The sequence below is a fragment of the Petrotoga sp. 9PW.55.5.1 genome (assembly GCF_003265365.1).
In the GTDB taxonomy this organism is placed as follows: domain Bacteria; phylum Thermotogota; class Thermotogae; order Petrotogales; family Petrotogaceae; genus Petrotoga.
Genome location: NZ_AUPM01000003.1, coordinates 1 through 57671 on the forward strand (window position 1 = coordinate 1; position 57671 = coordinate 57671).

Genomic DNA, 57671 nt, shown 5'->3' on the forward strand with positions numbered 1-57671 from the left:
GAGAGTAGCGAGGAGGTCAAGCGAAAGCGATAACAGAAATAAGTGAAGAGATAGAAGGATCAAGGGAAGTAATAGACAACCAACTAAAACAAGCGATAGGTATAAACGAAGAAGCAAAAGAGTTGAGTGAAATATCAACAGAGTTAAAAGGTTTGGTTGAGAGTTTTAAGATGTAAAGGCAAAAAATTTGTGGCTCAAAAAAGCAGATTGAAAAATCTGCTTTTTTTGTTTGCATGTGATATAATTAATATATAGAAAAGATATTTAAATATTCTTAAATCATGGATTTAATAACTTAATTAAATTCTTATAGGAGGTGTAAGGATTATGAAAAAATATCTTATATTTTTAGTTCTTATAACCTTTCTAGTAACGAATGTAGTTGCTGTTAAAATAAGTATAGCTGTTGAATCTATAGAAGATAGAACAGAATTATTGAATAGGCAGATAGAAGAATTTGAAAATCAGAACCCTAATATAAGTGTAGAAACTTTTTTAATTCCAAGTTATCCTGGTTCTACATATAAGTTTTATGGTACATTTGTTGTAACTAATAAAAAAGAACCAACAATATTTACTTTGGATTTTAGTTGGATTGAAGAGTTTTCGCCTTTTTTATTGACTATTGAGGATGGATATGATTATTTTGAAATGAATAAATTTTTACCTCCAGTTATTGAAGCAGTGAAAGTAAATGAAGAAATAAAAGCCATACCTTATTATTTAGAACCTGGATTGCTTTATTATCGTAAGGATTTGCTAGATAAGTATGGTTATAAACCTCCAAAGAGTTGGAATGAATTATATGAAATAGCGCAATATATTTCTACAATGGAAGGTATTTATGGATTTGTATGGGAAGGGGCTAGATATGAAGGTTTAACTACCTTTTTCTTAGAAGTTTTATACTCTTTTGGAGGGAAAATATTTGAGGAAGATAAATTTGTTTTAAACAGTCAAGAGAATAAGAATAAAGCTATTGAGGCATTAGAACTTATGAAAAGTTTTATAGATGATGAATTATCTCCGAAAGGTGTAACAACTTATCGAGAGGAAGAGTGTAGAAATATTTTTCAAAATGGAGAAGCTGTTTTCATGAGGAACTTAAGTTATGCCTGGCATTTGGTAAATTCACCTGATTCTAATATTAAAGGAAAAGTTGGATTTGTGCCTTTACCAAAAACAAATTATGTTGAAAATAATGTGTCTGTTTTGGAAGGTAAAGCTTTAGCAATCAATCCTAATGCTACTAAAGAAGAAATAGAAGCTGCAAAAAGCTTCATAAAATTTTTGTTAAATTCAAATAATCAAGCTCAACTTTTTGCATTTCTGAATTTTATGCCTGTAAAAAGAGAGATTTTTGATAACTCTTTAATATCTCAAACTGATTCAAATTTATTAAAATTTGAACCTATTTTAGAGAATCTAGAACTAAAGCCTAAGTCTTCAATTTATACAGAGATTTCATTTGTTATTCAGAACAATGTATATGATGCATTAACTGGAAGAGTTTCTGTTGAAAAGGCCGTAACAGATATGATTAACCAAATAGAATTTTTGATACAATAAGATATTTATAATTATAATTTTTTAAAATTTAAAAAGTGGAGGTGCAAACTTCGTGTACAGTGTAGATAGACAACAAGTTGTAAGGAATTTAGTAACCAAAACAGAGTCTAAAATTGTTTTACTGGTAATGGATGGAATAGGAGATTTACCGAAGGATGGGAAGACACCGTTACAAGCAGCTTATAAACCTAATATGGATGCTCTTGCAAGAGAAAGTGATTTAGGTCAAAGTGTTCCTGTTCTACCTGGCATAACTCCTGGTAGTGGCCCAGGTCATTTATCCCTTTTTGGTTATGATTCATTAAAATACAACATTGGAAGAGGTATCTTGGAAGCTTTAGGAGTTGGGGTAAAGGTTGAAAAAAGAGATGTTGTAGCAAGAGGGAATTTTGCTACCATAAAAGATGGAATACTTGTTGATAGAAGGGCAGGCAGACCTGCTAGCGAAGAATCTAAAAAAATAGTAGACCTTTTGTCTGAAAAAATTAAAAGGATTGATGATGTTGATATAACTTTCTACCCAGGCAAAGAGCATAGATTTGTTGTTAAATTTACAGGGGACAATCTTTTTGACGAGGTAGCAGATGCGGATCCTCAAAAAGAAGGGCTGCCTATGGAATGGGCCAAAGCCTTGAACCCTGATTCAGAGAAAATGGCAGATATAGTAAACAAATTAATAAAACAAATAGAAGAAGTACTAAAAGATCAACCTAAGATGAATTTTGCTTTATTGAGAGGTTTTTCAAAGCATCCTCAGTTACCTTCTTTTGAAGAAAATTATAAATTGAAAGCCGCAGCCATCGCAACTTATCCTATGTATAAGGGTTTGGCGAAATTGGTAGGAATGGATGTTTTAGAAGCTGGACAAACAACGGAAGAAGAGGTGGAAACTCTAAAAAAGGTATGGAATGAATATGACTTTTTCTATTTCCATGTGAAAAAAACTGATTCTTATGGAGAGGATGGAAACTTTGAGGCGAAAGTAAAAGTTATAGAAGAGACGGATAAAGCAGTCAAAGAAATATTAAGTTTAAATCCTGATGTTTTAATTATAACGGGAGATCATTCTACGCCTGCTTTGCTTAAGTCTCATAGCTGGCATCCAGTACCTATATTGCTTTACTCAAAATATGTTAGGAAAGGTCTGTCTATTTCTTACGATGAGTATGAATGTGCAAGAGGAACTTTAGGAACTATATCCGCCCTAGATATTATCCCACTTGCTTTAGCAAATGCTGGAAAGCTTGATAAATATGGAGCATGATAAGATAAAATAGAAAAAGGCAGGCTTAAATGCCTGCCTTTTTTAGAATATTTTTGCATTAGAAAAATCAAAGATGTAAGGAATACCTTTTTTTAAATTACATTCTTTAGAAAAAATACTTACTTTTAAATCTTTATCAGACATTAATTCTATTTTTTCATGAGTGATTTTAACTTTTAATTTTGCTTTTTTCCAAAAAATGTTAAAGGACACACCATCCCATTTTTTGGGTAACCAAGGATTAAAACTCAAGGTCCCATCTTTAGCTATATTCATACCTCCAAAACCGTAAACGAGACTTTGCCATGAACCCCCAGTAGAAGCAGCGTGTAATCCGAGGCTTGTATTACCTTGATTATCTTCTAAATCGGTCATAACTGTCTTAATGAAGTATTCGTAGGCGTTATGTGTATCACCAACTTTTAATCCCATAATAGAGTACATTGATGGGCTTAATGATGATTTGTGCATAGTTCTTTTTTCATAGTATTCATAATTAATTTTCTTAGTATTATAATCAAATTCATCTTCTAAAAGCAATAAAAGCATTACAACGTCTGCCTGTTTAACAAGTCTTGTTTTGTCGAGCTTGTTGAGTTCAACTCCTTTTGGCCATATAGGCATTTTATTTTTATCCCATTCTTTGATTAGAAAATCTTGCAAATCGAAATATCCTTCAAACTGTTCAATCAGTTCTGTTTTATCAAATTTAGGAATATAAATTTTATTTGAGATGTTTAACCAATTTAAAAAGTCATTTTCAGATAAACCTAGATATTCACATAAATTATTGTATTTAATTGGATCTTTTTCTTTTAACCATTTGGATAGTTCAAAAGCTTTAGCTAAATTCCATTTCGCCATATAATTAGTGTAAGCATTGTTATTAACGTGTTCGTGAAATTCATCTGGTCCTATGACATTTCTTATTTCATATCTATCTTTTTCTTTGTTGTATTCTATTCTTGATTCCCAGAATTTAGCAGTTTCAAAAAATAACTCTACTCCAAATTTTTTCATAAAGTCTTCATCATTAGTAGCTCTAAAGTACTCCCAAAAAGCAAAAGGAATATCTGCAGAAATATGTATTTCTTCGTCTCCAGTCCATATTCTTACAGGATTTCCCAAATAATCCCTCCCCCATTTAGGAGTTGTTTCTAACCCATTATAAGTAGATTCCCAAGGAAATTGAGCTCCTTTGTAACCGTTTAATTTGGCATTTTTCCTTGCCCCAGATAAAGTATTGTATCGGTACAGAAGAAGTGATTTAGCTACTTTGGGTTGTGTATATATAAAAAATGGTAACATAAAAATTTCTGTATCCCAAAAAATATGCCCTTTGTATCCTTCACCGTGCAATCCTTTTGCTGCAATACTTACTGTATTATCTTTATCGTTTGCACAAGAAGTTAACTGAAAAACATTAAACCTTATTCCCAATTGAGCTTTTTCATCGCCCATTATTTCTATATCTATATTATCCCAAATTTTATCCCATTCTTGAAGGTGGTTTTTAAGTTCTTTTTCATATCCTACATAAGCGAAAAAATTAAGTCTTTCTTCTGCTGCTTTTTCTAGATTATCTATTTTATCTCTAGATGTAAAAGTTACACCGTATTTGTAAATTGTATAGACATTTCCTTTTTGAAGAAACACTTCATAGAGCTCTTTTACTATGTTATCAATACTTTTATAGACCCTATTTCTTAGTAAATTGTTGTTTTCTTTAACGCATTTTATACGAGATGCTTCAATAAGAGTTAACTTTTTTTCTTTTGTACAAGATTTTAGTAAAATTCCTGGTTTTAGATCATTTAATTTTAAAACATCATAGTGTTTTGCTTCACTATAAGGTTCGAAAACAGAATTAACTGTTGACCCGTCTATCTGGTTTTCAATAATTAATTTACCATTGAAATTCTTAGGAATTATTTGATACTTTGCACCCCATATATGATGATCACTTTTGCTTACAAATCTTTCCGAAATAACTTCTAATACTTTCCCCGAGTTCAATTCAATTTCAATGTATGTTTTTAATAAGGCTTGTTTCATGTCTAAATATCTGTTAAAGCTTAAGATTTTCTGCTCATCCAAATTAATCTGTTCACCATCAATATAAAAATTAATTGAAAGAGGATCAGGGCAGTTGACCAGTTCTTCGACTTCAGAACTTGCACCATCGTATATACCTGCAATGAAATTCCCCCTCCATCCATCTTTTGAAAATTCATTGAAACCTCTTAGACCTCTATATCCATTAGCTAGTGTGAACAATGTTTCATATTTTTTGTTTTCTTTTTTGTTATATTCATTTTGTTCTATTTTCCATTGATCCAAAATCTACTCCCTCCTTACGATGATAATTAGAATATAATATATGAATTATGATTGCGAGAATTTGGTTTAATAAGAATTTTAAAAGTTATTAAAAAGAGCAATGTTTATATTTTGAAAATCTGGTATAACTATATCAGCATCTTTAAGTATTTCCTTGTTCCCAACTCCAACAACTTTCATACCAGCTTTTTTTGCAGCTGCTATTCCTGCAACTGCGTCTTCAAAAACTACAGCTTCTTCTGGAGCGATATCTAAAATCATAGCAGCTTTTATAAAAATTTCTGGATCAGGTTTAGCTTTACTTACCATATTTCCATCAACAACAGTATCAAAAAAATCATTTAATTTTAATCTTTCCAATATAATCCTAGTATTTTTACTTGCTGATGCGACAGCAAGTTTTATCCCCTTCTTTCTCAGAGTATCTAAAAAGTTTTCTACCCCTGGAAGTATTTCTTCTTTTTTCATTTTATTTATATATTCGACATACCAACAATTTTTTTTTATCTGCTAATTTCTCTTTTTCTTCTTCATCTAGATTTAAATGTCCTATTTCCAATATAATTTCTAAACTTTTCATTCTGCTTACACCTTTAAGTCTTTCATTATCACTTTCATTAAAAGGAATTTTTAATTCATCAGCTAATCTTTTCCAAGCAAGAAAATGATATTTAGCAGTATCGACTATAACACCATCTAAATCAAAAATACAGGCTTTTATCACAAAAGAACCCCCTCTTAACTTTTTAAATTTATCCTTTCACAGCAGCAGCTCTTCCGGTTTCAACAAATTGTTTTTGGAAAGATAAAAATATTATTATCATTGGTATAGTCATTATAATGGTAGCTGCCATCATATATTGCCAAAATGTATAATAAGATGTTTTAAAGAAATTTAATCCTAAAGTTAAGGTGTACATTTCTTGGCGAGAAGTAATGATTAATGGCCATTGAAAATCATTCCATGCTCCAAGGAAAGTATATATAGCTAAAGCTCCGATGGCGGGTTTAGCATTTGGTAAAACAATTTTAAAAAAGGTACCTCCTATACCCGCTCCATCAATCCTTGCAGCTTCTTCCATCTCCTTTGGAAAGTTCATAAAAAATTGCCTCATCAAAAAAAGTCCAAAAATGTTGGCTAGTTTAGGGAAAAACATTCCGGGGTAGGTGTTCACTAAATTCCAATTAACCATTAACGTATATTGAGGAATCATAGTAACTTGAGCAGGAACCATCATAGTTCCTAAAAAAAGAGCAAACCAAACTTCTTTTAAAGGGAACCGTAATCTTGCAAAAGCATAACCCCCTAGGGTACCGATTAATATGTTTCCGATAGTTATAAATCCAGCATATATAACAGTATTTAAAAACCATCTTGAGTACAAAGGGACAAGTTCGAATACTTTACCATAATTTTCTAAGGTTAAAGGTGCACCAAAAGCCTTAGGAGGCCATTCAAAAAGCCGTATGTTAGGAGGCCAGCTCATGACATCTGTTCCTTTAGCTACACCATTTTCATCGACATATGTCATAGGAACAAAGGAAACAATAGCTGCCCATAAAAATGGGAATAATGATATTAAAGTATAAACAATTAAGATAATATATGAAACGATTCTAGCAATTTTCCAATTCTTATTTGACATTTCATCACCTCAATATTCTTCTGGAATATATCTACGCTGTAAAAATGTAATAAACATAATTATTGCAAAAAGCACAAGAGCTAAAGAAGAAGCGTATCCCATATTTCCATATTCAAATGCGTTTTTATAAATATAGAAAGAAATAGTTATATTCCTCATATTTTCAATTAGAAAATAAATTTGATCAAACACTTGCATACAACCGATTGTTCCCATTACTATGACAAATAAGATCTGAGGCCTTAATAGAGGAAGAGTAATTTTCCAGAATTTTTGAGAACTAGTGGCTCCATCTATTTCAGCAGCTTCGTATAACGAAGATGGAATATCTTGCAATCCTGCTAGGAAAGTGATCATAAAATATCCCGCAGTTGCCCAAATATTCATTATCATTATTGAAAATAATGCGGTATTAGGATTATTTAACCAATCGATTGGTTGATACCCTAATCCACCAAAAAGAGCAACTAAAATTCTATTTAAAATACCTGGTTTGGAATAGATTAACCAAAAAATCATCGATATAGCTGCTGAAGAGGTTATGGCAGGTAAGAAAAAAACAACTTTATAAAATTTAACCCCTTTTACTTTTAAATTTGCCGCAACAGCTAAAAGTACTGCTAAAAAAGTTTGTATTGGAACAACAATAACTGTATATATTAATGTATTCAAAAGCGATATTCTTACGTAATCATCGTTGAACATTCTTTTGAAGTTTTCAATCCCCACAATTTGGGGTGTATATTTTCTAAACAAATTTTTCTGATCTATCATGTAAGTTGTCATGAATTCCGAATTAGTCATTGTTTCATTCAAATTACCTTCCAGAAAATCTTTAAATAGTTTTTCAGTATCAAAATATTTTAAAATAGCTTCCTTTTGTTCTTCATTTAAATTCAAACCTACATCATACTGAATAAAGGGTAATACATCAAAAAAATCTGATATCTCATTTATTGATTTTACATCAGTTTGAAACATTCCGATATGTAGTTCAATAGCTTCTTGAGGATTTATAGGTACTTTAAATTTTTGTGTTTCTAAAGGATTAAAATTAGTAAAACTATAATAGAAAATCATTATAATAGGATAAATAATAAACAGTAGCACTGTGATTATAACGGGGGAAGCAAATAAATAACCTGAAATTGCTTCTCGAATTTTGGGTTTCACCGTATCACCTCTTTCTAAAAATTGATGAGGGAGATCCCTCATCAATACAAAATTTATAAAAAAATTATTTTTAAAAGATGTCGATAAAATTATTGCCTTACCCAAGAATCGTAATTTTTTTCTATGTTTCTAACAGCTTCTTCTATGGTTATTCTTCCTGCGAAAAGATCGTTTAACATGGAATTCAAATAGTCGTTTGCTTTTGCGAAAATACCCGTTGGGGTGGGAACTCTCCATGGATATCCAAATTCAACCGAATTATAGAAAACTTGTTTCATAGGATCGGTGTCTTTTGCCGCTACACTTTCTCTTGAGCCTAAAACACCGGCTTTTTCTACAAATATCTCTTGTCCTTCGGTGACTAAGAATTTTAAAACTTCCCAAGCTTCGTTTTTGTTAGGAGATTGTCTGTTCATTCCCCAAGCAACAGTATAGATCATTGTCGAATCTACTACTAAATTTGGTAGTTCAACTATTCCAGTTTTTGCTTCTATATTTGGAAAACTCTCTCTAATATAACCTAATGCCCATGGTCCTGACATTACCATAGCTGTCATTTCTTTAGCGAATGCGTCTCCAAGCCATCCTGCTCCTAAAGTGGAGGGTTCATAAGCAAGTTCATAATTTTTAACAAGATCTATATAAAACTTAAGTGCTGCAACTGCTTCAGGTTCTGTCAAAGCCGTTGATAGATCATCTTTAACTAACCTTCCACCAAAAGAATGAATCATTGGGATTAATCTATTAAAATCTGCAGCAAGAGATAATGGAGCATCATATCCTCTTTCTTTAAGAAGAGTAGCTTTGTATAATAAATCAAACCAAGTGTCGTTATTTGTTGGATATGGGACGTTGTATTTATCGAATATTTCTTTGTTATAAAATAATGCCAATGTTGAAAAGTCTTTCGCAATTCCATAGGTTCTGTCATTAAATGTAAAAGCATCAACTAAATTTGCATAAAAATCATCAATATCAAAGTTATCACGGCTGATATATAGATCTAAAGGTTGTAAAACGTTTGCTCTTGCTAATTCTTCAAAAACATAAACATCTACATAAAATAGATCTGGACCTTGGCCTCCTGATAATCTAGTCATGAGTGTTTGCTTATAATCTCCAGCGATTGGGTCCCATCTTACTTGAATATCTTCGTGAGTGGAGTTGAACTTCTCAACAATTTCTTTCATGGCCGCTTCTTCTGCTGGATTACCAGGCCATCCTGTAATAGTTATAGTTACTAATGAAAATGATGAAACTACTAACAAACACAATAAAGCTACTGATAATACTTTTTTCATACTACTTTACCTCCCTTTATTTAGTGGTTTTAGAAATTTTAAAAATTAAAATTAAGCGTACTTTTTCTTTTTATTAATTTTGAAGGTACTACTAAAGAAACTGCATCCTCATTGTTTGCTAAACTATGAACCGCTTGAGCAGCACTGTAACCTATTTTTGCAATATTCTGATCAACAGTTGTTAAACCAACAAATTCGGAAAGGGGAATATTATCATACCCAACTATCGGAATCTTTATGTCTAAACCTTGAAGAAATTTCATGGCCGAATAAGCCATTAAATCAGAAGCACAGAAAATACCATCATAGTCAAAACCCTTTTTTAATATCGATTTTAATATTTCTACTGTTTTTTGCTCATCAAAATCTGCATATTGAACATCCACTTGTACTTTCAAATCTGATTCAGCATTTTTTACTCCAACAAGTCTTTGATCAGAAACAGGAATCCCTTTGTTACCACTGATGTATAAAATTTTTTTACATTTAATTTGACTAAGATGTTTTATAGCCATATAAGCACCAGATACATTGTCACTATCTACAAATACAAAATTATTTTCGTTATTTCTTCCTATTACAACATATGGGAAATTTTCTTTATTTAATAACTCAACCCTTTCATCATTTTTTCGTATATCTAACAAAATAAAACCATCCACAATTTTACTTTTAATAATATCTTTATAATATTCTAAAATATTGCCGTGTTCATGGATATCTACAATCAATTTAAGCCCTTTTTTTGAAAAAAAGTTGAGAACCCCCTTCAAGAATTTTGTAGAATAAGTATCTTCGAGAACTCGCCCACCTTTAACAGAAAAAATCACTGCATACATACCAGTTCTTTTTCTTCTTAAAGAGGTAGCAATTTTATCTGGCTTATAATCATATTTATTAATAACTTTTAAAACCTTTTCTTTTGTTTCATTACTAACATTATTGGCACCGTTTAAAACCCTAGAAACTGTAGCTACAGAAACATCTGCTATTTTAGCGATATCCTTAATTTTCATAACTATAAATAGCTCCTTCACCAGAATATATATGTAAACGATTACATTTTATATTAGGAATTATATCTTTTATTAATAGGGAAATACGCATATTTTTATCAAAAGAAAAAATATAATTTTTTTAGATTATGTAATCGATTACATAAATTATAAAATATATAAAAATAATAGTCAAATTCGATTATACCCTTTTAATAACGATTATAAAGAAATATCGTCAATTATTATGAAAAATCTTTGTTTTTCTTAGTTTTTTAATTTATAATAAATATTATATCTAGATCTGATTTTGAAATAATGATTTTAAAAGAAGAAGGAGAAATAGAGAAATTGTGAAAGTAAAAGAGATATCTTTAATAGCAATATTTGTATCTTTAATGGCAATTGGTTCGCAGATAATTATTCCCCTAGGCCCAATACCTTTTACCATGCAGTTAGTTGTTGTTTTTCTTTCAGGGTTTTTACTAAAGCCAAAAAATTCCTTAATTGTCCAAATTATTTACCTTTTATTAGGTGTTTTTGGAGTGCCAGTTTTTTCAGGCTTTTCAGGAGGAATGATTCATATTATTGGACCTTCAGGTGGTTTTTTAATTTCTTTTCCTTTTTCAGCATTTGTTATAAGTTTATGTAAGTTTAGCAAAAAACTTTCAGATTTGTTTTCTGGATTTTTTGGGCTCATTATCGTTTATTTTATTGGGTGGTGTTGGCTTAGAATTTATACGACTAATTTTATTCAAGCTTTTATAGTTGGAATTTTACCATTTATTTTTTTTGATGTAATTAAATTATTTATTTCCATTTATATCAAAAATCTTTTGTTATCAAATTTAAAAGTTTTTTCCAATTCTTAAAACATTATTTTTTTGATAAAGTTGGTTTGTTTCTGATCCATTTTAAGACAATTTTTTCAAAAGATCTTACAAAACGAGTCCACAATCCTTCTTTTTTTGATAAAGGTTGTACTTTTATAGTATAGAATCCTAATGAGTTGCCTAAGGCAATATCTGTAAATAGTTGATCGCCAATTACAACACCTTCTCCAGGTTTATAACCTAGAATTTTTAGCTTTTTTCTAATTTTAAATCTTAAAGGTTTCATTGAGTAGCTAAGTAAATCTATTCCTAAATTATTTAGCTCTGTAGATAAATTATTAAATCTTTTCTTTTTGCTATTACTTGCTATCAAAATGTAGAATCCCATTTCTTTAAGCTTTAAAAAAAGATCAATAACTTCAGGTTTTAAATTATTGCTATGCCATTCATTTAATGTGTTATCAAAATCAAATATTATGATTTTGAAACCTTCGCTTTTTAGTTGTTCATAATCAGTGTCAAATATATTTCCCTTAAATTCATTTGGACTAACTAGATCGATAACTCTAAAAAACCATCCTATTGTGTAAAAAAAGACGTTGTATGCAAATTTAGTAAAGCCAGCCATAAAATGTTTGAATTTGTTTTCCAAACCATAAGTATAAGGATTTATTAATATTGTGTATAAACCAAGTTTATTACCTGCACTAATATCTGTTATGAAAAGATCGCCAATCATTACAGTTTCAGATTCTAACGATCCTAATTCTTTCAGTACTTGTTTTAATTTTTTGGTGTTTGGTTTTTTCATGCTAGTGTGTACTTTAATCTTTCCATCAGTTATTTTCTCTATTAATTTCATTTTTTCTCTTTTAGCGTTGGTAACAATGGCTACTTTGAAACCATCATTTATTAATTTATCAAACAAGTCTAACGTTTTTTTTGGGATATTGTCGTCTCTCCATATGGTTATAGTAAAATCATAATCCATCAAAATTGTATTAAAACCAAGTTTTTTGAGTTTTTCATAATCTACAGAATATATATCGGGACTATATTCTCTAGGGATTGGTATGTATTTAAATAATCCCGTTATGTGGTTCAATACTTACAACCTCCACTTTCATATCAGATTTTTTCAAGGAGTTTAGTAGCTGGATAGATTCTTTTAAATAGCCTTTTGGCACTATTATTTTAAAGTACCCATTTTCTTGTTTTTTTCTTACGTTCATTATGTGTGCTTCAGCTTCTATTAAGTAAATCAAAAGATGAATATCCTCTTTGGCAATATCGATATAGATATCGTATTCAGGATAAATTTTATTTTCTAACATAAAAAGTGTTCCTCCTGTTTTAAGAGATTACTTTTATAATATTTCAGAAGCAACCGTTGCTAATTCTGATCTTTCTCCTTTTTTCATTGTTATATTTGCTGATAGCGAATTTTCCTTAAATTTTGAAGCGCAGTACACTAGACCATTTGAAGAGGCATCTAAATAAGGATTATCAATTTGATAAGGATCACCAGTTAAAACTATTTTAGTTCCTTCACCTATTCTTGTTAAAATAGTTTTTACTTCAGCTGGAGTAAGATTTTGTGCCTCATCCACGATCATGAATTGATTAGGTATGGTTCTTCCTCTAATATACGAAAGAACTTCTATTTCTAATATATCCCTTTTTGCCAGGTATTCTTCTGGTTTTTTACCACTACCCTTAAAAAGCAAATCTAAATTATCGTATATAGGTTGCAACCATGGTCTCATTTTTTCTTCAATACTTCCAGGAATATATCCAATATCTTTTCCCATGGGGATCACGGGTTTTGATATTAACAATTTATTGTACATTTTTTCTTCTAAGACACAAAAAAGACCTGCTGCTAATGCCATTAGTGTTTTTCCCGTTCCAGCTTTACCAACCAAAGTTACAAAAGGAATATCTGGATCTATGAGAGCATCTAAAGAAAAAAGTTGTTCAACGTTTCTTGGTTTTATTCCATATATCTCAGTATCAAAGTCCAATAAAATTGGTTGGAATTTCCTTTTTTTTTGAATTATATCTTAATAACAAATCGTTATATTTTAGATAAGTGTTTGGTGAAGGTTCTTCTCTTAATTCGAATTCATTGTAGTCATACTGATCTTTATGCTCTATTATTTTATCAGGTTTTTCAAATATATAATAACCATCTGGTAAAAGTTTTATATCTATTTTGTCGGTTAAGTAATCTTGACTTTCTAGGCCTAAAGCATCTGCTTTGATTCTGAGATTCAAATCTTTACTAACTATTATAGTTGGAATTTTCTCAGTTTCTTTTAAGTACACAGCATAGTATAAAATAAAATCGTCTTTTGATTCTCCTAAATAAGAAGGAATTTTATGCTTTTCTGAATTTTTTTCCAAAGCTAATATTTTTAAAGTACCCTCGTTTGGTAATTTTATGCCTTCATGAAGAGGAGTTCCATTTCTAAAACTATCTAAAAGTCTATTTACCTCTCTTGCAGATTTTGCTACTTTGTCGCTTCTTGTTTTCAGTTTGTCTATTTCTTCAATAACAGGAAAAGGTATTATTACGTTATTATCTTGAAAATTTAAAATGCTATTTGGATCATGAATTAGAACATTTGTATCAATCACAAAATTCTTTACCACAATTAATCACCCCATTTTCTGATAAAACTAGTTAAAGATTCAAATGAAAAAATATGGATAAATTTTTGAAAAAGTTTTGCGGTAGCCAATGCATCATCCCATGCTCTATGGAAGTTATCAATTCCCAAATGAAATTTTCTAGAAAGATATTCGAGATTATAAGGCCCTCTTTCTAGGTAGTACTTGGAAACTTCCAAAGTATCAATATAATAATTGTCAATGGAAAACATTCCGCTTTCTTTAGCTGCTATATCCAGAAATCTTAAATCCATTTTTACATTGTGAGAAACAATTATTGAATCATCTATGTATTCTTTAAATTTTGGATAAACTTCTATTAAAGGTGGGGCTTTAGAAATATCCTCGTTATTTATTTTATGAAATCTCGATACTTCTCCAGGAATAAAAATCATAGGGTTAACTAATGTATGAAATGCATATTTGAAGTAAATTTTTTTATCGTACATAGGGATAGCAGCTATTTCGATTATTCTGTCACCATATTCTGGTTTTAATCCAGTTGTTTCAAAATCTAAGGCTAAGAAAACTTTATTATTAACTTTAATCATTGTTCTTCCCTCCATCTTTTTTATTATACCACGATTAAAAAAATTAACCTTGATTTTTGAGGGCATTTTAAGATATAATAAGTAAAAGAGAAGATGAGCGTCTGTAGCTCAATTGGATAGAGCGTCGGACTTCGGATCCGAAGGTTGTGGGTTCAAATCCCACCAGATGCGCCAGCTGTTCTATTATTGTTATCTATACAATTTAAACAATAAGTAATACATCACAGGGAGGTAATACTCATGGCAGAATTTGAAGTCCTCAAAGTAGCTGCTAACTCAAACCCGGTTGCTGTAGCAGGAGCTTTAGCTGCTATTATTAGAGAAAGTGGAATCGCTGAATTACAAGCAATAGGAGCCGGCGCAGTAAATCAATCAGTTAAAGCCATAGCAATAGCAAGGGGATACGTTGCCCCAAGTGGGATAGACTTAGTATGTGTACCAGCTTTTTCCGATGTCGAAATCGAAGGAGAAGAAAGAACAGCAATAAAATTTTTGGTTAAGGCAAAAGATTAAAAAGAGGCTCTGCCTCTTTTTATTTTTTAGTTTATTTTAATTAAATTATGCTATAATATATCGGTTCGAATAAAAAAATAATTCTAAAAAAGGGGGTATCTAGGAATGGATGTTTTAAGAGAATTGGAAAGTATGTTAGAGAATCTTGTGGATAAATATACCGAACTAAAAAAGGAGAAAACAGATCTCCAAACACAGTATGACGAATTATTTAACGAGTATGAAAAAGTTAATAGTGAAAAAGAAGAATTAAGCAATTTAGTAGAAGAGTTGAAAAGGAAGAACGATGAGGTTGAAAACCACTTAAATCAAATTAAATCTACCCTAATATCAAGGTTGGGAGATGAATTTCGGGAAGAGAATTTTAACGATCAATTGTCTGCGGAGGATTCTAGTCCAGAAAATCCTAATCAAAATCAGTATTAACTCTTAGATTAATTTAAGGATGAATTTATATGAAAAATTATCGTTCTGTAGAAGTAAAAATTTTAGGGAAAGATTACAAATACAAGGTTGATGAACCTGAAGAGATTATAAATGAAGTTTTACAAGATATAAAAACGGAAGTTGAATCGTATGCAAAAAAAATAGGAGGAGAAGAAGTAGATTATATTTTACTCCTAATACTTTTAAATGAAAAATTAAATAACATTAAAACAAAGAATGAAATATCGAATATAATAGAGAAATTTGGCGATACATTGAATAGCATTCTTAAATCATCAGACGCAGAAAAAAAAGAGGGAAAAAACAACAACATAAAATGGGGGTAACTAACTTCTCATTATGAAAATAGGCCTTTTTGATTCTGGAATAGGTGGACTAACTGTCTTGAAAAAAGTAATAAGGCAATACGGTAATCAAGAATACTTTTATTTAGCAGACAATTTGAATGTTCCTTATGGTTCAAAACCTATATCCTTTTTAAAAGAAAATTTAGTAAAAATTCTTAATTTTTTTAGTTCATTGAAAGTTGATATAGTTATATCAGCATGTAATACTACCGATTCCATAATAAAAATAACAAATTTTGACGTTAAATCTAATTATAATTTTATTTATATTAGTATAATAGAAAATGCTGTTAAAAAAATAGAAAAAACTGATTCGATTCTTTTATTAGCCACTGAGAACACTATCAATTTAGGAGCATACAAAAAGTTTCTCTTAGAAAAAGGTCTAAGTGACATAGAAGAAAAAGCTTGTCCTTTATTTGTTCCGCTTATTGAAGAAGGATATTGGAATGGTCAAATGGCTGATTCTGTGATGAGATTTTACTTACAAGATTCTAAAACAAAATACGACAAAATTATATTGGGATGTACTCATTATCCAATATTAGAAAAACAGTTAAAAAAATATACAAATAATAACATTGTTGATCCAGCAGATGGAATAACGGATTTTCTAAAAGAAAATACCCAAATAACGAAAGAAACCGGCAAAATAAAAGTGAATTATTATATAACAGGAAATGTAAAAAAGTTTCAAGACCTTTCTAAGAAATTTATGAAAGATGTTAAATATGATGCTTTTTTTGAGAAAATAAATTTATAGATACATAAGGAAGCTTGATATCTTGAAAGTAAAACCTATAGTTTTTTTAATAAGTGGATTATCTGGAGCGGGAAAAACTTTATTATTAAAATCTTTAGAGGACGAGGGATATTATACGGTTGATAATATCCCTCCTCATTTAATAGAACATTTTTTAAACATTTTATGTACTAGCGATGTAAAAAAGTTAGCAATAGTAAGTGATATAAGATGGAAAGCACCTCAAAAGTTGATTGAAGTTTTTAAAAAGGTTGAAATTTTAGCTAAATGTAGTATGGAAATTCATAAAGTATTTTTGAAAGCTGATAAGGCAGAATTGATTAATAGGTACAAAAAAACCAGAAGAAGTCACCCTTTAGGGTTGAAGTTAGAAGATGCTATAGATGAAGAAATAAAACTCATATCAGAAATAGAAAAGTATTGTGATATAACGTTAGATACTTCCTCTACAGAACCAACAGAATTTAAGAAAAGATTTTTTGAATTGATAAATCAAGATATTAAAAAACTTAACCTCAATATTATTAGTTTTGGATTTAAAAATGGTATTCCTCAAATATCAGATTATATATTTGATGTACGATATTTGCCTAATCCTTTTTATTTCCCTGAAATGTATGAACTGACAGGTTTAGATGAAAAGGTAGAAGAATATTTAGAAAAGTTTGAAGACACAAATGAAACTGTTCAAAAAATAACTGAGTTGGCAAAATTTGTTCAGGATAAATATTCTGAAAGTGGCCGTATGGAAGCATATTTTGGTATAGGATGTACTGGAGGACAGCATAGATCAGTTTATGTTGCTCAAAAAGTTTATGAAAATCTCAAAAATGAAGGAAGATTAGTAAGTATAAGCCATAGAGATATAGAAAAATAGCAAAATGTGGGTGAAAAGGAATTATGAAAAATATAGTAACAATTGGTGGTGGAACGGGATTAAGTCAAATATTAAGAGGATTAAAATGGTATAAAGATATAGACATTGTTTCTGTAGTTACAGTAACGGATGATGGAGGTAGTTCTGGAATAATAAGAGAAGATTTTAATATATTACCTCCAGGTGATTTAAGAAATAATATATTAGCTCTAGCAGAGAAAGAAACTCTTATGACAAAATTGCTTCAATATAGATTTAATGAAGGATTCTTGAAAAATCATAATCTTGGTAACATAATTCTGCTAGGATTAATTCGGATTAATGGTAACAATTTGCCATTAGCAATAAAAACATTATCAGACGCTTTAAAAATAAAGGGGAGAGTTTATCCTTCTTCTTTAGATTCTATAAAACTAGTCGCACAATTTGATGATGGAGAAATTGTATTTGGAGAAACTGCTATTGTTTCTAAGAATAAAAAAATAAAGAAAGTTTGGTTAGATGGGAATTCTGAAGCTTTTGAGGAAAGTATTCTTGCGATTCAAAATGCAGATATTATAGTATTTGGTCCTGGGAGTTTGTACACAAGTATAATCCCAAACATTTTAGTTGATGGAATTAGAAACGCCGTTAATCAAAGTAAGGCAAAAAAAATATACATCTCAAATATTATGACTCAACCAGGTGAGACAACTAAATACACTTTAAAAGATCATGTGTCTGAACTCGAAAATTATTTGGGAGAAAAAATGGATTATATTATAGCTAATAAATCAAAATTTACACCTGACATTATTGAAAGGTATTATAAAATGGGATCTGAGCCAGTATTATTAGATATGGAAGATGATGAAAGAGTATTACAAGAAGATCTAGTTTACCTCATTGACGATGAAGAACCAAAGGTTAGACACGATCCTAAAAAGACATCAGAGATGATTATGAAATGCGAGTGTTAAATAGTTTTTCTGAAAATTTGAAACTGTCTTTAGTTAATACAGAATATAATTCTCCCGAGGCGGAATTGTACGGTTTTTTTGTTGGTAGAGGGGAAATAGCTCATACAGAAAAAAACTCTATAAAAATTACCATTACTTCTTTAAACAGTTTTAAACGAGTATATAAATTATGCAAAAGTTTGTTTGGTAATAATTTAGAGGTTAAAATTGCTAACGAAAGAAGATTGAACTTGGGTGGAACGGGCACGATATATATTGATTATCAAATTATGAAAGAACGTTTAAATCCTTATGGTTTTGAATTAAATAAGAATAAATTCCCCGCTATATTAAAAAAGGATCCATTGATTTTTGGATCCTTTATTAAAGGTTTATTTTTATCATGTGGGTCTATTTCAGTTAAAGAATCATATCATTTAGAATTTAATTTGTCAATTTCCAACCATTTTAGAGAGGAATTTATTAAAACTTTTAATGAATTGTTAGGTGTACCTGCTAGATTTGTTAATAGAAACAAAGGATCTAAAGTTTATATAAAATCCAGAGAAGATATACTAAACATTCTAGAGATATTAAATGCTAAAGACAAAGTAAAAGAATTAAGCAATTTAATTGAAATTAGAGATTTGCGAAGTAATGTTACTAGAACGATAAATTTAATTTCTGCAAACTCAGAAAAAACGGCAAGAAGTTCTATAAAGCAAATTAACGATATACAAACCATAAAAGATAAGATTGGACTTGAAAGCCTTCCACATGATTTGAGAAGAATAGCTGAATTTAGGTTGGAAAACGAAGATGCAAGTATAAATTCCATGGCAGAATCGCTTTATATGAAAAAATCAACCTTATATAATAAATTAAAAAAGTTATCGAAGATTGCAGGATCTCTAGAAGGTAATTAACTCAAGAAAATTTTAGAAGTTAAGTTTTTAAAAGAGGGTGGTGGGTGCGTATGAAATGCCCTTATTGTGGGTACGAAGAAACCAAAGTTCTTGATTCAAGACCTGTTGGGAACAATACTTCCATTAGACGAAGAAGAGAATGTTTAAAATGTCAAGGTCGTTTTACTACATATGAAAGATATGAACAAAATAATATAAGAATAATAAAAAAAGATGGCAGAAGAGAACTTTATGATAGAAAAAAGATATTAAACGGTGTAATGAAGGCGTGTGAAAAAAGACCTGTTACTAATGAACAGATAGAAGAAATTATAGATAATATAGAAGAAAAAATAAGAAAAAGTGGTAAAAGTGAGATTGCTTCTTCTGAAATCGGAGACAAAGTCATGGAACAATTAAAATTAGTAGACCAAGTTGCATATGTTAGATTTGCTTCTGTTTACAAAGAGTTTAGAGATTTAGAAAGTTTTCTATCAGCAATTAAAGAACTAAAAAAAAATTGATTAATACGTCCCATTAATGGGAGGAGAGAATTAAAAGTGGCTGAGCAAGTTTATAAATTAACAAAAGAAGGTTATGAGAAGTTAAAAAGGGAAAGAGAAGAATTAAAGAAAAAGTTGATGGGTGAAATTGCGGAAAGGATAAAGGAAGCAAGAGAGTTAGGAGATCTTTCTGAAAATAGCGAATATGAAGAAGCAAAAAACGAACAAGGAATGATAGATTCTAGAATAAAAGAAATTGATTATATATTGGATAATGCAGAAGTTATAGAAGATGATGGGAATCACGATAATACTACAGTAAGTCTGGGGAAAAAAGTAAAAATAAAAGATTATAGATTAAATAGAGAACAAGAGTTTATGTTGGTAACTCCGCAAGAGGCAAATGTAGAAGAAAAAAAGATTAGTATAGATTCTCCTATAGGCAAAGCACTTTTGGGAAGAAGGATAGGTGAAGCTATTAATATAAAAACAGCAAGAGGAAGTACCAAAAAAATTGAAATTAAAGAAATCAGTTGAAGAAAAATAAAAAAATTTTCAAAGTAGGAGGAGCAGTATGGATCTACGAAATATTAGACTAAATCAAATTAAGCAAATGAAAGAAAAAGGATATGAAGCTTATAAGTATAAATTCCAAAAAGATTATTCTTCCCAAAAAATTAAAGAAATTTATGACAATAAAGTAGAAGCGGGGCAGCAACTACCAGAAGAAGTATTTAATTTTGCGGGAAGAATAATGAATGTACGGAAACATGGAAAATCCACTTTTATAGATTTAAAAGACGATTTTGGGCGAATACAAGCTTACGTTAGATTAGATCAGGTCGGGCAAGAAAGTTATGAATTTTTTAAAGAATATGTGGATTTAGGAGATTGGCTTGGAGTAAAAGCCTATCCCTTTAAAACTAGAACAGGTGAATTAACGCTCTTAGTTTTAGACTTAGAGCTCCTTTCAAAGGCGGTTAGACCCCTTCCAGAAAAATGGCATGGTTTAAAAGATAAGGAAGTTAGATACAGGCAAAGGTATGTAGACATGATTGCCAATGACAACGTTATTAATACCTTAAGAACACGTTTTTTAATAATCAAATATATAAGAGATTATTTAAACAGCAAAGGTTTCTTGGAAGTTGAGACACCCGTACTTCAAAACGTCATGGGGGGTGCTAATGCAAGACCCTTTATTACCCATTTGAATGTTTATGACATTGACATGTATTTAAGAATAGCTACAGAGCTTCATTTAAAAAGATTAGTTGTTGGTGGAATGGAAAAGGTATATGAAATAGGAAAAATATTTAGAAATGAAGGGGTTTCTAACAAACACAACCCTGAATTTACAAGCATAGAATTATACCAAGCATTTGCTGATTACAACGATATGATGGAATTGACAGAAAATCTTTTATACGAAATAACAAAAAAAGTCCACGGTAAGGCACAAGTTGTATATCAAGGTGAAGAGATTGATTTTACGCCTCCCTTTAAAAGAATAAAAATGAGAGAATTTATACAAGAAAACTTAGGAATCGATATTGTTGAAGCATCAGATGAAGATTTGAAACAATTTCTAAAAGAGAGAAATGAAGAAGTTGAAATAGAAGATAGATACCATTATTTGGATAAAATATGGGATTTGGTTGAAGATAAAATTGTTCAACCTACTTTTGTAATCGATTATCCTATTGAGTTATCTCCGCTTGCTAAAAGAAAGAAAAGCGATCCCAGATTGACAGAAAGGTTTGAGCTAATTGTAAAAGGAAGCGAGTTAGCTAATGCATTTTCTGAATTAAACGATCCCCAAGATCAATTTGAAAGATTTAAAAAACAGATGGAATTAAAGGAATTAGGTGATGAAGAAGCTCAGATGATGGATCTTGATTTCATAAGATCCTTAGAATATGGACTTCCGCCAACTGGTGGCTTAGGAATAGGAATCGACAGAGTATGTATGATTTTAACTAATACACAAACTATTAGAGATATTATCCCCTTTCCAATAGTAAAGCCGATATCTTTTGAAGATGAAGAAGCTATGTTAAAAGAAGAAGATGAAGAGTAAAAGAGGTAAAATATGTTTATCAAAGCTTTTGGAAAGGTTAATCTTTATTTGGATGTTTTAGCAAAAAGAGAAGATAATTACCATGAAATATTAACCCTCTTTCAATCTATCCCTGATTATGATGAAATTTATTTAGAATTTTCTGAAAAAGAAATATTTGAATCAGAACCCGAGTTACAAATCTCATGGAATAAGAATATTATAAAAAAAACGATAGATACTTTTAAAAAAGAGACTGGAATCATAGATTTTAATCTTAAAATTAAATTAATAAAAAATCTACCAATAGGTGGAGGAATAGGGGGAGGAAGTGCAGATGCTGCTGCGGTATTAAACTTCCTCTCTCAACATTTTAATGTATCTGAAGTTGATTTATTTGAAATTGCTGAAAAAATAGGGAGCGATGTACCTTTCCTTTTAAAAGGTGGAACAGCAATAGGAAGAGGTAAAGGGGAAATATTAGAATTTTTGCCTCCTTTAAAATTGAATATAGAACTATTTACTATGGGAATAAGTATAGATACTAAGAAAATGTATCAAAAAATAGATAAAAATTGGGAATACTTAGTACACCAAGGAGATCCTTATAAACTATACACTGCCTTGAAAAATAAGGACATTTTTATGATAAAAAAGAATGCATTTAATATATTTGAACAAGTTGTTTTTGATGAATATCCCCAAATTAAACAAAAAAAAGAAACACTTGAAAAAGATGGAAAAACTATTATTGCCATGATGTCTGGATCAGGTAGCACTATTTTTAGGGTGTGTTAATCAGTAATCTTTTTGTCAAGTTTATAAACAAAAGCAATAATTTCGGCAGCTATTTCATACAGCTCAGGTGGTATATTTTCATCTAAGTCTAATCCATAGAACTCTTCAACGGCCTCTTCGTTTTTTATTACTGGAATATGTTCTTTTTCAGCTATCTCCAAAATCTGTTTAGCAACTAAGTTTATTCCTTTAGCAACTACTTTTGGAGCTTCATCAACACCTTTTTTATACCTTAAAGCTACTGCCTTTTTTGAATCTGACATTTTTTTATCACTTCTTTAATTTTTTCTCTAAATATTCTTTCATGGTCTCTACTATATAATCCACATCTTTTCTACTTACCCAATAATTGGTAACAAATCTAAATTCCCCGTTTTCAGAAGGATTTATTTTGATACCTTTTTTCAAAAAGAATTGCTCAATATCTTGGGTGTCAATTTTTTCGTTGATTTTAAAAAATACCATATTTATATGAATATCTTCTAAATTAACAAATATTTCAGGTATTTGTGATAACTTTTCTCCCAAATATCTTGCATTTTCATGATCTTCCTTTAAGCGAAAACTCATCTTTTCTAAAGCAACTAATCCAGCTGCTGCCAAAAATCCTGCTTGTCTAAGTCCACCACCCATCAATTTTCTTTTTTTCTTTGCTTTTTCTATAAACTCTTTGCTTCCTGCAACCATAGAACCTACAGGGGCACAAAGGCCTTTGGAAAGGCAAAACATAACTGAATCACAGTATTGAGTTATTTCTTTTGGATCTACTTTTAAATATGTAGCGGCATTGAAGACTCTTGCTCCGTCTAAATGCACAGGAATACTTTTTTCATGAGCAATATAATATATTTCTTTCATATTCTCAAGAGGGATCACTTTACCGTTTGAATGAGCATTTTCAAGACATATTAAACCAGTGGATGGATAGTGCAGATCATCTTCACCACTTCTGATTTTTTGTTTAATTTCCATTGGCGACATAACTCCTTGGTTGCTGTTTACAGTTCTAAGTTGTACCCCTGCAATTACTGCTGCTGCTCCAACTTCATGAACTACTATGTGACAGTTATCATCTAGTATAACTTCGCTGCCTCTTTCACAATGCGTGAAAATAGATAACTGATTGCCAAAAGTTCCGCTTGGAACAAAAAGAGCATCTTCTTTTCCAACGACTTTAGCTGCATAATCTTCTAATTTTTTTATAGTTGGATCTTCATCATAAACGTCATCTCCAACCTCTGCTTTATAAATTGCTTCTCTCATTTCTTGAGTAGGTTGTGTAACTGTATCGCTTCTTACATCTATGAATCTCAATAAGAACACCTTCCCTTTCTCTAAGGAATATTTGTTTTTAATACTTTATTTTTTATGTATCTATTAATGACGTAGGAGAATGAAGTTAATATTATTACCGTTATCATAATTATAGCTCCTAATATTTGTAAAGTGGAAAAACTCTCACCCAAAAAAACAAAAGAAAATAAAGAGGCGAACACTGGCTCACCAATAAATATTAATACAGTTGAATTTGAACCAACTATCTTTTGATATTTTAATTGTAAAAAAGTTACTAAAATGGTTGCAAATATTGAGGTATATAAAGCTGTAATCCATATAGGATAACCTAAATTCCAGTTTGCATTAAAGGATAATGGTAAATAAATGATTGAAGCAATCAAAAACTGAAAAGCAAGTAGGGAACTTTCTTCATTTTTTCTGGAAAATTTAGTAATCAAAACTATATGAAGAGCAAAAAGAACTGCTCCTATAAAAGTTAAAAAATCTCCAAAGTTAAATCCAGAAAGGCCTCCAAAAAGCATATATGATCCTAAAAGAGACAAAGGAAAGCACAACCATTGTACAAGATTTGGTTTTTCTTTCTCTATTAAAAAAGAAATTAGAGGAGTAAAAGGTATATATAAAGAGGTAATAAACCCGCTTTTAGATGCATCGGTAAAGTTTATTCCATAAGTTTGTAACAAATGAGCAAACCCTAAAACAACACCCAGAATTGCTCCATATTTGACTGAATGTTTTCTCCAAATAACAAAAGATAAAATTGTTGCGATAGAAAATCTAATAAATAAATAAGGTAAAGTTTGGATATCAGTCAAAACAGCTTTGTGTAAAGGAAAAGTAGATCCCCATACAATTGTTATTAATAAAAGAGAAGAGAAAGCCTTAAACACCCAAATTCCTCCACTATCGATTTATAATAATCTATTATACCAAATCAAATTTGACAAAATTTAATAAAATCTAAACCAACCATAATTTTTTGTAGTATAATTGATTTAAGAAAAAGTTTGATCATTTATTCATGAGGAGGTTGATAGTCTTCAAATTAAAAAGTCCCACTTTTGGAGTCGTTGAATCAAATGATTTAAAAGAATTAATAAACGTGTTTGCTGAAAATAAAAAGTATAAAATATTAGTGGGGACAGACAGTCACGCAAAAAACAGTCATGTTTTATTTGCGACAGCTATTGTAATTTATAGGATAGGAAATGGTGGAACCTATTTTTATAATATTAAATACGAACAAAAACATTATGATATGTTTTCTCGGCTCATAAAAGAGGCTGAATTGAGTTTAAAGGTAGCAGAATTCTTAGAAAATTATTTGAATTTTAAAAAACCAGAAGTCCATCTTGATATTGGTTTAAATGGGAAATCAAAAGAAGTTTTTAATACAATCACTGGATACGTAAAAGGTTTAGGGTATGACTATAAAATAAAACCTGAATCTTTTGCTGCAACCAGTATAGCCCATTTATACACCAAATGAACTGCATATACTTTCACATAATTTGATAAAAAGTTATTTCTTCACTGATATTACTTTGAGTTTTTTAGGTAATATCTCAAAGTGCAAGGGAGAATGTCCTAAAGATTCCCCATCCACTTCTAAATATAATTTATCTCTCGATTCTATTTCTACGGTTTTTCCTATGAAAGTTTTAACGGCCTTGTGATTTATAAAAGAACCATCATATATTTTTTTTAAATTCTTTATTATTGAAAAAAAAGATATCTTGTCCACGGCAGTTATGTCAAATAGTCCGTCATCATAAATTGCATTGGGGGTAAACATCATTCCTCCACCACTATATTTACCTATTCCAACGTTTAAAGTTAATAACGCTCCTTCGTATACTATTTTATCATTTACTCTAATCTGTATATATGGGTCTTTAAAAGAAAATAAAGTTAAAAATAATATAAGAGAATAAGAAAGTTTACCAAAAAATCTTTTTTTACTTTTATTTGCTTTATATGTAACTTCTGCATCGAATCCCATTCCCGCAACATTTATAAAGTATCTAATTTTCTCACTCTTCTTTTGTGTATATGTAACTAACCCTACATCTTGAAGGATAAAATTTTCATTTTCTAACAATTTAATAATATCTTCTAAATTTTCTGGAATGCCAACGGTTTTTCTCCAATCGTTGCCTGAACCTGTTCCTATGGCTGTAACAGCGATTTCTGTTGTATCGACAAAATTTTGTTTCATAATAGCGTTAACTATTTCATTAACCGTTCCATCTCCTCCTACGGATAATATTTTTTTATATCCTTCCTTAATTCCATTCATTGATAAATAAAATCCATCATAGGGTTTTTTTGTAAAAGAGTAGTCAAAGGGAATTTTACTGGATTTTATCAGAGGATAAATTTTTTCAGACCAGATTTTTCTTGTTTTACCCCCTCCTGCTTGTGGATTGATTACAAATAATACTCTATCCCTATTCATAAGATTGTCTCCTCAAATGGTTTTCTTTTAAATTATCAGTAACCCCTCTTATTCTTATAAAAGAATATTCAAAGAATTCTTTGTCGACTTTACAAAAATAATACTTTTCTTCTTTATATCTATATCTTTTACAACCATTTCTACATAAATTGAACCATTCACAGTTATGACAATCATCAGGGGTCTTAAAACTGTCTTCCTCCAAATCGACTTATGATTACAGTATGAAACCTTGTATTTATTAAAAATTGGAGTATTGAGTTCAATTATTTACTGAAGTTAACACCGCAATAGTTTAAAAGGACATCAGTTAAGGTTTTTCACAGCTCTAATAATAGATTTTTCGACAGCTTCAGCAGCTAATTCTCCAATTATAGTTACATTACTTTCAATTTCTCCTGTTGATAAGCAAAATACAACGTCTCCATCGTACATAGTATGAACAGGTTTTATTGCTCTAGCCATACCATCGTGTGCTATTTGAGCAACCTTGTTGGCTTCTTCTTTGGTTAGTATAGCGTTTGTAGCAACTACTGATAAAGTAGTATTTTCGCCAGCATTCGCATTGACTGCGAATTTTTTCATATATTCATAAATGTTTATGAAGTTTTTATTTTTATCTAGTGCACCAGCTATAATTTTTCCATTTTCATAAACATCTCCTGTGGAATTTACTACTGTAATTGCACCAACAACTATGCCTTTTTCTAATTCTATAGAATAACTTCCTACGCCACCTTTCATAGCATATTGACTTCCCAAAGCTTTCCCAACCAAAGCTCCTGTTCCAACACCAATAGAACCTTCCTCAACAGGGTCAGAAGAAGCATTTTTTGCAGCTAAATAACCTGAGTTTTTATCAGGTCTTTTTAAGGGGTCTCCTATATCAAGATCGTATATAACTGCAGCAGGAACGATAGGAACTTTAATAGAATTGGTTTGAAATCCAACTTTGTTTTCTTCAAGATACTGCATAACACCACTTGCGGCATCAAGACCAAATGCACTTCCGCCAGTTAATAAAACTGCGTGTACTTTTTGAACAAGATTGATTGGCCTAAGCAAGTCAGTTTCTCTTGTTCCTGGAGCTGATCCTCTAACATCAACTCCTCCAACCGCTCCTTCCTCGTATAAAATCACAGTGCATCCCGTTAGGGATTGATTATCCGTATAATGCCCAACTTTTATTCCTGGAACTGCAGTTATCGTTTTATTCACATTTATCATTTCCTTTCAATACAATATTTAGGAATTAATTTACTTCACTATAATTAAAAATTTCAACAGGTTCTTTATAATCATCAAACCAATAAGCTTCGGGATTTCTTTTGAAAACAAAAAATTTTCTATAATTTTCTGGATTATGTGATCTATGATATCTAAAAATAATATTGTCTTTCGTCATTGCTGAAACCTCTATTTTTCCAGTTTCATGAGACATTACAAATCTAGGCCTTTTTGCAAGTCCTGAAATAGTTTCAAGAGCTTGTAAGAAGATTGAGTAACCTTTTTCAAGAGGTACAACGAAACCTTTATTTCCCATAACAGGTCTATTTTGAAACACATAATAAGGTGGAACACCTATAAAAGAAAGTTTTTTAAACAATTGACTTAATATTTTTGGATCATCATTTATTTTATGAAGAAGTGGTGTTTGGTTCGCAAGAATGGAGCCAGAATTTAATAGGAGGTTAATTCCTTTCACTGCTTCAGAAGTTATTTCATTTGGATGATTGAATTGAACAATAAAATACAATTTTTTCCCGTTTTTATTGTACTTTTTTATCATTTCAACAAAAGAAACATCGTTAAGAATTCTGTATGGATTAAAGGCAGGGATCTTGCTGCCGATTCTGATAATTTTTACGTGTTCAATTTTATAAATGGACTCAATAATTGACTCCAGTTTTTTTGTGGATAGCAATAAAGGGTCTCCACCTGTTAACAGAACATTTGTTATTTCTTCATGTTGTTTTATATACTCAATATCTTCTCCTATTTCTCTTGTTCTAACAACTTCCTTTCCTATATCCTTGAATAATCTTTTTCTAAAACAAAAACGGCAAAAACTACCGCAAACATCATTTACTAATAATAAGGCGGTATCTTTGTACTTATGTTGTAAACCTTTACTTATAGTATATGAATGCTCTTTAGAGGCATCTTCAAATCCCCATTCTTCAAGTTCTTCAATATTTGGTATTATGATTCTTCTTATAGGATCGTTTTTATCTTCCCAGTTAATTAAGCTTAAATAATATTCATTAGCTCTAAATTTATATTTCTCTTCGACTTTTTTTAATCTTTCTAGTTCTTCTTTAGGCATTTTTGATATTTTCTCTAATTTATTTATATACTCTGGATACAAGATGAACACTTCCTTTCTTTTTTAGCACTTTATTCCTAATTACTATCTAAAAAATATCTTTCTTTTAATTAAAGAAATTTTCTAAATAATGTTTCTATTTCATTTTTGAGTTTTTTCAATAAATAACCATAAATGTTAGAAAACAAGATATAAGCAATTATTATAATAGATAAAATCAATTTTTGAGTTGCTATATCTGGAAGAAGTTCTCCGAAAAAGATGTACATAATATAAAAATCTATTGCCGCAAATAAAGTGATAAAAGTATGCTTTAAAATTTTTTTGTTTATGTTTATAAATGAAATAATGGGAATAAAAAAGAGTAAAAAAATCCCAATTGCTTCAATAATAAAACCTGAAATAAATATTAAGAAAAATATAGATAATGAGAAAACCAAAGTATACCTTTGTGATAAAAAGAAATTTCCTAATGGCAGGAGTAAACTTATTACAGTGGGGGCTATTCTAAAATATCGTGAAACAAGGTAAAGAAGGAAAAAGAAAATTACTAAAAAAGCTGTATTAATTGTAGGATTTTTAATTCTAAAATTCATAAAAATCAAAACCAGTTACAAAGATCTCCACCACCGCATTCACACAGAGTGTCTAAACATACAGTGGCACCCAAGCATTGTAAACAGTTACCACATCCACTTCTTCCATAACTATAGTTTCCTGCCCTGAAAGTATCCAACCTTTTTCTAAAATTTTCATCTTCTTTATATTTTGAAAATAGGTTTTTGAATTCGCCCTTTTTTATTTTTTCTACTATAGTTTTCTGGCTTTCCATGTTTTTGTCCTCCAATTAATATTTTATTCATTTGATTCCTATGATAGATTAAAGAGAATGTAGCAAGTTTTTTAGCTAAGTGTTTATTATAAAGAGATATGCTTTCGACATTTTCAATGAGTTCCTTAGCACAAAGATCATAAGTAAAAAGCAATCTCTCTTTTTGATCGTTTTTTAAATTTTCAATCTTTTTGGTATTAAAAGATGTAGATATAGCATTAAATTTTCCCCTTTTAATATCTTTTTTAAAGTCATAAATACTATCCATTAGATAGATTAAATAAGCAGTAACTATCGGCATCGTTTCTGGATATTCTTGCTTAAAAAACCTTTTAAATAAAAGCTCCATAATTTTTTCGGAGGGTTTAGCATAGTCATCTATATCTAACTTATAATTTTCGATTTCTTGCTGTAATTGTATCAAATTTTGGTAAGCATCAATAAAATCAGAACTAAAATAGTCTACTAATTTTCTCTCAAATTTTATCAATATATGTTTTGGAACATTATTTTTTTCTAATTTGTAATCTAATAGTTTGCCATAAATAATTAAAAGATTTAAATATGAATAAGGTTTCATAAAAGAATTATTTAAAGGTTTTATTCTTTTTTTAAATCCAACATAAGGACATCTGATATCTTGAGGATGTTCAAAAGGGTTATTTAAAATCGAAAAGAATACAACCTCTTTTATAGTCGTTAATCTATGAATCTCCCCAAAATTTTCTTTTAAAGAATTACATAAACCACAATAATAATAAAGATAAGTATTTCTTTCTTCTTCGTTAGGTTTGAAATATAGAGAAATATATCCGTACATTATTATTACCCTCGTTCAATATAATTTAATAGACAACGAACGTATGATCTTTTGAGAAAACATTACCATGTGATTCCACTATAAACTGGATTTTATATCTACCAGATCTATCTAAAACTATAGATTTTGTGTTAGCTATATCAAATACTTTTGAAGTCCCTAATTCTGGAATATAAACCCTCATAATATCGGTATTCTCATAATTATATATTAATTTATCTTCATGAAATAATTTGAATACAATTTTAGAAATCTCAAAGGCTCTTTCTCTTTTCTTAGAGTTTCTTAGTAAACCTTCAAAAATAAGTTGATCGCCTCTATTTGCAGTTGAAATAGCATAGAGTATAAGATCAAGATCTTCAATATCTTGTTCGATAGAATCCACTATGTTTATAGTAGTTACATAACTTTGGTTTAAAGGATCAAAATTGAATACTAAATAATAAGTTCCTGGGTTTAAATTATAGCCGATTTTGAAATTTAATACGGTAGAAGATAATGGCTTAATACTCATCTTTCCATATGAAAAACTTTGTGAATAAATCTCAACATCTCTCTTTGTAATAATAAATTCTCCATTTAATTCACTTTCAAAAATTTGATTAGTTCTATTAATTAATAGTATATCTACAGTTGGAAACTCATCAGATAGGTAAAACATCTCTTTGTTTTGAATATCTAAGAATAAATCTTGATTATATTTGAAACTTTTGTTAAGATTAATATTTTGACCGTTTATAGTAAAAGTTGCTCTAGCTTCATAAACACCTTGATTTAATGCTTTAATCTCTTTTTCTCTTAATAAATCAAAGATCAAAATAGTTTGAAATGGGTTTATCGTAGTTTCAACAATATCAGGAAAAACAAAGCTATATATTATTTCGGCATTTTCTTTATTAATTATTAAAAAAGAAAAATTTTCAATCTTAATATGAGTTTCTTTATTATTTGTATTTTGTAAAATTACCTTAATATCTAAAACATTAGGATAATAATAATCCTCTTCTGCTTGCAAATAAACGTTTATTCCTTTTATAACTACATTATAAGGCAAATCTAATCTGGAATTTTCTCTACCTATAAAAATAAAAACTATTGTTAAAAGAGATAAAAAAATGATGATATAAAAAGTCCATCGTATTATTCTCTTTTTGGGTTTTTCTTTTGTTTCTTTTTCTTTTTTCCTAAGTTCATCATATTTTTCCCATTCTTCAGGGCTTTTGGAAAAATATCTCATATTGTCTCCTTTTTAAAGTGTGAAAAAGAACAATTTCGATTTTATATTATAGAAATTCACTCAAAAGAATCAAGATTAGTGTAATATTCTTCTTCAGAGATTAAATCCCTTTCTAGAAATTTCTTAAGAGTTGATAGAGGATCTATATAATTATTAGTATTTTTATATTTTCCTTTTAAATAATTTAGGCTTTTGTTCAAAGAAATATCTTTTTTTATACCTTGAGAAAAAATAACCCCTTCAAAAACTGTAACAAAACCTCTTTTACCAGTGTTATAGCACTTCGAACAACCAATTCCCTTGCAAAAAGGACAATTTTTTGGTATTAATCTTTGGTTCAAAATTAGATCTAGACTTTCAGAAATATTTTTAGGTTCAATTCCAAGTGTTTGTAATCTTTGAAGAACTAAAAAGGCATTTTTGGTATGCAAGGTTGAAAAAACTAAATGGCCTGTTACTGAAGACTCAAAAAGTAGCTTAGCAAAATTTTTCTCTCTTATTTCGCCTACAACTATTAAATCAGGATCTTGTCTCAGTATATACTTAAGTATATCTGATTTGTCCTCTTCATTTTTTGATACAATTTGTATAATTCCAGGATTAATATATTCAACAGGATTTTCTATACTATGAACTTTTTTTCCACTTTTAAAGAGATTTACCACGTACTGCATAGTAGTAGTTTTTCCACTACCAGTTGGTCCAGAAAAAATAAGAACTTTAGATTTCTGAGAAACCAATTTTTCAATATTATTAAGAATGAAAGAATCCATTTCAACATTTATCTCTTCAATATTTCTTAATTTTCTTAATACACAGCTAATTCCTTTAGAAGATTTTATGAAAGATACTCTATAATTTCTATTTTGATGGGAGAAGGAGCCATCAAGATTTTCAAAGTCCTTAACAATATCAAATCCACAATTTATAAGAAGATTATTTAGTAATATATCGTATTGATATATGCCCAATGCTTCTAACTCTATTAACTCTCCACAATATCTTGCCTTAACTATAGTTTTGTTAATTTGAGGTTCAAAATGAAAGTCCGTTATATTATCATCTTCATATTTTTTTAGAATATTTGATAAGATATTATCTTCTTCTAGAAAGCTATTGGGAGATTTGTTGTATAAAGAATAAAAATCATAATCATAGTTCTTTTTACTTTTAAGAAATTTCTTCACTATTCTCTTCTTCAACATGTTCTTGTAAATATTTATTTAATTTAGAAATTTCTTCTGCCACGACACTTTTACCGAATTGTCTGTATAAAGCAGGTTGTTCGTATAAATCCAAATAATTCTCTTCTCCTGGGAGTTTGTCATAACCAGAAGCTATTACCGTTACCTTAATAACTTCAGGAGGTAAATCTATTGAGGTTATTCCCATCTTTAACTTAGCATCGTCTATGGCATATGACCGTAAGATTTCATTAACAATTTTAACATCTTGAGTCGTCGGATTTTTTCCTGCAATATTTACCAATGCAGCGGTGGCATTTCTTACAGGGTCTTCTAAAATTTTACTATTTAAAGCTTTTCTAATAGCTTCTTCAGCTCTTTTTTCTCCCTTTGCCATCCCTATTCCTAACATCGCAGATCCTCTAATTCTTAAAACAGAGGCTACATCTGCGAAGTCTAGATTAATCATACCGGGTTTAGTGATCAAATCAGAAATTCCAGTTATAGCTTGAAGTAATATCTCATCTGCTTTTTCAAATGCTTTATCAATTGGAATATTTTCATCATTATCTATTAACTTATCGTTAGATATTTTAATTAGACTATCTACATATTTTTTAGTTTCTTGAAAACCTTTTAAAGCTATCCTTTCTTTAGTCGACCCTTCAAAGTGAAAAGGCATAGTAACTATCGCAACAGTTAAAATTCCCAGTTGTGTTGCTAAATCAGCAAGAACCGGTACGGCTCCTGTTCCCGTTCCTCCGCCTAAGCCGGCAGTTATAAAAAGAAGGTCAGTGTCTTTTAAGGCTTCTTTAAGTTCGTCCTGACTTTCCAATGCAGATTCCTTCCCAATGTCTGGGTCTCCTCCTGCTCCGAGTCCTCTTGTTAGTTCTTTTCCTAATTGTATTTTATTTGGGGCATCATTATTTTCCAAAACTTGCACATCAGTGTTGGCTGCTATTAGTTCAACATCGTCTATTCCTTTTTTTACCATCCTTTGAATAGCGTTGTTTCCTGCACCACCTACTCCAATGACTTTTATCTTATAGCTTGTTTTTCGTGTGAACAATTTATTTTGCTTATTGATTTCTTCGATTTCAAAGGGCATCTTCTTCACCTCCGGTGATTTTTCTAAAAAAAGTTTTAAAGGCACTAGAGCTTTTGCTTGTTGTTTTTTCTTTTTTATTCGAATTTGAAAGATGTTCTTTAGTGTTTTCATAATAAAGATCTTCTTCTAATAAATCAAGTCTGTATCTCTCAACAATACCAAAAACAGGTAAATAATCTGGATCTTTTCTTATTTCTTCAGGTATATTTCTAAAAGAATCTACGGAAACTAAAGAACTTTTTCTAAAATTCTCCCCCATGAGCTCTTTTATAGTGCTTTCAATATTTCTGATTTTAGATCCTCCACCAGTTATGACAATTCCACCTTGCAAAGCCCCTACCTCGAAGGTTCGTTCATACCCAATTTTAGAAAGTTCTCCATTCAATCTACTGACTATCTCTCTAAGACGGGCAAAAATAATTTTATTTAAAAGCGCTAAGGGAACATAGGAATAACCACTTCCAGTAAGCAATTGAAAATCCACTTTTTTCATTACTTTAGTATCTCGTGAACAGGAACCTTCTTCCATCAACAACCTGTGAGCTTCTCTTTCTGAAACTTTTAATATGTTAGATATATCTTTTAATACATATTTCATTCCATATGGGAAGGAATAGAACAATTTTGGAATACCGTCCTTGAATATAATTATTCTACAAGTACTGTATCCAAAGTCTAATACCGTCACTCCTACATTTCTATCATTAGGGGTAGTTACTATATAACTATTTGATAAAGTAGAGTCATATATTGGAATTTCAGAAGAATATACAACATCTTTTAGAACGTTTATTAATAAGGAAAAAGAGTTTTCTTCTACCCATACCACATTTAAAGTAGTTGTTAAAGATTTTTCAGCAAAAAAAGAAACAGGATTTTTTACAGTTTTTTCGTCGATATAGAATTTTACAAAATTGGAATCAAGGACAATTTTCCCTTCTGAGGTGTATTTTTTTATTACATTTTTCTTTATGTTTCTCAATTCTTTTTCTTTGATTTCTGTTCTTTGACTAAATTCAACGGTAAAATTTTCTTCTGTTATATTTAATGAATTCGTAGAATATCCAACAATTATTTCGGGATTTTTTAACTTTTTTTCGTATTCTTGCCTTAAATGTTCAATAAGTGTCGATATGGATTTACGCAGAGATTCCATATCTTGAATTTCACCATTTATAATTCCGTCAACAGGCATTTTATCCAGTGAAATAGGAGTTATACTTGAATTTTCGTCAACTTCAAAATGAATCGCTTTTAAGAAAAAGCTACCAATATCAATTGCAATTATATTTCTTTTTGACATTTTAAAGCCCCCGATCATCGATATTAAAAAGCTTTTCATTACTAATAAAATATTTCCCAGAATGTAACTGATCAAAATTCTTTATTGCTTTTAGGAAATCATTGGCATCAGGTAACCCCACATAATGGATATTTATGTTATTATAACAAATTATTTCTTTTTTTTGAAAATCCACTTTCATTACCAAACTTTCCCAATATATACTTTTTATAAAATTGAGTTCTTCATCTAAATGATTTTTTTCTTCTGAAAAGACTACTTCTATAAACTTCGGTTCAGGATAATCACTTATAAATATTATTGTATCATAAATATCATAATAATAGTATCTATTATCGTATTTTATATAATAAATACTTTGATTAATGTTTATTTTATCAACTTGACCAAAAATTTTTTGGTTGCTTGATTTATTAAATAGACCTAGTGAAAAAATGCTGTAGACGAATAAATAAAAATAAAAAAAACTCAACACGAACCGCTTGAACTCCACTAAATATCCAGCTCTTTCACCTTATTAGAATTTGCCTCAATAAATTCTCTTCTTACTGCGGGGTCATAACCCATTAAGATTTCTAGCATTTCTTCAGCCATTTCTAAATCTTCCATTTTTATTTTTACTAGCTTTCTAGTATTTCTATCCATAGTTGTTTCCCTTAATTGATCGGGGTTCATTTCACCTAAACCTTTATATCTCTGAAGTCGATATTTCTTATCAGAGTTTTCTTTTCTTACTTTTTCAAGTTCTTCATCAGAATAAAGATAAAAGTGCTGTTTACCCACCTCTAATCTGTATAAAGGAGGTTGGGCAATATAAACATGTCCTTCTTCTATAAGAAGTCGCATGTATTTATGAAATAATGTTAAAACAAGAGTTCTAATGTGAGCTCCGTCTACATCCGCATCTGTCATTATTATAATTTTCCCATATCTTAATTTAGAAAGATTAAATTCCTCACCAATTCCTGTCCCTAAGGCAGTAATAATATTAGAAATTTGTTCATTTTTTAAAAGTTTCAAAAAATCGGTTTTTTCTGCATTGAGTATTTTTCCTCTAAGTGGTAAAATAGCCTGATAGTTTCTGTCTCTAGCCTGTTTCGCATTACCCCCGGCTGAATCTCCTTCTACAATAAATAGTTCTGATTCATTTAAATCTTTTGAGGTACAATCTGCCAATTTTCCGGGTAATGTAGTACTTTCAAATATAGTTTTACGTTTAATATTCTCGCGTGCTTTCTTTGCAGCAATTCTCTTTTTATAAGATAAATATATTCTTTCAAAAATATTTTTTGCCTCTTTAATATTAGCATCGTAATATAAAGACAGTTTTTCGGAGGTAATTTGGTTTACAGCTTCTCTAGCTACTCTTGATCCAAGTCGCCCTTTTGTTTGGCCTTCAAAGACTGGATTTGGCATTTTAATATGAATTATTGACAATAATCCTTCCCGTACATCCTCACCACTAAAATTTTCATCTTTTTCTTTTAGAACGTTATACTTTCTTGCGTATTCATTAGATAATCTTGTTAATGCTTGTTTAAATCCCGATTCATGCTCTCCTCCGTCAACGGTTCTGATATTATTAACAAAGGAAATAATATTGCTATCTTCAGAATCTGTATAAACAAATTCTATTTCAACTTGAATTTCAGATTCATTTTTACTATGCTGGTAAGAACCATATAAATAAATAGGTTCTGAAATTGGGTTCATTTTTCTGCGTTTGAGAATATAGCTTATAAACTCTTTCAAACCACCTTGAAAATGAAATTCTTGTCTATAATCTCTTTTTTTATCCTCAAAAAATATTTTCAAATTAGGATTAAGAAAAGCAATTTCTTTTAACCGGTTTTCTATAAGTCTTGATTCAACAGTTATATCCCCATCATCAAATATTTCTTCATCAGGTAAGAATTTAACGCAGGTTCCCGACTTATTAGTTTCCCCAATAACAGTTACCTCCGTCTGCGGTATACCTTTAAGGTATTTTTGATAATAGATTTTACCATTTCTATATACTTTGACCTCCATATATTTTGATAGAGCATTTACAACGGAAGCCCCAACACCATGAAGTCCTCCACTAACTTTATAAGCTTTTTTATCGAATTTACCGCCTGCGTGAAGAGATGTCATAACCAATTCAAGAGTGTTTTTCTTTTCCGTTGGATGTATGTCTATCGGAATTCCTCTTCCATTATCTTCAATTTCTATCGAATTATCTTCGTTGAAAGTTACATTTATGACATCGCAGTAACCATTGACATGTTCATCAATAGCATTGTCAATTATTTCATAAACCATATGGTTCAGGCCAGACTTTCCGGTTGATCCTATGTACATCCCTGGCCTCAATCTAACAGGTTCTAACCCTTTTAACACTTTTATATCGTATCCAGAATATTCTTTTTGAACCATTCCAACACCTCCAGCTTTTCAAGGGACCAGCTTGATCTTTTTCACGATCTCTATTCCATACATTTTATTGATTTTTTCAATTAAGCTTCTTTCTCTAAACAAAATTTCTTGTTTTACATAATTGTTAGAGCAACTTAACTCTAAAATTCTCTCTTTCATTTGATAGTTTTTTATAATTACATGATTTGATAAATTCTCAGGCACACATAGTGGGAGAAATTCCTTCAATTTTGTTAATATATATATTTTTTGATAAATCTTACTATTTTCAGATAGATTTTTTAAAACATGTTCAAAATTTTGTTCCATAACAAATCAGTTATAATTAATTATCTTAATCTTCAATTTTTTCGGTTATAAAATCTTTCCAGTTATCGAGTATGGCTTCAGTAACGACTCCAGGAACAGTAAAGGTGAAATCAGGAAAGATTCTTCTAACAGGTACAATACCTCTTGAAGTATGAGTAAGAAAAACTTCTTCAGCTGACAAGACTTCCCATACTTCAACATTTTGTTTTTCTTCAATCTCCATAGATAGATCTTTAGATAACTGTATAACATCTTCTCTAGTAATACCAGGTAATACTCCAGAAGAAATATGAGGAGTAATTAAAATTCCTCCGCTTACATAAAAAATATTTGAATAAGTACCTTCAGAAACATATCCGAATTCATTTAAAATAATTGAGTCATAATAATAATCATATTTTTTATGAACATACTTAATTGACCCGTTCAAAGGTGTTTTAACATAATAGGGTACAATTGGAGAAAGAGGTTTTCTTTCTCTAGCAATATTTATAACTACCCCTTCTTCAATCAAGTCATCATTTACTATCAGATTTTCAACAAAACAATAAAATGATTTATATTTAGATGTAAAAGGAGTGATATAAATTTTATAACGATATTCTTTATAATCATGAATTTTTTTTGCCTGTTCCAAAACAGTTCTAATTTTATCAAGGGGTGGGAATTCAAGGCCCATAAAACCACATGAACGTTTAAGTCTTTCATAATGTCGTTTTAAATTATAAGGTAGACCAGAATAAGTTCTTAAAACTTCATATACAGAATACCCATTCACAAATCCTTCGTCATCTGCATTTACTAAAGGAAACTCAACCCATTCTTTTCCATTAAAAAACATGAGATACCACCCCTTTATTTTCTTCTGAAACAGATGAAATTTTGGTTTGAATAAATATTCCTTTTTTAATTTCGCTATTTTCATAGGCAATATTGTGAGGAATGTAATATTCATCATAACCAAAAAATCTTTTATTTAAAGATTGTTCAACAAGTACGGTTGTTATAGAATTAATCATTTTATTTAAATAGTTAAATTTGGATATTTCCGAGATTTCTCGAATCTTTTTTAAACGGTTTTTCTTTTCTTTTTCAGGTATTTGCTTATCCATTTTAGCAGCTAAAGTTCCTTCTCTAACAGAGTATCTGAAACCATGTACTTTTAGTATATCAAGATTTTTTATTGAATCCAACATTATTCTAAGGTCATCTTCATTTTCACCTGGAAATCCTATAATCAAATCACAAGTAATTGAAAATTTCGGGTCATTCTTTCTTAAATTTTCTATTGATTTGTAAATCATCTTTCTACTATAATTTCTTTTCATTAATTTTAACACTTTATCAGAAAAATGTTGAATTGATATGTGAGCATGTTTTTCAAAAATGGGATAAGCATTTAGAATATTTGATAATTCAATATTTATATCCTCAGGATATAAAGAAGTTAATCGAATCCTAATATTTTCACCTGAAAAAGTTTCACCAATATCTTTAAGAAGATCTGATAATTTATCTTCTTTATTAAAGCCATAATAACCCAAATTAGTGCCTGTTAAAACTATTTCCTTGTAGCCCTTAGCAATGAAACTTCTTATACTTTTTAAAATTTCTTCTTTCGGCAAACTAATTATCTTAAGTCCCCTTAAAAATCTAATTTTACAAAAAGAGCAAGAATTAATGCACCCCTCTTCAATTGGCAAAAAAACACGAGTTCTATCGCCATATGGTTCTTTTGGTAATAAAATTTCATAATTGGTGTCATTACGCCAGAAATAGTAATCTGAAAACACACCAATTTTGTCTAAAAAAGTGTGGATATTTTTTTTCTCATGATTACCTAAAACCAAGTCAGCTCCAGCTTCGCTTAATTGATATGGATTAGAAACAGCGTAACAACCAACAGCTATTATTTTTGAGTTTTTGTTAAGTCTTTTTATTCTTCTAATTATCTGTCTTGATTTTCTCTCTGCTTCGGAAGTTACAGCACAAGTGTTCAAAATATAAATATCACTTTCACCGTCTTTTTCTTCGAAAGTTATCTCAAAATTACCAGAAAGTTTATCTGCAATAGCTTGAGTTTCAGCTTGATTCATTTTACATCCCAAAGTTATTAAGGAAATTTTATTCTTCATTTTCTATCGCTCTATCTAATGATTTACTTAGAATATCGATTCTTCTAATAACTCCAACCAATTTTTCGTTGTTATCCACAACTGGCAAAATTTTCAATTTGTTTTTGATAATTATATCGGCAACATGCAAAACCGTATCGTTTTGGTACACTTTGTAAGGCTTTTTTATCATGAATTCAGATACTGGGTGGTCTAAGATCTTACGTAATCCATGAAAAAACTGTTGACTATCAGGTATAAAAGAAGTGCTTTCCATAAGCTTTAGATATCCGGGTAGAGAAGCATCGATAATTCCAGTTTCACTTAAATAACCAACTAACGTAAAATCACTCGATACAATGGGAAGAGCTGATAAATTATGTCTTTTACATACAGTTATAAAATTTTCTACTGTTTCGTCTTCCATCAATGAAGTTAAATCTCTTTCCATTATTTCTCTTGCCTTCAATAATTAACACCTCTTTGTTATTCTATTCTTTCTACAGTAAACCTTTTCAAACTTTTTTCTATTTGCGATAAATCACCAATCTTTTTTTCTATATAATCTGTTTTTGAAATAGCGCTTGCCATTCCAAATTTAGCTGCTTCAAAATAGTTAAAGCCGTTTTTTATTATATAATACAAAATACCGGACATAAAAGCGTCTCCAGCTCCAAAAAGGTGAGACAATTCTATTTGTTCATCTGGTTTAAATAACCATAAACCATCATTAGTTGCAACAATATCACCAAACACTTGATAGCTCATGATAACCAACCTAGCTCCGTATTCTATTATTTTATTAGAAACATCAATGTATTCTTCAAGACTGTCTAATTTTTTCCCAAATATTTCTGTTCTCCTTCTAAAATCAGGTTTAACCACAGTTGGACAGTTATTAATAACTGCTTCCTCAAAATATGGGCCAATTGATTCCATATATGTTGTTTTACCTCTTTTTTTCGCTTCAGAAAGTAGATCAGAATAAACACTAACATTTAATCCTTGTGGGATACTTCCCGATATAACCACATGTTCAGTTAAAGATAGTGAATTTTTATATCTTTTTAAGAAATGTTCATAATCATGATTTTTTATATAAGGTCCTTTGCTATTAATTGAAGTAATTAAGTTCTTGATAGGGTCAATGATTTCGATATTTTCTCTGCTTTCCTCTTCTGAATAAACAAAATTCATTGTAATATTCTCAAAGGAAGAAAGTTTACTTTGAATCATATTTCCTATAAAACCCCCTAGGAAACCAGTAGCAATTGATTTTAAATTTAAATCTGAAAGCATGATTGAAACGTTAATTCCCTTTCCACCCGCCTCCATTTTGGAGTTTGAAGGGTTTTCAATCCTATATAAATTTCCAACATCAAAATTTTCTATGATAACTTCTCTATCTAATGAAGGATTTAAAGTTACAGATAAAAAGTCATAATCCATCAATTCCACCTATCCTTTTTTAGAATCAATTATATTATATCATAACTAATGAATCATTAATTAACACAATAATTAAAAATAACGGGCAACAATACCCGTTATTTTTAAATTATAAATATTTTAAATAGTTTTTTGTTACAAAAAGTTTTAAGCTTTCTTGTCAAGGGCTAACTTTTCTTCGTTTTCTGAGTATCTTCTCATTCTCACCTTATAATTATAAACTCCTCTTTTGGAAGGATACTTTTCAGCATATCCTTCTTCAATCCATAACTTATCAGCATATTTTTTCCATTCTTCAGCGAGTTGATCTAATTCAGGAGCTAATTCATTGATTGTTCTTTCGCTTCCAGGATGTTGTGGAATAGCATTGAATTTTTTAACCATTGCTCTGAATACTTTAGGGTTGTCTATAATTGGGCACGGTCTGAATAGATTGTCAGAATATGGGATAGTTCTCTTATATGCCTCAAAAAATGGTGACTTCAAGATGTCGATAATTCTTTTCTCTCTGATGTTATCTACTGCAAATTGTTGGAATACACAAGGTTCTGCATACCCTTTAGCATTTATATGCAAATATTTAGCTCCAGATGCTAAACAACCATTAGTCAAAAATCCATGGTTCCAAAAATCAGCAACAAATGCAAATTTACCTCCTAACCTCAACTCTTCTAATTTGTGAAATCTTTCATATCTTTGTTCAGGTGTAGGTACGAGGTCCATCGAAGCATCAGCTCCAACGGGCATGAATTGGAAGATCCATGCGTAGCTAACGTTGTTCTCTTGTAAATAATTCCAAAAGTCATCATTCATTATGGAATCATGATTTTTACTAGTTGCTGTTACTGAAGCGCCATATATAACTCCATTTTCACTTAATAATTTCCAAGCATTTTCTATCTTTTCGAAAACTCCCTTTCCTCTTCTCCAATCTGTATCTGATTCATAACCTTCTATAGAGATTGCTAAAGTTGCATTACCTAATTCTGCTAATCTTTTTGCATTTTCTTCATTTATTAATGTACCATTGGTATAAATTAAGAAGAAAGAATCGTTGAATTCTTCTAGAACATCAAAAAGATAGGGGTAAACAAAAGGTTCTCCTCCAGTAATTATAAAGAAATATATACCCAAATCGTTGAACTGTCGAATTACGTCAAATGTTTCTTCTTTTGATAACATGTATTTATGACCATACATTGCTGAATAACAGCCGACACATCTTAAATTACATGCATAAGTTGGCGATAAAACTCCCAATTTTGGAAGTACTGTTTCATACTCATGCATCTTTTCTTGTCTAGTTTTTTCCCCAATCGCGAATTCATTAATTATAAGATTATTGATTATTTTTTCCACTACTTTAGGACTTGATCTTTTAAAAAGATTCGCCCAATTAACTAGCATGGGATCATGGTTTTGAGCACCTTCAGCTAGTTTTCTTAATCCACTTTTTGCAGGTTCTTTGGAGAATTTAGATAAAGTCCATAATAATTTACTCAATTGGTCAACATCTGAATTTCTAACAACACTCGTTATTAATTTCGAACTTTGTTTTAATAGCATATTTCTCATAGAATCCATAACTGCCATTAATAAACACCTCCTGATTTTTTATTCCGTAAAACATAAAATTAATTTCTTAAAATTTTCTTGGACCTCTTTATCAGAAAACTCAACGCCAACAGATCTGTATATAACTAATCCGTCAAACATAGCCTGCAACATAAATGCTTTTGTTTTAGAATTGAATATTTTTTCAAATTTATTTAAAATATTACCGTAATAATCTTTAAAAGTTTGAGTTAGAATTTCCATCATTTTATTGTCATGAGTTGAATTAATTAAAATTTCAAATAATCTAAGTAATTCGTTTGAATGAAAAGTGTTTAAAATTTCTGAATAGAGATTGGAGTATATTTCCGCACTTTTTTCAACGCAGTTGTCATTTGAATCAGAGTTTTTGTCTTCAAAAAAATGTTGGATTTTTTCTAAAAGCGCTCCAAAAGCTGCTATAATAAGGGCATCCTTGTTTTTGAAATAATTATATAAAGAACCTTTTGAAAGGTTGCAAGATACAGCTACGCTTTCCATTGTTAGATTAGAGAGCCCTTTTTCACTGATAAGTTGCAGAGCTGTTTCAGCTATATATTTTTTCTTTTCTTTTTTATCTAACGATTTTACAGCTTTCTTCATAACCTCACCTCTTTTTTTGACTGACTGGTCAGTCACTTCAATTATAAAATAATAAATCATTTATTTCAAATACGATAGAAATTATCGGGATTATCAACGTTCTTTTTTAAATTCTCTAAAAAACTAATTAATATTAATAAGAATATAAGTAGAGAATATTATTTGAAACAAAGTTCGATATTAACATATTAATTACATAAAAACACAACAAAACACATATAATAACAAAAGATGTTACAAAACTAATTTCGTTTCCACAAAATCTTTAAGCAGGAAATACTTTATGATATAATTTAAAAGTATCAAACAAAGCTTAGAATTCTAAAGAAGGTGGTTTAAGATGCAACTTGTTGTAGTTAGGGTTGATGAAATAGGCTTAAAAAATAAAAACAAGATATTTTTTATGAAAAAGCTTGCTGAAAATATACGAAAAAAGTTAAATAAGCAATATTCGTTTGAAATATCAAATAATCGTATATATATAATTTCTGATTCAGAAGAAATAAATAAGAAAGAGTTGGGAAATCTTATAAAAGTATTTGGAATTCATTCCTATTCAATAGTAGAAAAAACAGATTTAGAATTAGAATCTATTAAGAAAAAAGTTCACGAAATTACTAAAAATGCTTTAAAAACAAATAATTATAAAACCTTTAAAGTTTTTGTTAATAGAGCTTATAAATCATTTCCAATTAATAGTCAGGAATTAGCGCCTTTATTAGGTGAATTTATTTTAGATAATTTTCCCTATTTAAAAGTTGATCTAAAACATCCGGAATTAAAAGTCGAAATAGATATTAGAAGAGATGGAGCATATATTTTTACAGATCGTTTTGATGGACCTTCAGGATTACCTGTTGGTGTTTCTTCAAATGGAACTGTATTGTTATCTGGAGGAATAGACAGTCCTGTAGCTTCTATTTTAATGATGAGAAGGGGAATGGTTTTAAACGCAGTTAATTTTTATAGTCCTCCTTTTACAGGACCAAAATCGTTAAATAAAATATTAAGAATAAGCTCTATTATTTCGGAGTATTCACCAAATAATTTTTATCTATATATTATTCCATTAACTAAAATACAATTTCTTTTTAAAGATCTAGCTGAGAAGAGATATTCAGTTATTTTACAAAGAAGATCTATGCTTAGAATCGCTAACAAAATATCAGAAATTACGGGAACCAAAGTTTTGGTTAGTGGAGAAAGTTTAGGGCAAGTTGCTTCTCAAACTGTAGAAAATTTATTAACTATTTCTGATGCTAGTAAGAAAGAAATTTTAAGACCTCTCATCGGTTTTACAAAAAATGAAACTATAGAGCTTTCTAAGAAGTATGGATTATATGATACATCCATATTACCTTATGAGGATTCATGTAGTATTTTTTTGCCTCCACAGCCGGCTACTAAAGCTAATGTAAATAAAATAACCTTGATTGAAGATTCTACACCAGAAATTTCAAAATTAGAGAAAGAAGCTTTAAATGAATCAAAAAAATTTGAAATAAATAATGGTAGTATAAGAGAAATTACTGATTTTAAAAACTAAAAATTATTGATAGCGGTGTAAAGGAGGAAACATGATGAGGAAGATTTGGAATATAATAAAAGCTGTTTTCTTTACTATTTGGCTATTTATAGGATTTTTTGGGGTAGTAATCATTTATGGCAGCTATGTTCTTATAAAATCTAACATATTGAAAAGAAAAAAAGGTGAAGAAGTCTCTCAAGAATATATTAGAGAAGTTGTTTCTTGGTTTGGGAAAGTAACTTTTAAATTTCTACGCAGTGATGTACAAATAGAAGGTAAAGAACATATTCCAAATGAAGGTCCATATGTTATCATTTCCAATCATCAAAGTCTATTTGATATCCCTTTAATCCTGGGATATATATACCCATCAGCTTTTATAGCTAAAAAGGAATTAGCTAAAATACCAATACTAGGAAGATTTATCAAAAAATTAGGGTCAATTTTAATCGACAGGAATGATGTAAAAAGTGGAGCAGCTGCTCTTAAGAAATTTGCAAAAATATCTAAGACAGGTGAAATAATAACCCTATTTCCAGAAGGGACAAGAAGCATCGATGGTAAAGTGGGTGAATTTAAGAAAGGATCACTTTTGATTCCTTTTAGATATAACATAAAAGTTTTACCTATATCTATCAATGGAACGATTAAAATGAGTAAAAAAGGAAGTCTTTTCATCAAGCCTTCATCTATAAAATTATTAATACATGAACCTATAGAACCCAAGAAATTTGCTAGTGAAGGTGAATTAAGAGAATATTTGAGAGAAATGATTTCAAATGGAGTGATTGATGATGAAAGTGAATCGAAGAATATGTATTAATACAGTAGAAACCTAACTTCATGTAAGGAGGTTTTATCTATGAAAAAAATTAGCAGAGTTACCATGGGAATGGATAAGGTTTCTAATACACCGATTATTTTTTTACAGGTTGAAAATACAAATACAGTTGTTCCTATATGGATAGGGCCATGTGAGGCTGGAGTAATAGCTTTGTTGTTAAGAAATGAAGTTTTTGAAAGGCCCTTAACTCATGATTTGATTGGTAACTCAATAAAAGAATTAGGGGCTAAACCTTTAGAGGTCTTGATTGATGAGTTTAAAAAAGATATTTATTATGCAAAACTTGTTATAGAGAAAAATGATTCACAAATAGTATATCTAGATGCTAGGCCCTCTGATTGTATAATTATTTCTTTAAAAAATAATATACCCATATTTATTGATGAGAATATAGTTAATGAACATGGTATTGATATTTCATTTATTGAAGACGAAAATGAGGAGCATATAAAAAAAGATATTGAAAATTTCGATATAGATGAATTAAGAAAGAGGTTTGAGGGTAAGAATAAAAAAGGAGATGATTAAAAGAAATTACAAACAATAAATAGATAGAGGTGAATTGGTGAAGCAGATGGAACTTGACGAATTTAAAAAAGTATTTGATAGAGAAATTGACATTTTTTTTACAAATGCTGAAGTTGAAAAAGAACTGAAAGATGCAATTTTGTACAGTATTAAAAGTGGTGGTAAGAGAATTAGGCCATGGATTATTTTTAATTTAGGGAATGCACTTTTCCTAAATGATAGCGACCTTTTAAATATTGGAATTGCGGTAGAAATTTTACATTCTTCTTCCTTGATACATGATGATTTACCTGCATTAGATAATGCTGATTTGCGAAGAGGAGCTTTGTCAAATCATAAAAAATTTGGTGAGTATTCAGCAATTTTGGCAGGTGATTACGGTTTTACTCTGCCAATAAAAATCTTTATTGAATATCTTGACGATGTAAGCACAGATAGGAAAATGCTATTGATTAAATACTTTGTGGAAAGTACCTTAAAGTTATTCGAAGGCGAATTAAAAGATCTTGATTTTGAAAAAAAGAATATTCGAGTTACAAAAGAAGAGATATTAAATATGTATTCAAAGAAAACAGGAGCATTGTTCGGTTTTTGCTTTGCTGCTCCATTTTTACTTAGTGGAAGTATAAAAACAGGTGAAAAAATGAAAGAAATTGGAATTAAGTTTGGAATAGCTTTTCAAATATACGATGATTTGAAAGATTTGACAGGAACAGAAAAAGAATTGGGTAAAGATATTAATAAAGATATCAATAAAAAAACATTATTAAATTATTATAAATTTAAAGAGGCAAAAAATATAGCCGATAAATATTATGAGGAAGTTTTAAAAGAATTGTATCAAAGTGAATTAGAAGAACTTATGATAATGTTGGGAAAAATAAAAGCTATAATAGAGACAAAATAAAAAAATCAATTGGAGGAGATATCATTAAATTTCCAAATCTCAGTTTTATGAATAAATTCAAACTTATGAAAAAAAAATATAAGATAATGGTTTTAACAATAAGCCTAGTTGGATTAGTCATAATTTTATATTTTATTTTCGGTAATTTGTCTAGACCTCAAGATCAAAACATTTCTCTTAGATTAGAGATAATTATTCCTCAGGATGCTTACTCCTCCAAAAAAGATATTGAAATTGTCCCTCTTTCTAGTGATTCACCCGAATATAATAACTTATTAAATTATAAAAATTTTTATGGAGATGTATATAAAATTTCTTTTACAGATGGAACCAAAGAATCTTCAATACTACCTGTCACCATCAGGTATAAATTACCAATAGAAAGCTATTTCGGAGATAATTTTATTAATTTTTCTCTTGGGTATAGTACAAATGATCAAATTCCTATAGTTTCTGAATTTACTGGGGAAAGAATTGTGAAGATTGAAGATAATTATTACATAGAAGCAGAAACTTTTCATTTAAGTAAAATTAATCATATTGGGTTAGTAATTGATTCTCCAAGAGAAGCAAACTATGGGTTAAGGATTTTAAAAGAAGGATCAATGTCTATAGAACCAGATATTATACTCATCCCAGGAACAGATATTAACTTTTTAGGAGAAATTGTTAACACAAATCAAAACATATATCCCCAAACATTTTGGTCCTCTTTGTTTCCAGAGAGAACGATATGGAATTACAACTATCCTTTAATCAATACTAAAAGCAAAAATTATAACGATTCATATACTAATTTTGTAGAAAGGACTGGATTAAATAGTTATATAGAATTTGAAGGTAGAAGACTAGCTCAAGAACTTTCGCGTTTCCCTGACAAAAATTTCGATATAATAGCTCATGGAATCGGAGGACTAATTGCAAGATATGCCATAGAATCAAATGATACATTAAGTAATGTAAGAAATCTTGTTCTTATTTCGACACCTAATAAAGGTACAAATTTAGCTAATCCGCTTTTTTTTAACTTGATTTTTAATAAAAATCTGAAAATTCTGTCTTCTTATTTTAATTTAGAAGAAAGTACATTATTGAAGAGTATTTTAAATGTTAATTTCTATTTAAATCAGATTAATTCATATTATAGAGATTTGATTCCAAATTCCAAATTTCTGGAAAATCTCAATTCTTTTGGTTTAAGAGAAGACGTGAGATATCTTGTCATAGCAGGAACGGATCCCGGTATTAATGAAGATATTTCAGAAAATTATTTTTCAAGATTGTACCAGAATATATTCAAGGGTATGGGGATGGTATAGTTACTATTGATAGTGCCATTTTGGAGGGGGCTGATGAATTTTACTACAGTAATAAAAGTTTCAATGAGATCTATAATTCTTCGGATGTTCTTGACAAAATTGCAAGTTTTTTACAAGAAACAGTTCCTGATCTCTCAATCGAGCCATTTAAGGATGATAATTTTATTGAGTATATTTATGAAAAAGAGAATAAACTAGAGATAGATAATACAAATATTATTCAGCCCCAAATAATACAAAAATTTATGCTTCCAAGAAATTATATCGAGAATGAAATAATAACAAACATTGTTAAAATAGGTGATTTTAGAGAAGGTTCCGTAAAAATAGTTAATTTACAGGAGACTATATATTTTAAAAGCCCGTCAGGTATATACAACAACAAACTTGAAAAAGTATTTTCAAATGATATTTTAAGTGGTTTAGAAATAAACAATATGTATTATATGACAACAATAGATGGGGTATATGTTTTAAATCAAAATGGTAGAATAGAAAAAGTAAATGAAAATTCAAGTATTTCTAATAATCAAATCATATACTACATTCCTGATAAAGGTTTTTTAAATATTCAAAATGGTAATATTTATCTGAATGAATTACTTATGTTTAGTGGAAGCTCGTTTGTTGATTTAAAAGTTCTAGATAATGTAATTTATATAATTTTTAATGATGGAATAGTTAAATTTGATGAAGAAAAAATTGTTGAAGTTATAAACATAACTTTACTAGAAGAAATTTTTGATATGAATTTGGGAGAATTTGTAGAATTTGTTACTTATGACAACAAATTCTTTATGTTATTTTCTGACTATAAACTCGTTTATTGGGATAGTTTAGAAAATAATTTTCAATTAGTTGGTAATGGGGATATAGGAAGATTAAAAACACAAATATTTGATGATAAGTTGTTTATATTTGGTAAAGATCATTTAACCTATATAAATTTAGAAGAAAATAATTTTCCAGGTATTTTTCAAAGAATAGAGGGCAGGTTAATTGATATATTAATTAAATCTAATGGGGAGGTATGGCTTGTATTAGGAAAAAATAATAACATTGAAGTTTTTAAAGGAGAATTGAAGTGAGAAAAATCCTGATCTTTTTTATATTGATTTTAGAAATATCATTAATTTTTGCTGATAATTATGATTTAGCTTATCAATATTATTTGAATGGGCTAAAATATTATCAAAATGGCCAGTACCAAAGAGCGCAAGAAGATTTAGAAAAAGCGATTCAACTTTCGCCAAAACTCGAAGGTGAAAGGCCTGAAATAAAAATGTATTTAGGACTCTCCGCCTTTCAAAATAAGGATTACAAAACAGCAGAAATTTATTTAAATCAGTTTAAAGGTAATCCATTGGTAGATCAGGCTTTGGAGATAATAAATTTTTCTTCAACAGATCAACAATATTATGGAGCATCTGTAAAAATAGATGAAATACAATCTCAAGGCGAAAACGATGAAAGTGATAATTTTAATTTTTCCGTATTTTTATTAATCATGTTAATTATTTTTTCAATTTCCATGTTAATAATTATTTCGGTAATATTCTGGATGAACAAGCATTATAATCAAAAAAGAGATAAAGAAAAAAATCCAATTGCGGCTATTGTTTCTGAGTCTATTGAGACCTTGAACAAAGAAAGTAAATATAAATTATTCGATCAATTTGAAAGCAAAAACATTAAATTAATTTGGGAATCTTCTGTAGCTCTTAAAAAGCTTATTGGTTTAAAAGTTATTGAAGAGAATGAAAAAAAACAAAGTGAAGAACTTTCACCAATTCCAGAAATCGAGGAAATAGAAGAATTAGAAAATAAGATAGAAAATGAAATTACTAATGAATTATCTGATTTAAACATTGAAGATATCGAAAAAATGTTAGAAAAACTTGATGATGAGAAAGAAGAAGTTATTTTTTCGGAAATTAAAAGTGAAGAACACAAAAAAGAATACTTAGAAATGCAAGATATTCTACATCCTGATTCTGAAATGAAAGATAAATATTCTACTATATTAAAAAAAGAAGAAAAACAAGTATCTAAAGAAGATGCAATAGATTTTATTGATGCTATGAATGAATTAGAATCCAAAGATATTAATCAGTCTAATCTTCAAAAGTTTTTTCACAAGTTATTTCATTATGCTAATCAAACTAAACCAAAAGATTGATTTTTAAAATAATTCTTGATATAATATATATAAAGTTATAGAGGTTAAAAGTTGCGGATGTAGCTCAGTTGGTAGAGCTTCAGCTTCCCAAGCTGGTTGTCGCGGGTTCGAGTCCCGTCATCCGCTCCATATATAAAAATGAGAGGAGCAGAATATGCTCTTTTTTTGTTTTTTGGAGGTAGAAAAAAATGAGTTTGAAAATTGAAACTGGAAAGTTCAAAAACCAAAGTATAGAAATGGTAAACAACTCTAGAACCAGATATACTCCTGCAAAAATAAGAAGGGCGTTAATGAGCATGTTCGATTTTTCTAATGCAAACATTCTAGAATTTTTTGCCGGAAGTGGAATAGTAAGTTTCGAAGCTCTTAGCAATGGAGCAAGAAAAGCCATTTTGATAGATATCTCTTCAAAATCTGTTTCTTCTATTTTAAAGAACGCTAAAAAGTTATCTGTTTTAAAAAATGTAAAAGTTATAAATTCTGATTTTAGAAAATCAATTTCAAAAATTTCTCAAGAAAAATTTGACTATATTTTTGCTGATCCACCATTTAATAACAATTATGTAGAAGAGATACTAAAATTCATTAGTCATAATGGAGACATTCTTGAAGATAATGGTTTTCTAATAATAGAAAAACATAAAAATGAACAATATGGCTATTCCTCTAAAATTATGGAAGAACCAGAGATACGTAAATATGGAGATATAGAAATACTTATTTTTAGAAAAAAATAAAAAAAGGGCCTTTATGGGGCCCTAATTTGGAAATGAATTCTTCCGGGGACAGAACACTCCAGGAGGGAGGGTAACCTACAAAAGTGTCCTGTAAAGATATTATACACTATGAAATTTTTTTCTCAAAACTGATTCATTGGCAATTATTTTCAATTAAACATAAATATAGGCATTTATTCGAATTTAGAAGAAGAAATCTCAAAAATCGAAAAAATCTCGCTGTTTAATAATAACCAGCTTTCTGTTGGAATATTAGAAAAAAAAGGCGCATAATCGAGTGTATGGCCAAATGTTCCCCAATTTAATCCACTAGCCTGGTTTTGAATATCGTAGAAAGCTTTGATTAATTCGGATTGGTAAGTAACGCTATCTTCTGAATTCTTGGTATTATAAAAAGGAGCTTCTAAATCAATTTTTAGGTTTAATGCCTTTTTAAATTCTTCATAATTATCGTAACGGTTAAAAATGTTGATCAGTTTCTCATAAGAAAAGTCATTATTGGGGATTTTACTTGTTGAGATAAAGCCATCTCCTAAGCTCAAGCCACCTGTAGAATGATCAGCAGTGACTATTATTAAAGTATCTTCAGGTTGCTGATTTAAAAAATCTAATGCAACTTTGGTTGCATCATCGAAATCCCATATTTCATAAATCATTGAGATAGTATCATGAGCATGGGAAGCGTGATCAATTCTACCACCTTCGATAATAATAAAAAAAGGTTCATCTTCAAATTTTTTCAGGGCATATTCTAAAGTATCTTTTAAAGAAATTCTGTTAAAATCATCAGTTAAGAAAGGGAAATTCCCATAATAGAGCATCACAATTTCCTTGTTTTTTGTGACTTGATCTTTTAGCTCTTCTGAGTAAGTATACCCAAATTGAGAGGCAATATTTTTGTCAAAATATGGTTTACCACCTCCAATGAAAAGGTCAAACCCGCTATTTAGTAGATCTTGTTTGATATTATCGTAATTTCTTCGGTTCACTGTAGAAGCATAAGCGCCTGCAGGAGTGGCATCAATAATAGTATTAGTAGTAATAACTCCAATTTGATATCCTAGACTTTTTAGATCATAAGTAATGGGGAATAATTTTTTCCCATTTCTGTCTATATTTATTCTGTCGTTATACGTTTTCTCTTTTGACAATATTGCTGTTATAGCTGCAGCTGAATCAGTAACTCCATTTAATGAAGAAGTGTCAACTAAAGAAAAATAAGGGATTTTAAACATATTTAGCTCTTCTTGATAAGAATATTGTTTATATAAATTTGCTAATTGCATATGAGGGATCCCCATTCCATCGGCTATGAAAAGAAATATATAGTCATAAGAATAAGTAAAAACTGTAAATAATAAAAAGATAAAAAAAATAAAAAAATTTTTCATAGAATATTTTCCTCCTTCTTAGAAATGTGCTGACTTCGTAAAATGAATTTCTCAAGTAACTCTTTGAATTCTTCGTCATTTAAATGAGTGTAGTGTTTTAATAAATATTTCTGGAAATCAAAGATTTTCTCTGTATCATAATTAAAAAATTCTAAGAATTTAAGAACATCTTCTCCATAATGTTTTGCATAAAATTCCGATTTTTTTAATTCAATTTCCTTTAAATACTCTTCGTATAAAAATTCTCGAAGATAAAGCATCGAATTAACTTCTGCCAGAGTTTCATGCCAAGTATCAATGTTAGAAGTAGTTATCTTATAGCCAAAAAAGTAATGAGATAATTCGTGAACTAAATCTTTTTCAGAATTAATTATATACACACTCGGTAAAATTTGAAAGGATCTATCAGAGTTAAGATATAGTATATATATTTCTTCTTGAATTTCTGAGATATTGTTTAAAAAAGTTATAGACTTATCTATCCACTTTTCTAGAAACAATTCATTATAAAAAACATTGTTATAAAGGTTTAATTCTTTGCTATTTTTATAGAAAACTGTTCCTGTTGAGGGTTTTGCTTGTTTTTGTATTAAATTGTTCCCGTTTTGAAATAAAAAAGAATGGTTTTGTACATTTAATACAGAAAGTTCTTTAAACGGTATCTCTGTATAAAAAAAGACAGTTTTCCTATAAAAACTGTCATTTTCTTCTGCAAAGAAATTTATATTTACAGGCCCACTGGAATATATTTTTATATTGTTTTCGGTTTCATTAATAAATACAATAGGGAAAAATAAAAAAAATAACAGTACAAGCAGGAAAAAAATAAAATAAATAGATCTTTTAGCTAATTTCAATAAATTAATTCATTCCTTTCTTGGTTATCCTAACCGATTCTTATACTTATCAAAATGTATAGTATGTACATGGATAAAAGAACCCCACCTAAACCTTTCCCAACTTTGTTGTCTTTTTTTAGAAAGATCCAAACAAGTAGAACTAATGCAAGTATGAGTCCATAAGATGTATCAAAAGCAACAGATCTGTCAGCTTTTGCACCATTTACTAAAGCGGATATACCTAAAATAGCAGCTATATTAAAAGTATTAGAACCGATTATATTACCCATAACTATATCATCAGAATGTTTAACCGCAGCAACTATAGCGGTGACTAATTCAGGCAATGAAGTTCCAATAGCAACTATTGTAACTCCTATCAAAGATTCTGAAATTCCTATGTTTTTTGCAAATATAACTGCGTTATTAACGGTTAATTCACCACCTATCATAAGCATAGTTAGTCCCAATGCAGAAAATAGAATGATCTTAGACCAAGGTTCTTCTTTTTCTTGCTTAGGCCCTTCACTTTCAAGAAGCTGCTTTCTTACTTGTTGATCGTTTTGAGCCATATAATAAAGATAAGCCATAAAAATGATTAAGAATGTAATCAATATCATGCCATCGTATCTTGTTAAAACGCTATTCCCTTCCATAACCATAGCGAAAATAACCACAGAAATTATCAATAAAAAAGGCATTTCTATATTGGCTGTGGATTTTTGAATCTTGGTAGGAGATAGTAAAAAAGAAATTCCTAATATCAATCCTATATTTGCAACATTAGATCCTAAAACGTTTCCTATACCTACACTTGAGCCTTTAATAGAGGATGAAATAGTTACAACTAATTCTGGTGCACTTGTTCCAAAAGCAACGACCGTTAGACCAACGAATAATTCGGATAATCCTAACTTTTTAGATAAACCGAGGGCTCCTTCTATTAATCTATCTGCACCGCGAACTAAAAGAAGAATACCTAATGCAATTAATAGAATATTGATCAAAAAATGTTCACTCCTTAATTTCGAAATTTTTTCTTTTCTTTCTCAAATAGAAAAAAAGCCCGATACCCAAGATAATCAATATAATACTTATTAAAATAGCAACTCTGAAATTTCCTAAATAAAGGCTATCCGTTCTTAGACTTTCTATTGGGATTCTACCTATTGAATATAAAATCAAGTATAATGCAGTAACTTCACCATAACTTTTTCTTTTATTTCTGATAAAGTAAAATAATATTAAAAAAACAACTAAATTCCAGGCTGATTCATAAAAAAAAGTTGGATGAAAGTATTCATAACTTTCGTATCCAATCATTCTATCCTGTGGGGCAATGTACATCTTCCAAGGTAAATTAGTCGGAGCGCCGTAAGCTTCGTGATTAAAAAAATTACCCCATCTTCCAATAGATTGAGCTAATGGAAGAACGAATGTAAATAGGTCTAAACCTTGAAGAAAGGTAAAAGAACAGTTTTTCTTAATTTTTGTATATAAAAATACTACCAAAAATGCAGCTAAAATAGCTCCATGAATAGCTAAACCGCCTTGCCATATTTTGAATATAGCAAAAAGATTTCCTGAAAAATAGTCAAAGTTGAAAATCACGTAATAAAGTCTCGCTCCTAATATACCAAAGATAATTCCAAGTGAAACTGCTGTAAATAGATCGTCTTCATCAATTTTTTCTTTTTTAGCTTCTTTTTCGGCTATAAAGGTTGCTAATAGTATTGACAAAGCGATTAATACCCCATACCAACGAATTTCAATTCTTCCTATCTGAAGCATTATAGGACTAAAATACCATTCTCCTGAAAAACTCCTGGGTAAAATTATTAATGAAATTAGGAAAAAAGAAATAACACTAAACATTAAAATATTGAAAAAAACTTTATCCTTTATAATATTACCTCCTCTCATTCACAGCACACTAATTAGTTGTAAAGAATCGCCATAACGGATTTTTAATTCCTTTTTTAAATTGTCAAAATTTTCAAGCTCTTTTGATTCTTCCAAAAACAGCTCTACTTTTTTTCTAGTGCCTTCAATAATAGATAAATCCTCTACTAAATTCAAAAATTTAAATTCAGGAATTCCGTGCTGCTCAACCCCAAAAAATTTTCCCGGCCCTCTCCATTTTAAGTCTATTTCTGCTACTTCAAAGCCATCTAATGTCTTAGAAAAAGAAGTTAATTTTTGTTTTACATCATCACTAATATTATCATTTACAACCAAAAAGCAGAAAGATTGTTTTTTGCTCCTTCCCACCCTGCCTCTAAGTTGATGTAATTGTGATAACCCGAATCTATCCGGATGTTCTATAACCATTACAGTTGCATCTGGTACATCTATTCCTACTTCAACAACGGATGTAGAAACAAGGATATTGTATTCTTTTTTTATGAATTTTTCCATAATATCATTTTTTTCTGACACAGGGAGTTTACCATGTAATAATCCAACACTATAATTCATAAATTCTTGTTTTAACTTCTCATACATATCTTGGGCATTTTTTAAATCTAAAACTTCTGATTCTTCAATTAAAGGATAAACAAAAAAAACCTGATTATTTTGTTCCAATTCTTCCTTTACAAATTCATACATATTCTTTATATTAGATTCAGCCAATAGCAAAGTCTTAATAGGTTTCCTCCCTTTAGGCATTTCATCTATAATACTGACATCCAAATCTCCATAAAAGGTCATAGCTAAAGTACGAGGAATAGGTGTTGCAGTCATAACTAAAATATCAGGATGATTGCCTTTTTTTATTAAATCTAATCTTTGATTTACACCAAACCTATGTTGTTCATCAATAATTACCAATCCCAAATTTTTAAATTCAACATCATTTTGTATTATGGCATGTGTTCCTACAACTACGTCTATATCACCGGTTTTTAATTCTGTTTTTACAGAGTTTTTTTTGCTGTCTTTTAATTCACCTGTCAATAAAGAAACTTTCAGTCCTAAAGGTTCAAAATCTTTTGATATCCTCTTAAATTGCTGTTTAGCCAGAACAGAAGTAGGAACCATTATTGCTACTTGATAACCTGCTTCACAAACATCTATCGCTGCAAGTTCAGAAACGACTGTTTTACCCGATCCTACGTCTCCTTGTAAAAGTCTATTCATAGGGTACGGAGAATTTAAATCTTTCTTTATTTCTTCATAAGATTTTTTTTGAGCATCTGTCAAGTTAAAATTTAAACTTTCTAAAAACTTTTTGGTTAAATTACCTACAATATTTTTTGTTTGACCTTTTTTCAATTCCTTCATCTTCAATTTAACATATATCATGGCTATTTCAAATAATATTGTTTCTTCATATTTTAAAGAATATAAAGCTCTCTCTTTGTGATACATACTCAAAGGGAAATGTAGGCCTTTCATGCGTTTTTTTATGTCCAAAAGGTTAAAATCGTTTATAAATTCATTTGGTAAAAATTCTTCCATATGAAAAGTTTGTTGAACAATTACTTTTGAAATTTTACGCATCGTTGACTGAAATAATCCAGCTGTTAATGGATACACTGGAAGGATTTCTTTCTTGAAATCTTCGTTACTAGATAATATTTGATAATCAGGACTTTTCATCTGTTTCATTCCATAAGATAATTCAACTTTGCCATAAAAAGCTACTTTCAAACCTTTTTTGAGATATGTTTTTATATAATCTTGATTGAAAAAGGTTATTATCATTACTCCGGTATCATCTTCAATAGAAAAGTTGTATATAGTTAATCCTTTATTTATTCTAACTTCATCTGAGTTAATTATTTTTCCAATTACTACAGCCTTTTCATTATCTTTTGCATTAAAAATCTTTACGACTTTTCTCCTAT

The 57671-nt window shown here is 29.6% G+C and carries 60 protein-coding genes, 2 tRNA genes and 2 pseudogenes (1 of these 64 running past the window's edge); 26 read left to right on the plus strand and 38 right to left on the minus strand.

The features are described from left to right. Positions 1–327: 327 nt before the first annotated feature. Both PW5551_RS00450 and PW5551_RS00455 read left to right on the plus strand, forming a co-directional pair. A complete protein-coding gene (locus PW5551_RS00450) occupies positions 328–1569 on the plus strand; it encodes an ABC transporter substrate-binding protein (RefSeq protein ID WP_113073440.1) in 1242 nt (413 codons plus the stop codon). A 52-nt stretch (positions 1570–1621) separates the two neighbouring features. Further along, positions 1622–2833, plus strand: a complete 1212-nt coding sequence (locus tag PW5551_RS00455; RefSeq protein ID WP_113073442.1) for a 2,3-bisphosphoglycerate-independent phosphoglycerate mutase — start codon at positions 1622–1624, stop codon at positions 2831–2833. A gap of 42 nt (positions 2834–2875) precedes the next feature. Here PW5551_RS00455 and PW5551_RS00460 read toward each other — a convergent pair whose 3' ends face one another. The 6 genes and pseudogenes from PW5551_RS00460 to PW5551_RS00485 all read right to left on the minus strand — a co-directional run bounded on the left by PW5551_RS00460 (position 2876) and on the right by PW5551_RS00485 (position 10309). Then, the gene (locus PW5551_RS00460) at positions 2876–5173 is read right to left on the minus strand and encodes a glycoside hydrolase family 65 protein (protein WP_113073444.1); all 2298 of its coding nucleotides are present in this window, start codon (positions 5171–5173) and stop codon (positions 2876–2878) included. Between the two features lie 78 nt (positions 5174–5251). Then, positions 5252–5897, minus strand: a pseudogene (gene pgmB, locus PW5551_RS10765) (beta-phosphoglucomutase). A 28-nt stretch (positions 5898–5925) separates the two neighbouring features. Next, complete coding sequence (locus PW5551_RS00470; RefSeq protein ID WP_113073446.1) at positions 5926–6819, minus strand: carbohydrate ABC transporter permease; 894 nt, start codon at positions 6817–6819, stop codon at positions 5926–5928. A gap of 9 nt (positions 6820–6828) precedes the next feature. After that, the gene (locus PW5551_RS00475) at positions 6829–7992 is read right to left on the minus strand and encodes a carbohydrate ABC transporter permease (RefSeq protein WP_233488372.1); all 1164 of its coding nucleotides are present in this window, start codon (positions 7990–7992) and stop codon (positions 6829–6831) included. An 89-nt stretch (positions 7993–8081) separates the two neighbouring features. Further along, entirely contained in the window at positions 8082–9293 is a 1212-nt protein-coding gene (locus PW5551_RS00480; protein ID WP_113073448.1) for an ABC transporter substrate-binding protein, read from the minus strand. Positions 9294–9331: 38 nt separating this feature from the next. Continuing rightward, positions 9332–10309 carry a LacI family DNA-binding transcriptional regulator gene (locus PW5551_RS00485; protein WP_113073450.1) on the minus strand — a complete coding sequence of 326 codons (978 nt, stop codon included), beginning with the start codon at positions 10307–10309 and terminating at the stop codon, positions 9332–9334. 332 nt (positions 10310–10641) lie between these two features. On the opposite strand from PW5551_RS00485, the gene PW5551_RS00490 reads away from it, so the two are divergent. Then, complete coding sequence (locus PW5551_RS00490; RefSeq protein ID WP_113073452.1) at positions 10642–11160, plus strand: biotin transporter BioY; 519 nt, start codon at positions 10642–10644, stop codon at positions 11158–11160. Positions 11161–11164: 4 nt separating this feature from the next. On the opposite strand, the gene PW5551_RS00495 is transcribed toward PW5551_RS00490, so the two are convergent. The 4 genes and pseudogenes from PW5551_RS00495 to PW5551_RS00510 all read right to left on the minus strand — a co-directional run bounded on the left by PW5551_RS00495 (position 11165) and on the right by PW5551_RS00510 (position 14345). Continuing rightward, positions 11165–12226 carry a YqeG family HAD IIIA-type phosphatase gene (locus tag PW5551_RS00495; protein ID WP_113073454.1) on the minus strand — a complete coding sequence of 354 codons (1062 nt, stop codon included), beginning with the start codon at positions 12224–12226 and terminating at the stop codon, positions 11165–11167. Further along, positions 12201–12455: a DUF4911 domain-containing protein gene (locus PW5551_RS00500; protein WP_113073456.1), complete on the minus strand. Its 255-nt coding sequence runs from the start codon at positions 12453–12455 to the stop codon at positions 12201–12203. The genes PW5551_RS00495 and PW5551_RS00500 overlap by 26 nt, the downstream gene beginning before the upstream one ends. Positions 12456–12488: 33 nt before the next feature. Further along, a pseudogene (locus tag PW5551_RS10770) lies at positions 12489–13776 on the minus strand (PhoH family protein). Between the two features lie 2 nt (positions 13777–13778). Beyond that, positions 13779–14345, minus strand: a complete 567-nt coding sequence (locus PW5551_RS00510; RefSeq protein ID WP_233488375.1) for a PolC-type DNA polymerase III — start codon at positions 14343–14345, stop codon at positions 13779–13781. Between the two features lie 97 nt (positions 14346–14442). On the opposite strand from PW5551_RS00510, the gene PW5551_RS00515 reads away from it, so the two are divergent. From PW5551_RS00515 to ispE, 12 genes are all read left to right on the plus strand, one after another. Further along, a tRNA-Arg gene (locus tag PW5551_RS00515) sits at positions 14443–14519 on the plus strand. Between the two features lie 66 nt (positions 14520–14585). Then, on the plus strand, positions 14586–14858 hold the full coding sequence (locus PW5551_RS00520; RefSeq protein WP_113073458.1) for a stage V sporulation protein S: 273 nt from the start codon (positions 14586–14588) through the stop codon (positions 14856–14858). Positions 14859–14963: 105 nt separating this feature from the next. Next, entirely contained in the window at positions 14964–15284 is a 321-nt protein-coding gene (locus tag PW5551_RS00525) for a hypothetical protein (protein ID WP_113073459.1), read from the plus strand. 29 nt (positions 15285–15313) lie between these two features. Beyond that, complete coding sequence (gene zapA, locus PW5551_RS00530; protein ID WP_113073461.1) at positions 15314–15631, plus strand: cell division protein ZapA; 318 nt, start codon at positions 15314–15316, stop codon at positions 15629–15631. A 13-nt stretch (positions 15632–15644) separates the two neighbouring features. Next, on the plus strand, positions 15645–16415 hold the full coding sequence (gene murI, locus PW5551_RS00535; RefSeq protein ID WP_113073464.1) for a glutamate racemase: 771 nt from the start codon (positions 15645–15647) through the stop codon (positions 16413–16415). A gap of 22 nt (positions 16416–16437) precedes the next feature. After that, positions 16438–17292: an RNase adapter RapZ gene (gene rapZ / locus PW5551_RS00540; protein WP_158526089.1), complete on the plus strand. Its 855-nt coding sequence runs from the start codon at positions 16438–16440 to the stop codon at positions 17290–17292. A gap of 23 nt (positions 17293–17315) precedes the next feature. After that, entirely contained in the window at positions 17316–18251 is a 936-nt protein-coding gene (gene yvcK / locus PW5551_RS00545; protein WP_113073471.1) for a gluconeogenesis factor YvcK family protein, read from the plus strand. Further along, on the plus strand, positions 18239–19156 hold the full coding sequence (gene whiA, locus PW5551_RS00550) for a DNA-binding protein WhiA (protein ID WP_113073474.1): 918 nt from the start codon (positions 18239–18241) through the stop codon (positions 19154–19156). The genes yvcK and whiA overlap by 13 nt, the downstream gene beginning before the upstream one ends. A gap of 50 nt (positions 19157–19206) precedes the next feature. Continuing rightward, a complete protein-coding gene (gene nrdR / locus PW5551_RS00555; RefSeq protein WP_113073476.1) occupies positions 19207–19659 on the plus strand; it encodes a transcriptional regulator NrdR in 453 nt (150 codons plus the stop codon). A 36-nt stretch (positions 19660–19695) separates the two neighbouring features. After that, the gene (gene greA / locus PW5551_RS00560; RefSeq protein ID WP_113073478.1) at positions 19696–20175 is read left to right on the plus strand and encodes a transcription elongation factor GreA; all 480 of its coding nucleotides are present in this window, start codon (positions 19696–19698) and stop codon (positions 20173–20175) included. 37 nt (positions 20176–20212) lie between these two features. Continuing rightward, positions 20213–21718, plus strand: coding sequence for a lysine--tRNA ligase (gene lysS, locus PW5551_RS00565; RefSeq protein WP_113073480.1), 1506 nt, complete (start codon positions 20213–20215; stop codon positions 21716–21718). A 12-nt stretch (positions 21719–21730) separates the two neighbouring features. After that, the gene (gene ispE / locus PW5551_RS00570; protein ID WP_113073482.1) at positions 21731–22495 is read left to right on the plus strand and encodes a 4-(cytidine 5'-diphospho)-2-C-methyl-D-erythritol kinase; all 765 of its coding nucleotides are present in this window, start codon (positions 21731–21733) and stop codon (positions 22493–22495) included. Here ispE and PW5551_RS00575 read toward each other — a convergent pair. Genes PW5551_RS00575 through PW5551_RS00585 form a run of 3 tightly spaced genes read right to left on the minus strand, consistent with a single transcriptional unit; the run spans position 22492 to position 24684 of the window. Next, positions 22492–22758, minus strand: a complete 267-nt coding sequence (locus PW5551_RS00575; RefSeq protein WP_113073484.1) for an EscU/YscU/HrcU family type III secretion system export apparatus switch protein — start codon at positions 22756–22758, stop codon at positions 22492–22494. The two genes, ispE and PW5551_RS00575, sit on opposite strands and share 4 nt — an antisense overlap. A 7-nt stretch (positions 22759–22765) precedes the next feature. Then, positions 22766–23809: a low-specificity L-threonine aldolase gene (ltaE, locus tag PW5551_RS00580; protein WP_113073486.1), complete on the minus strand. Its 1044-nt coding sequence runs from the start codon at positions 23807–23809 to the stop codon at positions 22766–22768. 20 nt (positions 23810–23829) lie between these two features. After that, positions 23830–24684, minus strand: coding sequence for a DMT family transporter (locus tag PW5551_RS00585; protein ID WP_233488376.1), 855 nt, complete (start codon positions 24682–24684; stop codon positions 23830–23832). Between the two features lie 140 nt (positions 24685–24824). Here PW5551_RS00585 and PW5551_RS00590 point away from each other — a divergent pair, with 140 nt between their 5' ends. Continuing rightward, positions 24825–25283: a ribonuclease H-like YkuK family protein gene (locus tag PW5551_RS00590; protein WP_233488377.1), complete on the plus strand. Its 459-nt coding sequence runs from the start codon at positions 24825–24827 to the stop codon at positions 25281–25283. 33 nt (positions 25284–25316) lie between these two features. On the opposite strand, the gene PW5551_RS00595 is transcribed toward PW5551_RS00590, so the two are convergent. The 5 genes from PW5551_RS00595 to PW5551_RS10375 all read right to left on the minus strand — a co-directional run bounded on the left by PW5551_RS00595 (position 25317) and on the right by PW5551_RS10375 (position 28847). Continuing rightward, a complete protein-coding gene (locus PW5551_RS00595) occupies positions 25317–26252 on the minus strand; it encodes a diacylglycerol kinase family protein (RefSeq protein WP_113073492.1) in 936 nt (311 codons plus the stop codon). Continuing rightward, positions 26245–26457, minus strand: a complete 213-nt coding sequence (locus PW5551_RS10370; RefSeq protein WP_146738308.1) for a hypothetical protein — start codon at positions 26455–26457, stop codon at positions 26245–26247. The genes PW5551_RS00595 and PW5551_RS10370 overlap by 8 nt, the downstream gene beginning before the upstream one ends. Positions 26458–26558: 101 nt before the next feature. Then, on the minus strand, positions 26559–27479 hold the full coding sequence (locus PW5551_RS00600) for a P1 family peptidase (protein ID WP_370445884.1): 921 nt from the start codon (positions 27477–27479) through the stop codon (positions 26559–26561). 25 nt (positions 27480–27504) lie between these two features. After that, positions 27505–28578: a KamA family radical SAM protein gene (locus PW5551_RS00605; RefSeq protein WP_233488378.1), complete on the minus strand. Its 1074-nt coding sequence runs from the start codon at positions 28576–28578 to the stop codon at positions 27505–27507. Positions 28579–28688: 110 nt separating this feature from the next. Then, positions 28689–28847, minus strand: coding sequence for a hypothetical protein (locus PW5551_RS10375; RefSeq protein WP_233488379.1), 159 nt, complete (start codon positions 28845–28847; stop codon positions 28689–28691). A gap of 61 nt (positions 28848–28908) precedes the next feature. Here PW5551_RS10375 and PW5551_RS10380 point away from each other — a divergent pair, with 61 nt between their 5' ends. Next, positions 28909–29109: a hypothetical protein gene (locus PW5551_RS10380; protein WP_146738309.1), complete on the plus strand. Its 201-nt coding sequence runs from the start codon at positions 28909–28911 to the stop codon at positions 29107–29109. Positions 29110–29179: 70 nt separating this feature from the next. Here PW5551_RS10380 and PW5551_RS10385 read toward each other — a convergent pair whose 3' ends face one another. From PW5551_RS10385 to PW5551_RS00685, 15 genes are all read right to left on the minus strand, one after another. After that, entirely contained in the window at positions 29180–29410 is a 231-nt protein-coding gene (locus PW5551_RS10385) for a hypothetical protein (RefSeq protein ID WP_113073500.1), read from the minus strand. Beyond that, positions 29340–30230, minus strand: a complete 891-nt coding sequence (locus tag PW5551_RS00620) for a DUF5685 family protein (RefSeq protein ID WP_113073502.1) — start codon at positions 30228–30230, stop codon at positions 29340–29342. Before PW5551_RS00620 ends, PW5551_RS10385 begins: the two co-directional genes overlap by 71 nt. 25 nt (positions 30231–30255) lie before the next feature. Continuing rightward, a complete protein-coding gene (locus PW5551_RS00625) occupies positions 30256–31467 on the minus strand; it encodes a hypothetical protein (RefSeq protein ID WP_113073504.1) in 1212 nt (403 codons plus the stop codon). Between the two features lie 56 nt (positions 31468–31523). After that, a complete protein-coding gene (locus PW5551_RS00630; protein ID WP_158526090.1) occupies positions 31524–32654 on the minus strand; it encodes a GspE/PulE family protein in 1131 nt (376 codons plus the stop codon). Next, complete coding sequence (gene ftsZ, locus PW5551_RS00635) at positions 32638–33759, minus strand: cell division protein FtsZ (protein WP_113073508.1); 1122 nt, start codon at positions 33757–33759, stop codon at positions 32638–32640. The genes PW5551_RS00630 and ftsZ overlap by 17 nt, the downstream gene beginning before the upstream one ends. Next, positions 33749–35062 (minus strand): cell division protein FtsA, encoded by a 1314-nt coding sequence (locus tag PW5551_RS00640; protein ID WP_158526091.1) that lies wholly within the window; start codon positions 35060–35062, stop codon positions 33749–33751. Before PW5551_RS00640 ends, ftsZ begins: the two co-directional genes overlap by 11 nt. 1 nt (position 35063) lies before the next feature. After that, on the minus strand, positions 35064–35534 hold the full coding sequence (locus PW5551_RS00645; protein ID WP_233488380.1) for a hypothetical protein: 471 nt from the start codon (positions 35532–35534) through the stop codon (positions 35064–35066). A gap of 20 nt (positions 35535–35554) precedes the next feature. Then, positions 35555–37480: a type IIA DNA topoisomerase subunit B gene (locus PW5551_RS00650; RefSeq protein WP_113073514.1), complete on the minus strand. Its 1926-nt coding sequence runs from the start codon at positions 37478–37480 to the stop codon at positions 35555–35557. An 18-nt stretch (positions 37481–37498) separates the two neighbouring features. Next, a complete protein-coding gene (locus PW5551_RS00655) occupies positions 37499–37789 on the minus strand; it encodes a DciA family protein (protein ID WP_113073516.1) in 291 nt (96 codons plus the stop codon). A gap of 25 nt (positions 37790–37814) precedes the next feature. Next, positions 37815–38630 carry an aminotransferase class IV gene (locus PW5551_RS00660; RefSeq protein WP_113073518.1) on the minus strand — a complete coding sequence of 272 codons (816 nt, stop codon included), beginning with the start codon at positions 38628–38630 and terminating at the stop codon, positions 37815–37817. Further along, entirely contained in the window at positions 38620–39924 is a 1305-nt protein-coding gene (gene mtaB, locus PW5551_RS00665; protein ID WP_113073520.1) for a tRNA (N(6)-L-threonylcarbamoyladenosine(37)-C(2))-methylthiotransferase MtaB, read from the minus strand. Before mtaB ends, PW5551_RS00660 begins: the two co-directional genes overlap by 11 nt. Then, on the minus strand, positions 39914–40372 hold the full coding sequence (locus tag PW5551_RS00670; RefSeq protein WP_113073522.1) for an HPP family protein: 459 nt from the start codon (positions 40370–40372) through the stop codon (positions 39914–39916). Before PW5551_RS00670 ends, mtaB begins: the two co-directional genes overlap by 11 nt. A 17-nt stretch (positions 40373–40389) precedes the next feature. Next, positions 40390–41352, minus strand: a complete 963-nt coding sequence (locus PW5551_RS00675; RefSeq protein WP_113073524.1) for a 1-phosphofructokinase family hexose kinase — start codon at positions 41350–41352, stop codon at positions 40390–40392. 147 nt (positions 41353–41499) lie between these two features. Next, on the minus strand, positions 41500–42945 hold the full coding sequence (locus PW5551_RS00680) for a radical SAM protein (RefSeq protein ID WP_113073526.1): 1446 nt from the start codon (positions 42943–42945) through the stop codon (positions 41500–41502). A 21-nt stretch (positions 42946–42966) separates the two neighbouring features. Then, complete coding sequence (locus tag PW5551_RS00685; protein WP_158526092.1) at positions 42967–43548, minus strand: TetR/AcrR family transcriptional regulator; 582 nt, start codon at positions 43546–43548, stop codon at positions 42967–42969. Between the two features lie 340 nt (positions 43549–43888). Between PW5551_RS00685 and thiI the strand changes: the two genes are divergently transcribed. From thiI to rsmD, 9 genes are all read left to right on the plus strand, one after another. Beyond that, positions 43889–45094, plus strand: a complete 1206-nt coding sequence (gene thiI / locus PW5551_RS00690) for a tRNA uracil 4-sulfurtransferase ThiI (RefSeq protein ID WP_113073530.1) — start codon at positions 43889–43891, stop codon at positions 45092–45094. A 34-nt stretch (positions 45095–45128) separates the two neighbouring features. Next, on the plus strand, positions 45129–45899 hold the full coding sequence (locus tag PW5551_RS00695; protein ID WP_158526093.1) for a 1-acyl-sn-glycerol-3-phosphate acyltransferase: 771 nt from the start codon (positions 45129–45131) through the stop codon (positions 45897–45899). A 39-nt stretch (positions 45900–45938) separates the two neighbouring features. Continuing rightward, the gene (locus PW5551_RS00700; RefSeq protein WP_113073534.1) at positions 45939–46448 is read left to right on the plus strand and encodes a bifunctional nuclease family protein; all 510 of its coding nucleotides are present in this window, start codon (positions 45939–45941) and stop codon (positions 46446–46448) included. Between the two features lie 46 nt (positions 46449–46494). Next, entirely contained in the window at positions 46495–47355 is an 861-nt protein-coding gene (locus tag PW5551_RS00705) for a polyprenyl synthetase family protein (protein WP_233488386.1), read from the plus strand. Positions 47356–47402: 47 nt separating this feature from the next. After that, positions 47403–48674, plus strand: coding sequence for a hypothetical protein (locus PW5551_RS00710; RefSeq protein WP_113073538.1), 1272 nt, complete (start codon positions 47403–47405; stop codon positions 48672–48674). A 20-nt stretch (positions 48675–48694) separates the two neighbouring features. Next, positions 48695–49762, plus strand: a complete 1068-nt coding sequence (locus PW5551_RS00715) for a hypothetical protein (RefSeq protein WP_113073540.1) — start codon at positions 48695–48697, stop codon at positions 49760–49762. After that, on the plus strand, positions 49759–50853 hold the full coding sequence (locus PW5551_RS00720) for a tetratricopeptide repeat protein (RefSeq protein WP_158526095.1): 1095 nt from the start codon (positions 49759–49761) through the stop codon (positions 50851–50853). Before PW5551_RS00715 ends, PW5551_RS00720 begins: the two co-directional genes overlap by 4 nt. 53 nt (positions 50854–50906) lie before the next feature. Then, positions 50907–50982, plus strand: a tRNA-Gly gene (locus PW5551_RS00725). 59 nt (positions 50983–51041) lie between these two features. After that, on the plus strand, positions 51042–51590 hold the full coding sequence (gene rsmD / locus PW5551_RS00730) for a 16S rRNA (guanine(966)-N(2))-methyltransferase RsmD (RefSeq protein ID WP_113073544.1): 549 nt from the start codon (positions 51042–51044) through the stop codon (positions 51588–51590). 173 nt (positions 51591–51763) lie between these two features. Here the strand turns inward: rsmD and PW5551_RS00735 are convergent, their stop codons facing one another. The 5 genes in view from PW5551_RS00735 to recG are tightly spaced (at most 29 nt apart) and all read right to left on the minus strand, a layout consistent with a single transcriptional unit that may run on beyond the window. Next, positions 51764–52981, minus strand: coding sequence for an alkaline phosphatase (locus PW5551_RS00735; protein WP_113073546.1), 1218 nt, complete (start codon positions 52979–52981; stop codon positions 51764–51766). Then, a complete protein-coding gene (locus tag PW5551_RS00740; RefSeq protein ID WP_113073548.1) occupies positions 52978–53838 on the minus strand; it encodes a hypothetical protein in 861 nt (286 codons plus the stop codon). Before PW5551_RS00740 ends, PW5551_RS00735 begins: the two co-directional genes overlap by 4 nt. Positions 53839–53867: 29 nt before the next feature. Continuing rightward, positions 53868–54827 (minus strand): calcium/sodium antiporter, encoded by a 960-nt coding sequence (locus tag PW5551_RS00745; protein ID WP_113073550.1) that lies wholly within the window; start codon positions 54825–54827, stop codon positions 53868–53870. A 7-nt stretch (positions 54828–54834) separates the two neighbouring features. Continuing rightward, positions 54835–55725, minus strand: a complete 891-nt coding sequence (gene lgt, locus PW5551_RS00750) for a prolipoprotein diacylglyceryl transferase (RefSeq protein WP_370445885.1) — start codon at positions 55723–55725, stop codon at positions 54835–54837. An 18-nt stretch (positions 55726–55743) separates the two neighbouring features. Next, positions 55744–57671, minus strand: partial view of an ATP-dependent DNA helicase RecG gene (gene recG / locus PW5551_RS00755; protein ID WP_113073552.1) — the 3' portion only. 418 nt of this gene lie beyond the right edge of the window; 1928 of the gene's 2346 nt are visible here — the last part of the coding sequence; the start codon falls outside the window, past its right edge — the gene reads right to left on this strand; the stop codon is at positions 55744–55746.

Excerpts from the sequence above, each read along its gene's own strand:
- PW5551_RS00450 (WP_113073440.1), top strand. The coding sequence starts at position 328 with ATGAAAAAATATCTTATATTTTTAGTTCTTATAACCTTTCTAGTAACG.
- PW5551_RS00470 (WP_113073446.1), bottom strand. The coding sequence starts at position 6,819 with ATGTCAAATAAGAATTGGAAAATTGCTAGAATCGTTTCATATATTATC.
- PW5551_RS00480 (WP_113073448.1), bottom strand. The coding sequence starts at position 9,293 with ATGAAAAAAGTATTATCAGTAGCTTTATTGTGTTTGTTAGTAGTTTCA.
- PW5551_RS00485 (WP_113073450.1), bottom strand. The coding sequence starts at position 10,309 with ATGAAAATTAAGGATATCGCTAAAATAGCAGATGTTTCTGTAGCTACA.
- PW5551_RS00500 (WP_113073456.1), bottom strand. The coding sequence starts at position 12,455 with ATGTTAGAAAATAAAATTTATCCTGAATACGATATCTATATCGATATT.
- PW5551_RS00510 (WP_233488375.1), bottom strand. The coding sequence starts at position 14,345 with ATGATTAAAGTTAATAATAAAGTTTTCTTAGCCTTAGATTTTGAAACA.
- PW5551_RS00520 (WP_113073458.1), top strand. The coding sequence starts at position 14,586 with ATGGCAGAATTTGAAGTCCTCAAAGTAGCTGCTAACTCAAACCCGGTT.
- PW5551_RS00525 (WP_113073459.1), top strand. The coding sequence starts at position 14,964 with ATGGATGTTTTAAGAGAATTGGAAAGTATGTTAGAGAATCTTGTGGAT.
- zapA (WP_113073461.1), top strand. The coding sequence starts at position 15,314 with ATGAAAAATTATCGTTCTGTAGAAGTAAAAATTTTAGGGAAAGATTAC.
- murI (WP_113073464.1), top strand. The coding sequence starts at position 15,645 with ATGAAAATAGGCCTTTTTGATTCTGGAATAGGTGGACTAACTGTCTTG.
- yvcK (WP_113073471.1), top strand. The coding sequence starts at position 17,316 with ATGAAAAATATAGTAACAATTGGTGGTGGAACGGGATTAAGTCAAATA.
- whiA (WP_113073474.1), top strand. The coding sequence starts at position 18,239 with ATGCGAGTGTTAAATAGTTTTTCTGAAAATTTGAAACTGTCTTTAGTT.
- nrdR (WP_113073476.1), top strand. The coding sequence starts at position 19,207 with ATGAAATGCCCTTATTGTGGGTACGAAGAAACCAAAGTTCTTGATTCA.
- lysS (WP_113073480.1), top strand. The coding sequence starts at position 20,213 with ATGGATCTACGAAATATTAGACTAAATCAAATTAAGCAAATGAAAGAA.
- ispE (WP_113073482.1), top strand. The coding sequence starts at position 21,731 with ATGTTTATCAAAGCTTTTGGAAAGGTTAATCTTTATTTGGATGTTTTA.
- PW5551_RS00575 (WP_113073484.1), bottom strand. The coding sequence starts at position 22,758 with ATGTCAGATTCAAAAAAGGCAGTAGCTTTAAGGTATAAAAAAGGTGTT.
- PW5551_RS00595 (WP_113073492.1), bottom strand. The coding sequence starts at position 26,252 with ATGAATAGGGATAGAGTATTATTTGTAATCAATCCACAAGCAGGAGGG.
- PW5551_RS00600 (WP_370445884.1), bottom strand. The coding sequence starts at position 27,479 with ATGATAAATGTGAATAAAACGATAACTGCAGTTCCAGGAATAAAAGTT.
- PW5551_RS00605 (WP_233488378.1), bottom strand. The coding sequence starts at position 28,578 with ATGCCTAAAGAAGAACTAGAAAGATTAAAAAAAGTCGAAGAGAAATAT.
- PW5551_RS10375 (WP_233488379.1), bottom strand. The coding sequence starts at position 28,847 with ATGTACATCTTTTTCGGAGAACTTCTTCCAGATATAGCAACTCAAAAA.
- PW5551_RS10380 (WP_146738309.1), top strand. The coding sequence starts at position 28,909 with ATGTTTATAAATGAAATAATGGGAATAAAAAAGAGTAAAAAAATCCCA.
- PW5551_RS10385 (WP_113073500.1), bottom strand. The coding sequence starts at position 29,410 with ATGGAAAGCCAGAAAACTATAGTAGAAAAAATAAAAAAGGGCGAATTC.
- PW5551_RS00620 (WP_113073502.1), bottom strand. The coding sequence starts at position 30,230 with ATGTACGGATATATTTCTCTATATTTCAAACCTAACGAAGAAGAAAGA.
- PW5551_RS00625 (WP_113073504.1), bottom strand. The coding sequence starts at position 31,467 with ATGAGATATTTTTCCAAAAGCCCTGAAGAATGGGAAAAATATGATGAA.
- ftsZ (WP_113073508.1), bottom strand. The coding sequence starts at position 33,759 with ATGCCCTTTGAAATCGAAGAAATCAATAAGCAAAATAAATTGTTCACA.
- PW5551_RS00640 (WP_158526091.1), bottom strand. The coding sequence starts at position 35,062 with ATGTCAAAAAGAAATATAATTGCAATTGATATTGGTAGCTTTTTCTTA.
- PW5551_RS00650 (WP_113073514.1), bottom strand. The coding sequence starts at position 37,480 with ATGGTTCAAAAAGAATATTCTGGATACGATATAAAAGTGTTAAAAGGG.
- PW5551_RS00655 (WP_113073516.1), bottom strand. The coding sequence starts at position 37,789 with ATGGAACAAAATTTTGAACATGTTTTAAAAAATCTATCTGAAAATAGT.
- PW5551_RS00660 (WP_113073518.1), bottom strand. The coding sequence starts at position 38,630 with ATGTTTTTTAATGGAAAAGAATGGGTTGAGTTTCCTTTAGTAAATGCA.
- mtaB (WP_113073520.1), bottom strand. The coding sequence starts at position 39,924 with ATGAAGAATAAAATTTCCTTAATAACTTTGGGATGTAAAATGAATCAA.
- PW5551_RS00675 (WP_113073524.1), bottom strand. The coding sequence starts at position 41,352 with ATGGATTATGACTTTTTATCTGTAACTTTAAATCCTTCATTAGATAGA.
- PW5551_RS00680 (WP_113073526.1), bottom strand. The coding sequence starts at position 42,945 with ATGGCAGTTATGGATTCTATGAGAAATATGCTATTAAAACAAAGTTCG.
- PW5551_RS00685 (WP_158526092.1), bottom strand. The coding sequence starts at position 43,548 with ATGAAGAAAGCTGTAAAATCGTTAGATAAAAAAGAAAAGAAAAAATAT.
- thiI (WP_113073530.1), top strand. The coding sequence starts at position 43,889 with ATGCAACTTGTTGTAGTTAGGGTTGATGAAATAGGCTTAAAAAATAAA.
- PW5551_RS00695 (WP_158526093.1), top strand. The coding sequence starts at position 45,129 with ATGAGGAAGATTTGGAATATAATAAAAGCTGTTTTCTTTACTATTTGG.
- PW5551_RS00700 (WP_113073534.1), top strand. The coding sequence starts at position 45,939 with ATGAAAAAAATTAGCAGAGTTACCATGGGAATGGATAAGGTTTCTAAT.
- PW5551_RS00705 (WP_233488386.1), top strand. The coding sequence starts at position 46,495 with ATGGAACTTGACGAATTTAAAAAAGTATTTGATAGAGAAATTGACATT.
- PW5551_RS00710 (WP_113073538.1), top strand. The coding sequence starts at position 47,403 with ATGAATAAATTCAAACTTATGAAAAAAAAATATAAGATAATGGTTTTA.
- rsmD (WP_113073544.1), top strand. The coding sequence starts at position 51,042 with ATGAGTTTGAAAATTGAAACTGGAAAGTTCAAAAACCAAAGTATAGAA.
- PW5551_RS00735 (WP_113073546.1), bottom strand. The coding sequence starts at position 52,981 with ATGAAAAATTTTTTTATTTTTTTTATCTTTTTATTATTTACAGTTTTT.